We start from the raw sequence: 56247 nt of genomic DNA, 5'->3' as shown, positions 1-56247 counted from the left end.
CCCCCCTCCCGGATTGGACATGCGCCTCGGCGCAGACCAGGGATGGACATAGTGGGCCTATGTCCATCCCTGGGTGCCAGAGGAGGGCATGTCCCCGCGAGGAGAGATGCCGGAACCCGCCCCACCCCTGACCGGCCCACCCCTGACCGGCCTCCCGGGATCAGGACTCCAGGACCAGCAGCTGGGCCTTGTCCGCGTCCCAGCCCACCCACAGCTCCTCATCCGGCAGGATCCGGGTGCCCCGGTCGGAGCTCAGCTCGCGGAGTTGGAGTTCGTGACCGCCGGCCGTGAGGCGGTGTCGGACCGTGGCGCCCAGGTTCGTGGACGACACCAGGGTCGCGGCGCATCCGTTGCCCGCCGCAGCCCGCGTCCTGAACTTGAGGTGCTCCGGGCGGATGGAGACTGCGTAGTTCTCGCCGCTTGCCCCGCGGTCCCGGACCTTTGCCAAACCAAGTCCGCCGAGGTCCACAACTGCCTCCTCGCCGTTTCGCTCCACGATGGTGCACGGGATGAGGTTGGTGTCGCCGAGGAAGCTGGCCACCCAGTCGGTGAGGGGGTGGTTGTACACCTCCTCCGGCGGGCCAGACTGCACGATCTTCCCGTCCTTCATCACCACGATCCGGTCCGACATGGCCATGGCCTCGTCCTGGTCGTGCGTCACGAACAGCACCGAGATGCCCAGGCCCTTCTGCAGGGTCTTGATCTCCTCCTGCATCTGCTCGCGGAGGCGCTTGTCCAGGGCTGCCATCGGCTCATCCAGCAGCAGGGCCGCCGGATTGAAAACCAGTGCCCGGGCCAGCGCCACCCGCTGCTGTTGCCCGCCGGAGAGCTGGCGCGGCTTCCGGCCGCCCATCTTGCCCAGTCCCACCCGGTCGAGGGCTTCCTCCGCGCGCTGGCGCCGTTCCGGGCGCGGCACCTTCCTCATGCGGAGCGCAAACTCCACGTTTTCCAGCGCGCTCATGTGCGGGAACAGGGCATAGTTCTGGAACACCACACCGAGGTTGCGGTCCCGGGGCGGCAGCGAGTCCACGGGCCTGCCGTCAATGAGGACGGTTCCGGCGGTGTGTTCTTCAAACCCCGCAACCATCATCATGGTGGTGGTCTTGCCGGAGCCGCTGGGGCCCAGCAGGGTCACGAACTCTCCGGGCTGAACCGTCAGGTCCAGCTCGTCCACGGCAACGACGTCGCCGTAGTGCTTGCTGACCTGGCGGAGCTCAATGGCGCCCTGGGCGGCCCTGCCCGTGCCGGGAATTGACTCCGCGGAAATCACTGATGCGGTCATCGACTTTCCTTACGTTTGTGCGGACACGGCCAGCGGCAGCATCCGGGTTGAAGAACGGCGCTTGAGGACAAATATGACCTGGAGCAGCAGCCCGATTGTGGCGACGCTGACCAGCAGGGCCGACGACACGGCGATCTTCGGGGTCAGGTTGAACTGGATATCCGTGAACATCTTGACCGGCAAGGTGGTGGCCCCCGGTGACTGCATGAACAGGGACATCACCGTCTCATCGATGGAGACCGAGAACGCGAACAGCGCCCCGGAGATCAGGCCGGGCAGGATGATGGGCAGATAGACGTGCCGCAGGACGGAGAGCGGACCCGCCCCCAGGCTCTGCGCCGACCGGACCAGGGCCGGGTTGAGCCCGGCGAGGCTGGCACGGGTGGTCAGGTACACATAGGGGGTCGCGATCACTGCGTGCGCCAGGCCAATGGGCACGATGCTGCCCACCATGCCGATCGAGATGAAGAACTGGTAGAACGCCAGCGCGAGCACCACGGTCGGCACGATCATCGGCGCGAGGATCAGACCCACTACTGCGGGCTGTCCGGGAAACTTGCGCCCGTGCAGGCCGATCGCCGCGGTGGCCCCGAGCAGCACACCGATCACGACGGCGATCGCCGCCGACTGCAGGCTGGCCGTCAGGGCGGAGGTCCAGGCCCGGTCGGCGAAGAACCCGGCCACGGCGGCGAAGGAGATCCCCTCCGGCGGGAAGGTGATGTAGCGGCTGTCGTTCAGCGCGACCGGCACCACAATCGCCGTCGGAATGACGAGGAAAAGGAAGGCCGGGATGGAAAGCAGCGCCAGCAGGCGGTGCTGCGGATTAGTTGTCTTCATGTTGGCCTCCTGCCTTGAGGACGCGCTGGTAGACGGCCACGAGGATGCTGACCATGACCGTCAGGATGACGGCCAGCGCAGCGGCCCCGGAGAAGTCGGTGAGCTGTCGGGCGTAGTAGTCGATCTGGTTGGCGATCATCATGTCGCCGGGTCCGCCCATCACCACGGGCGTGATGAAGAAGCCCGTGCTGATGATGAAGACCAGCAGCCCGGCGGCGGAAATGCCGGGCATGCTCAGCGGCAGCGTGATCCTGCGGAACACGGATCCCTCCCGCGCGCCCAGCGAGCGGGCCGCCAGCCCCAGCCGGTCATCAATCGATGCCAGCGAGGAGAAGATCGGGAATACCGCGTACGGCAGCAGGCAGTGCACCATGCCCACGATCACAGCGAAACGGTTGTGCAGCAACGGGATCGGCGCACCGGTAAGCCCGATTCCCTGCAGGAAGGCGTTCACTATGCCGTTGTCCTGGAGCAGGACCGCCCAGGCGAAGTTCTTCACCAGGATGCCGGTCCAGAACGGCAGGAGTACGACGGCGAACAGGATCACCCGGGTGACGGTTCCGGCCCGCCACAGGACCATGGCGATGATGTAGCCGAGCACCACAGTGACAATGGTGCTCGCCAGGCTGATGGTCAGGGTGTTGACCAGTGCGCGCACCACGAGAGGGTCCTCGAGGACCCGCTGGTAGGCGTTGTCGGCGAAGCTTGCGCCGACCAGTTTGCCGAGCGGTGTCAGGAACAGCACGACGTCGAAGGCAAGGATCGGAGCCAGTAGCAGCCACCAGCCGTTGCGCCGCCGTCGTGGTGCTGTTTCAGCGCCGGGAGGCGCACCGCGGCCGCGCGGCCGCGTCCGTTCCAGAGTTGCGTTGCTCATCTCAGCTGGCCTGCCAGAGCTTGAACTGCTGCTCGGTCTTCTTCAGGTTCTGCGACCACCACTTGTCGTCCCGGACCAGGATCTTGTCCGCCAGCCGGGGGCTGGTGGGAAGGGTGTCCGCGATTTCCTTCGGCAGCTTGGACAGCGCCGGGGTGTTGGCCAGAGTCAGGTTGGTGACCTTGTCGAACGCTGCGCCGGCCTCGGCGTCGTTGGACATGAAGTTCATCAACTTGAAGGCCGCTTCCTTGTTCTTGGCCCCCTTCGGCACCACGAAGTAGTCGCCGGCGAGTACGGCGTTTTCGGCGGAGAAGTTCAGCTTGGCGCCGTCGTTGCGGGCTGCGTTGATCCGGTTGTTGAAGCTGGTGGAGAGGGAGACCTCGCCGGAGGTGAGCTGCTGGATGGGCTCCTGGTTGGCGGCGTGATAGAGCAGCCGGTCCTTGCCCGGGTGCTGGCCCAGGACCCGCAGTGCCCGGTCGACGTCGAGGGGGTAGATCTTGTCGAACGGGACACCGTCGGCCAGCAGGGCGGCTTCCAGAACGGAACTGTCGGACAGCTGGTTGTAGACCGAGCGCTTGGTGTTGTATTTGCCCTGATCGAAGAACTGCGCCCAGTCCTTCGGGGCCTGCGCGTCAGAAATGACCTTCTGGTCCCACGCCATGACGAACAGGAAGCTCAGGTACTTGATGCCGTATTCGGCCTTCGCGTATCCCGGCAGGCCCTTGTCGCTGATGATGTCGTAGTCGAACTTCTCCAGCAGCCCCTCTGCCACGGCTACTTCGTACTCCGGCGCCGTGATTTCCACGAGGTCCCACTGCACGTCGCCGGACTGGACCTGGGCCTTGAGCGCGGCCAGGCTCGTGTTGGCCAGCAGCGTTGTCTGGATCCCGGACTGCTTGGAGAACGGGTCCAGGATGGTCTGGGTCAGCTGGTCGTTGTAGGAGCCGCCGTAGGAGGTGACCGTCACCGTCTTGTTCGCGGCGGCACTTTCGGCGGGCTTGGCCGCGCAGCCGGAGAGCGCCAGACCCGCGAACGGCGTCAGTGCTGCCGCCTTGAGGAGCTGCCTGCGGTCAAAGGGAGTAGAACGGAAATCTGTCATGGGGGACAGTGCCTCTCATGTACGCGGGCACGCCGAAAGAAGGCGCGCCGGATTGCGGGCGTGGTGGGGTGCGGTGCGTGTGGTTGCGTATGGCGCCGTGAAGATTTGGCGCAGTGAAGATTCAGCGCAGTGAAGAAAGAGGAAGTGACGGCGGCGGTTCGCGCACGCCATCCCTTCCGCTTGAGATCTCGGGTCCGCCCTCCGGCGGCTTTTCGGTTTCGCAACTCTAACTGTGAAGTTGCTCACTAGTCAACAGTTGTATTGCTTTAAGAAACAACGACTTTCCGCCCGGACAATCCCGACCACCCGCTCTCTGAATCCGCCCCTCCTGATCAACCGCTTGGCAATTGGTCGTCTGTCATCCCTGGGGGCGTCGGCCCGGGCCCAGCGGCAATTTCCTCAGGATATTCACAGCTTCGGAGGCTATGGCAGATGCCGCCGAAGGACTGACAATGGGAGCGATCTGATAGGAGTATTTGCCGGGCGATGGCGGCCGCGACTTACTGGAGCGTCAGTGGCAAGCGTCTTGACCAATCGAGCCGGAAGCAAGCGAACTGGTTCCGACTACTGATGGGTTGCCCGACATGATCACCCTCCGAAAACACCTACTTCCCTCGGTCCTCGCCCTCGTTCTGCTCTCTACCTCGGCCTGTACGCCCGGGACCCCGTCCGGTTCCCAATCCGACTCCCCGTCCGATTCGCCCTCCAGTGCCGCGGCGAGCACTGCCAAGCCCACCAAGTCCGCCATTCCCAGTGCTTCGGTGCCCCAGGTGGAGCCCGTCAGCGCGGTGGATGCGCGGACCGTGCTGGCGGCTTTCAAGTCCCGGAACATGGTGGGGCACATGCAGGCGCTGCAGCGCGTTGCCGATGCCAATGGCGGAAACCGCGCTTCGGGCACCTCCGGATATGAGGAGTCGGCCCGCTACGTCGAGGAGCAGCTGCGCGCGGCCGGATATGCCCCGGTGCGGCAGACCTTCACGTTCAGGGGGGATGGCCGGGGCAAGGCGCGGGTGGAGTCCTTCAACATCCTCGCCGACACCGGCGGCGATGCCGGGCACACCGTGGTGGTGGGAGCGCACCTGGACTCCGTGCAGGAGGGCCCGGGCATCAATGACAACGGCAGCGGGGTGGCGGCGGTCCTTGAGACAGCGCGGTGGATGAAGGAGGCCGGGATCAAGCCGGCCAACCGGGTCCGGTTCGCGTTCTGGGGCGGCGAGGAGGACGGGCTGTACGGGTCCCAGCACTACGTCGACGAACTCAGCCAGGCCGAGATCGGCCAGACCGCGGCGAACCTGAACGTGGACATGGCGGCCTCGCCCAACGGCGTGCGGTCCGTGCATGACGGGGACGGCACGGATTTCGGCCACGCCGGCCCGGCCGGGTCCAAGGCGATCGAGGACATCCTGTTCCGCTACTTCCAGGAGAACGCGCTGCCCGCCGAGACCACGCCCTTTGACGGCGGCTCCGACTACGACGCGTTTCTCTCGGCCGGCATTCCCGGCGGCGGGCTGTTCACCGGCGATGAGAAGAGGAAGTCCCAGGCCCAGGCGCGGTCCTTTGGCGGCGTGGCCGGCAAGGTTCTCGATCCCTGCTACCACGAGGCCTGCGACACCATCGCCAACACCAACCCGGAACTGCTCCAGGAAATGTCGGGCGCCCTGGCCTACGCCACCGTGGCCTATGCGATGGCCAAGACCGGCTAAGTGCAAAAGGTCCCCAGCGCGGCCACCTTCTGGTGAGGGGCCGAGCTGTGCGGCGGCGACCCCCGGCGAACGGGCCGGCTCGCGGCGTATTTGGCCGCGCGGCTGGCCCGGCTCAGCTGAGGTGCGTGCGCCGCGTCAGTCGTTGCGGCCGAGCGCGCGTCCGCCCAGGCGCGTGCTGATCTTGTTGGCCGCGGCTACGCATGCTTCGCCCAGGCTCTGCAGTCGCTCCCGGGAGACCCGGAACCGGGGCGCCGGGATCAGGACGGCCGCCACAATGTCGCCGCGGTGGTCGTAGACGGGGGCAGCCACGCCGACTTCGTCGATGGAGGATTCGCCGTAGTTGATGGCCCAACCGCGGCCTGTCACATCTTTGAGCTTGATCTGGTAACCATCCAGGCCGGCGTCGTCGAGTCCCGGATAGCTGATCTCTCCGCTGCGCAGCAGTGCACGGACCCTTTCGGTGGGCTCAGCGGAGAGGAAAACCTGCACGGAGGCGCTCATGGCGTCGTTATACCGCGCGCCCAGCGGGGTGGTGTGCTTGATCTGATGGCGGCTGGCGATCTGCTCCACGCACATCGACTCGGCGCCGCTCCACACCATGAGGGCGCTGGTTTCGCCGGTCTGTTCGGTGAGTTCACGCAGGACCGGGTACGCCACGCGCCGTTCTTCCAGTTCTGCCAGCAACGGTCCGGCGACGGCGATCAGTCCCAGCCCCAGCCGGAAGCGGCGGGTTTCCGGGTCCCGTTCCACCAGGTGTTCCTGTTCGAACGTGGCCAGGATCCGGGAAACGGTGCTCTTGTGCAGGCCCACCCGGTTGGCGATCTCGGTGACACCGAGCAACGGTTGGTCGGCGGTGAATGTTCGCAACACGGCGATGGCGTTGACGATGACGGAGGTGCCCTTGGTGTCGCCGTTTCCGGTGGTCTCGGGAGATTCTGCTGGGGTCATGGTGTCTACCATCATTCCGTATGGGGGCCCGAAAGCGGCGCCACGGTCGACGTGGCGCCGCCCTGCTGTCCGGGTGCGGGCCGGTCAGGCGCCCACGATGTTGTATTCCGGGCCGAACGGGAACTTCGTGATGTTTTGGGCTCCGTCCTCACCGACCACCAGGATGTCGTGCTCCCGGTAGCCGCCGGCGCCGGGCTGGCCGTCCATGACCGTGATCATGGGTTCCATGGAGACCACCATGCCCGGTTCCAGCACGGTGTCGATGTCCTCGCGGAGCTCCAGTCCGGCTTCGCGGCCGTAGTAGTGGCTCAAGACGCCGAACGAGTGTCCGTAGCCGAATGTCCGGTTGGCCAGCAGTCCGTGGCCCACGTAGATCTCGTTCAGCTCGGCGGCGATGTCCTTGCAGACGGCTCCGGGCTTGATGAGCTCGAGGCCGCGCTTATGGACTTCCACGTTGACGTTCCACAGCTCAAGGGAGCGGGCGTCCGGTTCGCCGTAGAACAGGGTGCGCTCCAGTGCGGTGTAGTAGCCGGAGGTCATAGGGAAGCAGTTCAGGGACAGGATGTCGTGCTCCTGGATCTTGCGCGTGGTGGCCCAGTTGTGGGCGCCATCGGTGTTGATGCCGGACTGGAACCACACCCAGGTGTCACGGATTTCCGAATCCGGGAACGTGCGGGCGATTTCGTGGACCATGGCTTCGGTGCCGATCAGGGCGACCTCATATTCGGTGATGCCGGCGGTGATGGCGTTGCGGATGGCTTCGCCGCCGAGGTCGCCGATGCGGGCTCCGTGCTTGATCACCTCGATCTCTTCGGTCGATTTGATCATCCGCTGGCGCATCGCGGCCTGGGCCACGTCCACCAGGGCGGCCCCTGCAAACGCCGCCTGGATCTTGTTCCGGTTGTCCAGCGGGAGCGAATCGTCTTCGACGCCGAGCCGCCGGGGGTTAACGCCGCGGGTGCGCAGCGCCTCCTGGATGGCGAAGATGTAGTTGTCGCGGCGCCAGTCCGTGTACACCACGTTGTCGCCGTAGCTGCGCCGCCACGGCATGCCGGCGTCGATGTTGGCCGTGACCGTCACAGTGTCGTCCTTGGTGACCACCATGGCGTAGGACCGGCCGAAGTACGTGAAGAGGAAGTCGGAGTAGTACTTGATGGAGTGGTAGCTGGTCAGGACGACGGCGTCCAGGTCCTTCTCGGCCATGATGAGGCGCAGTCCGCCGAGCCGGCGCTCAAATTCGGCGTTGGAAAAGGTCAGCTTTTCCTTCTGCCCGTTGTGCAGGACTTTCAGTCGCTCCAGTTCGGCGATGGACGAAGCGTTGTTGAAGGTTGCGATGGTCATGGTGGTGGTGCCTTTCTGCAGTGCTGTTCTCTGGAGGGGAAAATTGGGGCGCCGGCCGGGGCTAGTCGTGGCGCAGCGGTTCTTTGCTGGTTTCACGGGAGAGCACGACGGCGATCAGGGAGATGGCCGCGGCGCCGGCGAGGTACCAAGCCGGGGCCAGGTCATTGGCCGTTGCGGCGATCAGGAGGGTCGCCATGAACGGCGCAGTGCCGCCGAACAGCGCGTTGGAGAGATTGAAGCTGACGGCGAAGCCGCTGTAGCGGACACGGGTGGGGAACATTTCCGCGAGGAAGCTCGGGAGCGTGCCGTCATTGAGCGTGAGCATGCCGCCCAGCAGGATCTGGACCAGGACGATCACCAGGAAGTTCCCGGTGCCCAGCAGGGCGAAGGCTGGCACGGTCAGCAGGATGAAGCTCAGGGATGCGGCGATGAGTACCTTTTTACGGCCGTAGCGGTCCGAGAGCATTCCGGTCAGGAAGATGAACCCGATGTACGTCACCAGGGCGATGGTGGTGGCCAGGAAGGATTCGGCCGCGCCGAGACCGAGTTCCGAGGACAGGTACGTGGGCATGTAGCTGAGGATCACGTAGAACCCGACGGCGTTGAGCAGCACGGCTCCGACGGCCTTCAGCAGCAACCGCCAGTGGTTCCGGAAGAGGCTGGATACCGGGGCCTTGATGGCCTGGTCCTCCTCTGCCAGTTCGCGGAACACCGGGGTGTCTTCCAGCTTGGTGCGGATGTAGCGTCCGATCAGGCCCATCGGGGCGGCGAGCAGGAACGGCAGGCGCCACCCCCAGCTCTGCATCGCCTCGGCGCTGAGCATGATGGTCAGCAGACCCGCGAGCAGGGAGCCGAGCAGCAGGCCCGCGGCCGTGCTGGCCGGAACCACCGCCGCGTAGAGTCCGCGTTTGTTGGCCGGGGCGTACTCCACCAGGAAGGCGGATGCGCCGGCGTATTCGCCCGAGGCGGAGAAGCCCTGGACAACGCGCACCAGCAGGAGAAGGATCGGGGCCCAGATGCCGATGGAGTTGTACCCCGGGATTAGGGCGATGCAGAAGGTCGCCCCGGACATGATCAGGATTGACAGGGAAAGCGCAGTCCGGCGCCCCACCCGATCGCCAATGTGGCCCCAGACGAAGCCGCCAAGCGGCCGCACCAGGAACGAGATGGCGAACAGGGCGAAGGTCAGCAGAAGCGCGGTCTGGGGATTGGATTCGGGGAAGAAAACCGCGGCGATTGTTGCGGCCAGGTAGCCGTAGACGGCGTAGTCGAACCATTCGACGAAGTTCCCGATGAAACTTGCGGCGACCACCCGCCGTCGGGTCTCCCTGCTGACCACGGGATCTTGCCCGCCCGGGGCCCCACGGCCGCTCAACGTGGCCTGTCCGGAGGAAGTACTGCCATGCCCGCTATTCGACTCCGGGCTGATCGGCCCCGCAAGTGGGGCCGGGGAGGAATTTTCGTTACTCATGTGTCCACCAAATTGTTTTGGGGTTGCAATCAGTGCAACGCTGTTGCATCAGACTAGGGCGTGACGCAGGACACAGTCAATGCTTTTTTGTTTCCGTCCTTTGAATATTTCGAAGGAAACCGCCCAAACCGCGCAGTGGACACCCGCCAGGCCGCAGAAAAGTAGTTGCACTCAACGAGACGTAGTTGCACAAGTTACGCCGTGCGCGCGTCAGCTTGTGAAAAGCTTGAGCCGGGAGGTGCTGCGGTTCCGCCCATGCCGACGCGGTGGCACACTTGGTGGACTATCGAGTGGCTGGGGGATCCACGTCAGGAGATCGTCATGGGCATTTTTGTACGCGCGCGCACTTTCGGCCGGACGGCCGGCGAGCCATGATGGCCGGGTGGGCCTATCTCATGGGCGGAATCATGACCGTCGACTCGTTCCTGCTGGGATTGCTCCTGATGAACGTGAAGTGGCCAAAGCGCTGGAAGTAGACGCTCATTCCGTCCGGTGACGCGGGAAATACCTGACGCGACCGATATACGGGCGCGGTGGGTATTTTGCGTATCGCCAGACACGAAGCGCGTCCGGTAGCAGGGCCAACGCGGCTAGAGGACCTTGCGGATGGTCTCCTCGAAGCTGGTGACGTGGTGCAGGGCGAGCTCGCCGGCCCTGTCCGCGTCGCCCTCGGCCACCGCCTTGAGCAGGTCCACGTGCTCGGTGATGTGGCCGCTGACCGAGGGGACCTTGTCCAGGACCAGGCACCAGATGCGCGTGGCCAGGTTGTCGTAGCGGATCAGCGTGTCCTCCAGGTGCGGGTTGGCCGCGGCCCGGTAGATCAGACGGTGCACCGTCAGGTCGTAGCGCATCAGCTCCCGGGACTCGGCGGGATTCGGCGCCAGTTCCGCGATGGTCTTGGCGACATCCAGCAGTTCGCGGCGCATGGCGGCGTTAGCCCGCGTTGCCGCCCGCCGCGCCGCCAGCGGTTCCAGCAGTTCCCGGATTTCCGAGACATCGGCTAGTTCCGTGAAGTCCACAGTGGTGGCAAAGGTTCCCCGGCGCGGATAGGAAACCACCAGATGGTCCACTTCCAGCCGCTTGATCGCCTCGCGCACGGGAGTGCGACCGAAGCCGAGCTCCGCGGCCAGCTGCCCGTCATTGATGGGTTCGCCCGGCCGGATTTCGAGCATGATCAGTTTGTCGCGCAACTGCCTGTACGCGGCCTCCGCCTGGGAGAGGGCTTCGTTCTCTGCGGGCGGCAGGACAGTGAGTGCATTCACAGCTCGGCTCCGTTTCTGGGATTTCAACCGGAAGCTTGGTTCCACTTGGCTCCGGCTATTGACTCTGGTGTGATCTCAATCATACCATTGTTCACACACTGATATATCAGTCATAGCAATAGTGGTATTTCAAAGGAGCAACCGTGGTTGAGCAGTTGAACGAGCGACTTTCCGGAGTCGATCCCGAGGTGGAACAGGCCGTGGCGCGCGAACTGAAGCGCCAGCAGTCCACTCTCGAAATGATTGCGTCCGAGAACTTCGCCCCCGCCGGGGTCATGGAGGCACAGGGTTCGGTGCTGACCAACAAATACGCCGAGGGCTACCCGGGCAAGCGCTACTACGGCGGCTGCGAGCACGTCGATGTGATCGAACAGCTCGCCATCGACCGGGTCAAGGCCCTGTTCGGCGCCGAATACGCCAACGTGCAGCCCCACTCCGGCGCGCAGGCCAACGCCGCCGCCATGTTCGCCCTCCTGGAACCGGGCGACACCATCATGGGCCTGGCCCTGGCGCACGGCGGCCACCTCACCCACGGGATGAAGATCAATTTCTCCGGCAAGCTCTACAACGTGGTCCCGTACCACGTGAGCGAGCACAACCACCTGGTGGACATGGCCGAGGTCGAGGCCCTGGCCCTTGAGCACAGGCCCAAGATGATCGTGGCCGGATGGTCCGCCTACTCCCGGCAGCTGAACTTCGCCGAGTTCCGCCGGATCGCCGACCTCGTGGGCGCTTACCTCATGGTGGACATGGCGCACTTCGCCGGTCTGGTCGCCGCGGGGCTGCACCCGAACCCTGTCCCCTACGCCGACGTCGTCACCACCACCACGCACAAGACCCTTGGCGGCCCGCGCGGCGGCGTGATCCTGGGCAAGGCGGAGTACGCGCGCAAGATCAACAGCGCCGTGTTCCCCGGCCAGCAGGGCGGTCCGCTGGAGCACGTGATCGCGGCCAAGGCCGTGGCCTTCAAGATTGCGGCGTCCCCCGAGTTCAAGGAACGCCAGGAACGCACGCTCGAAGGCGCCGGGATTCTCGCGTCCCGGCTCCTGAAGGACGACGTCGCAGCGGCCGGGATCTCCGTGGTCAACGGAGGCACGGATGTGCACCTGGTGCTGGTGGACCTGCGGGACTCGGAACTGGACGGGCAGCAGGCCGAAGACAGGCTCCACCGGATCGGCATCACCGTCAACCGCAACGCCGTCCCGTTCGATCCCCGCCCGCCCATGGTGTCCTCCGGCCTGCGGATCGGCACGCCCGCCCTGGCCACCCGCGGCTTCGGTGCCGCGGAGTTCACTGAAGTGGCGGACATCATCGCCACCGCCCTCATCTCACAGGCGCCCGGGGACGAACTCAGCGAGCAAACCGCCGCTGAACTGCGCGGACGCGTCAGCGCCCTTGCGGACCAATTCCCGCTTTACCCGCATCTCGGCACCAGCACAGCGGCAACCGAGCTTGAGGCAGAACTGATTGGAGCAGCACGATGACCACCGAACACCTGCCCGAGCACCCGGACTTCCTCTGGCGCAATCCGGACCCCAAGTCCTCCTACGACGCCGTGATTGTGGGCGGCGGCGGACATGGACTGGCGACGGCGTATTACCTGGCAAAGAACCACGGGATGACCAACATCGCCATCCTGGAAAAAGGCTGGCTGGCCGGCGGCAACATGGCCCGGAACACCACCATCATCCGCTCCAACTACCTCTGGGACGAGAGCGCGGCGATCTACGAGCACGCCCTGAAGCTGTGGGAGATCCTGCCGGAAGAACTCGAATACGACTTCCTGTTCAGCCAGCGCGGGGTCATGAACCTGGCCCACACCCTGGGCGACGTCCGCGAAAGCGTCCGCCGCGTCGGCGCCAACAAGCTCAACGGCGTCGACGCCGAGTGGCTGGACCCGCAGCAGGTCAAGGAACTCTGCCCCATCCTGAACATCAACGACAACATCCGCTACCCGGTGATGGGGGCCACCTACCAGCCGCGCGCCGGCATCGCCAAGCACGACCACGTCGCCTGGGCGTTCGCCCGCAAATGCGATGAGCTCGGCGTGGACATCATCCAGAACTGCGAAGTCACCGGCTTCGTGAAGGACGGAAACAAGGTGGTGGGCGTCAAGACCAACCGCGGCACCATCAACACCGAAAAAGTCGGCCTCTGCGCCGCCGGGCACAGCTCGGTGCTGGCGGAAATGGCCGGGTTTCGGCTCCCCATCCAGTCCCACCCCCTCCAGGCACTGGTGTCCGAGCTCCACGAGCCTGTCCACCCCACCGTGGTCATGTCCAACCACGTCCACGTCTACGTCTCCCAGGCGCACAAGGGTGAACTGGTCATGGGCGCCGGCGTGGACTCGTACAACGGCTACGGCCAGCGCGGATCGTTCCATGTGATCGAGCACCAGATGGCCGCCGCCGTCGAACTCTTCCCGATCTTCGCCCGGGCCCACGTGCTCCGGACGTGGGGCGGAATCGTGGACACCACCTTGGATGCCTCCCCGATCGTGGGCACCACCCCGGTGGAAAACATGTTCGTCAACTGCGGCTGGGGAACCGGCGGATTCAAGGGCACACCGGCGGCCGGACTGACGTTCGCGCACACGATCGCCACCGGAACACCGCACAAACTCAACCAGCCCTTCGCCCTCGAGCGCTTCGAAACCGGCGCCCTGATCGATGAACACGGCGCCGCCGCCGTGGCCCACTAGAAAGAGGTACGGACATGCTCCTGATTCCCTGCCCCAACTGCGGTCCCCGCGACGAGACCGAATTCCACTACGGCGGCCAGGCCCACGTGCCCTACCCCGAAAACCCGGCAGATCTCACGGACCGCGAATGGGCCGAGTACCTGTTCTACCGCGACAACACCAAGGGCGCCTTCGCGGAACGCTGGCAGCACAGCACCGGGTGCCGGCAATGGTTCAACATGCTCCGCGACACCGTCACCTACGACATCCAGGCCGTCTACCCGATGGGCCAACTCCGCCCCGCCACGGGAACCACAGCCCCCACCGTCACCAGCCCCGTTTCCCCGGAAGGAGCAGTCAAATGACCGCTCAGCCGCAGCCCACGCGTCTTAGCACCGGCGGACGCATCGACCGCAGCGTCACTTGGCGCTTCACCCTGGACGGCCGTGAGTACACGGGCCACCCCGGCGACACCCTCGCCTCCGCGCTGCTGGCGAACGGCCGGCTGCAGGCAGGCAACTCCCTCTACGAGGACCGGCCCCGCGGCATCATGTCCGCTGGCGTGGAGGAATCCAACGCCCTCGTCAAGATCGCCGCCCGGTTCCCGGGCCACGTGGCCGAATCCATGCTCCCCGCAACCACGGTGTCCCTCGTGGACGGCCTCAGCGCCGAATACCTCAGCGGACTGGGAAAGCTGGACCCGGACGAGGACCGCGCCGAATACGACAAGAAGTACGTCCACACCGACGTCCTCGTGGTGGGCGGCGGGCCCGCAGGCCTGGCCGCAGCGCGGCAGGCCGTCCGCGCCGGCGCCCGGGTCATCCTCATTGACGACCAGCCCGAGCTCGGCGGCTCGCTGCTGTCCGGATCCACCGATCCGGCCCTCGCGGAGAGCATCGAAGGCCAGCCCGCCTTGGACTGGGTGGCCAATGTTGAAGCCGAACTGATCTCCGCGGCCGAGTGCACGGTGCTGAACCGCACCACCGCCTTCGGCTCCTACGATTCCAACTACGTCATTGCGGCCCAGAACCGGACCGACCACCTCCTGACCCCGGCCGCGCCCGGCGTTTCCCGCCAGCGGATCTGGCACATCCGGGCCGCCCAGGTCATCCTGGCCCCGGGCGCCCACGAACGCCCGCTGGTCTTCGAAAACAACGACCGCCCCGGCATCATGCTCGCCTCCGCGGTCCGCACCTACCTCAACCGCTACGCCGTGGCCGCCGGCTCCCGGGTGGTCATCAGCACCACCAACGACAGCGCCTACGCCCTGGCCGCCGACCTCCGCGCCGCCGGCATCGCCGTCGAAGCCGTCGTGGACGCCCGTCCGCAGTTGAGCGAAACGGCCTCGGCAGCCGCCGCGGCCGGAACGCGCGTGCTGATCGGCAGCGCCGTCGCAAACACCACCGCTGCTCTGTCCGGCGACGGCAGGCTCCTCGGCGTCACCGTCCGGAGCATCAACGACGCCGGCGAACTCACCTCGGGCATCGAACAGATCGCCTGCGACCTGCTCGCCGTTTCCGGTGGCTGGTCACCGGTGGTACACCTGCACTCCCAGCGCCAGGGCAGGCTCCGCTGGGACGACGACCTCGCCGCCTTCGTCCCCAACAGCGTGGTTCCCAACCAGCAGGTGGCAGGCTCCGGCCGCGGCAGTTTCGCCCTCGGCGACTGCGTGGCCGAAGGCATCTCCGCCGGGGCCGCGGCAGTCATCGCCGCGGGCTTCGACTCCGACGCGGTCTCCGATGTAAAGCCGGTTGCGCCGACGCCGCCGCGCGCCTCCTCCCCCACCCGCCAGCTCTGGCTGGTCCCCGGTGAACAGGGCGGCCCGGAGGACTGGCACCACCACTTCGTGGACTTCCAGCGCGACCAGTCAGTGGCCGACGTCCTCCGCTCCACCGGGGCCGGCATGCGCTCGGTGGAACACGTCAAGCGCTACACCTCGATCAGCACCGCGAACGACCAGGGCAAGACCTCCGGGGTGAACGCGATCGGCGTCATCGCGGCAGCCCTCAAGCACGGCGGCGGAGAAACGGTTGGAGTAGGGGAAATCGGGACCACCGCGTACCGCGCCCCCTTCACCCCCGTGGCATTCGCAGCGCTGGCCGGACGCCAGCGCGGCGAACTCTTCGACCCTGCCCGGCTCACGTCGATCCACCCGTGGCACGTCGCCCAAGGCGCCCTCTTCGAAGACGTCGGCCAATGGAAGCGGCCCTGGTACTACCCGCAGGACGGCGAGGACATGGACACCGCGGTCCTGCGCGAATGCGCCGCCGTCCGGGAGTCCGTGGGCTTCATGGACGCCACCACCCTGGGCAAGATCGAGATCCGCGGCAAGGACGCGGGCGAGTTCCTGAACCGCATCTACACCAACGCGTTCAAGAAACTGGCCCCGGGCTCGGCCCGCTACGGCGTCATGTGCACCCCGGACGGGATGATCTTCGACGACGGCGTCACGCTCCGACTGGACGAGGACCGGTTCTTCATGACCACCACCACCGGCGGTGCAGCGAAGGTCCTGGACTGGCTGGAGGAATGGCTGCAGACCGAGTGGCCCGACTTGGACGTGCACTGCACCTCCGTCACGGAGCAGTGGTCCACCATCGCCGTCGTCGGACCGAAATCCCGCGCCGTTCTAGCCAAAGTGGCTCCGGAACTGGCAGCCGACGGCGGCCTGGAGGCCGAGGCTTTCCCGTTCATGACGTTCCGGGAGACCACCCTGGCCTCCGGTGTCCAGGCCCGGGTCTGCCGGATCTCGTTCTCCGGTGAGCTGGCCTACGAAATCAACGTGCCGTCCTGGTACGGGCTGAGCACCTGGGAAGCCGTGGAGGCGGCAGGCGCGGAGTTCAGCATCACCCCGTACGGCACCGAGACCATGCACGTGCTGCGTGCGGAGAAGGGGTACCCGATCGTCGGCCAGGACACCGACGGGACCGTCACCCCGCAGGACGCCGGCATGGAATGGGTGGTGTCCAAGGTCAAGGACTTCATCGGCAAACGCTCCTACACCCGCAAGGACGCCGGCCGCACCGACCGGAAACACCTGGTCAGTGTCCTCCCCGTGGACGGCAGCATCCGGCTCCCCGAAGGCACCCAGTTGGTGGAGCAGGGCATCACCGTCAACCCCGCCTACGGCCCCGTGCCCATGCAGGGGTTCGTGACCTCGAGCTACCACAGTGCGGCGCTGGGCAGGTCTTTCGCCCTGGCCCTGATCAAGAACGGCCGCAACCGCATCGGCGAAACCCTGGTAGCCGCCGCCGGCGACCTGCTGGTGGACGTCGTCGTCGCAGAAACCGTACTTTTTGACTCTGAAGGGACCCGCAAAGATGGCTGACACTGCAGCACTCGAAAATTCCAAGAAGATCCAGACCCTCCGGACCAGTCCGGCGTCGCTCCTGTGGGCAGCTTTTGAAGCCGGGTCCGTCGCGGGCGCGGTGGAGCTGCGCGAGGTGCCGTTCCTGACCATGGCCGGGATTCGGGTCGATCCCGGCGGCGATGCCGGGAAGCGGCTGGGCAAACGCACGGGAGGCCTTCCCGCCGCTTCCGGGGAGGTCCGCAGCATCGGCGACACCGCGGCGCTGTGGCTGGGCCCGGCAGAATTCCTGCTGGTGGCACCGGCAGAATCCCATGACAGCCTCGGCGGCGAGATTCCCCGGGCGCTCACCGACGCACTCGGCGACGCCGAGGGCCAGGTGGTGGACCTCTCCGCCAACCGCACCACGCTAGAACTCTCCGGTCCCCGGGCGCGGGCCGTTCTGGAGAAGGGCTGCGCCCTGGACCTGCATCCCCGCGTCTTCACGGCCGGCACGGCCCTGTCCACGGAAATCGGCGGCATCCCGGCGATCCTGTGGAAGACCGCGGAGGAGACCTACCGGATCTTCCCGCGGGCATCCTTTGCGGAGTTCCTGGGCCGCTGGCTCCTTGATGCCATGCGCGAATTTGCGTCCACCGAGGTCCCCTGATGGCACTTAGCGTCCTGGACTTGTTCTCTGTTGGCATCGGGCCGTCCTCCTCCCACACGGTCGGCCCGATGCGGGCGGCCAAGCTCTTCGCCGACGGGCTCAAGAGTGACGGCCAACTCAGCTCGACTACCAGAGTGCAGGCCGAACTGTTCGGGTCGCTGGGTGCGACCGGACGGGGACACGGTTCGGACAAGGCTGTGGTCCTGGGCCTTCAGGGCCAGGACCCCGAGACCGTGGACACAGGCACGGCGGATGACCAGGTGGCGGCTGCGGCCCTGGATGCGGAGCTGCAGCTCGCCGGCCACCACCGGGTGGCCTTCAACTGGGACGAGGACGTCGTCCTGCACCGCCGCAGGTCGCTGCCGGCCCACCCCAACGGCATGACCTTCCGGGCACTGGACCACACCGGCGACGTCCTCAGCGAACGGAGCTTCTATTCCATTGGCGGCGGCTTTGTTGTGGACGGCAGTGCCCAGGGCGTGGACCAGGTGGTGGCAGACGACACCGTGCTGCTCTACCCCTTCACCACGGCCAACGAGCTCCTGGAAATTTGCCGCCGCGAGCAGATGTCCATATCCGACGTCATGCTGGCCAACGAACTCGTCTGGCGCAGCGAGGCCGAACTCCGGGAAAAACTCCTGGGACTGTGGGCGGTCATGCGCCAATGCGTGGACAACGGCTGCGCTGCCGAGGGCATCCTGCCCGGCGGGCTGAACGTCAAACGCCGCGCCCCGTCCCTGTTCCGGACGCTGGCAGCATCCGCCGTCAGCGCCGAGGCGGATGCCCGGAACCCTTCGCTTGTCCGAGTGCCCGCTGATCCACTGCTCGCCATGGAATGGGTGAACCTCTTCGCGCTGGCCGTCAACGAGGAAAACGCCGCGGGGGGCCGGATTGTCACTGCTCCCACTAACGGCGCTGCAGGCATTGTGCCGGCCGTGCTGCACTATTACGTCAAGTTTGTCCCCGGAGCCAACGACGACGGCGTCATCCGCTTCCTTCTTACAGCGGCTGCCGTCGGGATCCTCTTCAAGATCAATGCCTCCATCTCCGGGGCAGAGGTGGGCTGCCAGGGCGAAGTCGGATCGGCCTGTTCCATGGCGGCGGCGGGACTCTGCGAAGTGCTGGGCGGCACCCCGGAACAGGTGGAAAACGCCGCCGAAGTCGGCATCGAACACAACCTTGGGCTGACCTGCGACCCAGTCGGCGGGCTCGTGCAGATCCCCTGCATCGAACGCAACGCCATCGCCAGCGTCAAAGCCATCAACGCCGCCCGCCTGTGCCTCCACGGCGACGGCAGCCACAAAGTCTCGCTAGACAAGGCCATCAAGACCATGCGTGAAACAGGAGCCGACATGAAAACCAAGTACAAGGAAACCTCCCGCGGGGGCCTCGCCGTGAACGTCGTGGAGTGCTGACCATGGCCGAGGACAAGACACCGGCCACCGTGGAGCACGTCCTGACCCTGGACTGCCCGGAAACGCGCGGGATCGTCCACGCCGTTTCGGGATTCCTGCTGGACCAGGGCTGCGACATCCTGGAAAGCAAACAGTTCGATTCACAGCTGGACGGCCACTTCTTCATGCGGCTCCATTTCGAATCGGCCGGAGACCAAACCACCCTGGATGTGCTCAGGGACGCGTTTGTGCCAGTCGCCGAAAAATTCGGCATGCGCTGGGATCTGCGGCGGCACGCGACCAAACGGCGGGTCTTGATCATGGTCTCGAAATTCGAGCACTGCCTCAACGACCTGCTGTACCGGGCACGCACCGGTGAACTGCCCATCGAGATCGTCGGCGTCGTCTCGAACCATCCCGATCACCGGCGGACCGTCGAATGGCACGGAATCCCCTTCTTCCACGTGCCCGTCACCCCGGACTCCAAGCCTGCGGCCGAACAGCGGCTCCTGGAACTGATTGAGCGGATGGACGTGGAACTGGTGGTCCTGGCCCGTTACATGCAGGTCCTCAGCGACAACCTCACCCGCCAGCTGGATGGCCGCGCCATCAACATCCACCACTCCTTCCTGCCCAGTTTCAAGGGCGCGAAGCCGTACCACCAGGCGCACGCCCGGGGCGTGAAGACAGTCGGTGCCACCGCCCACTATGTCAACGCGGAGCTGGACGAAGGGCCGATCATCTCCCAGCAGGTGGTGGAGGTGGACCATACCTTCGGCCCGGACGATCTCGTGGCCGCCGGACGCGATACCGAATGCAAGGCACTCTCCAACGCCGTCCGCTGGCACTGCGAGGGACGCGTCATCCTCCAAGGCAACAGGACCGTAGTGCTGCGTTAGGTTCGGCACGGCGTCGGCTCCGGCACGCGGCCGGCCCGGTGCCGGGCCGCCGCGGCCGGCTGCCCGCGTGAGGACCTGCCACGCTAGTCTTCAACTAGCTGTACCTGTCCGCTAGCGCCCGGCCACACAGAAACCAGGCACCATGATCCTTACCCTCGAGGACCGCGAAGCCGCTGCCGCTCCTGCCTACCTCCTGCGGGGCACCCTCCTGAGCGACGGTGCCGTCACGCCGGACTCCGTGGTGGCGGTGAAAGACGGCCGGATCGCCTACGCGGGACCCGGCGGCGGCTTTGACGCCGGGCACTTCCCGGGGGCGGAGGAGCTCCCACTGCCGCATGGCAGTTCCCTGCTTCCCGGGCTTGTTGACCTCCACTGCCATGGCGCCGCGGGCGGCGGATTCCCAACCGGCGATGACCGGGCCTGCCGGGAGGCAGTGGACTTCCTGCACCGCAACGGGACCACCACCCTGCTGGCCAGCCTGGTCACGGCCCCGGGCGATGAGCTGGTGCGATCGCTCGGCGTGCTCAAGATCCTGGCGGCTGAGGGACTGATCGCAGGCGTCCATTCCGAGGGGCCCTTCCTCTCCTCTGCCCGCTGCGGCGCGCAGAACCCCCGCTGGCTCCGGGATCCCGATCCTGAACTGCTCCGGCACCTGCTGGCGGCCGCCGGCGGAGCCCTGCAGACTATGACTTATGCCCCCGAACTGCCCGGCGCCAGTGAACTGCTCCGGATTCTCACGGACCACGGCGTCATCCCCTCGCTGGGGCATACCGATGCCGATGCCCGCGTGGCGGCCGCCTCGCTGGCGGAGGCCGCGGAGCTCATCGGCAGGGCCGCGGCGGGTGGGGCCTTCGGGCCACAGGCCCGGCCCACAGTGACCCATCTGTTCAACGGCATGCCTCCCCTGCACCACCGGCGTCCCGGACCCGTCGCCGCGTGCCTGCGGCTGGCGGCGGCCGGCACGGTTGTGGTCGAACTCGTCGGCGACGGCGTCCACCTCGACCCGGAGACGGTCCGGATGGTGTTTGACCTGGTCGGAGCCGAGGGCATCGCGCTGGTGACGGACTCCATGGCGGCAACGGGGCTGGCCGACGGCGACTATGAACTCGGCAGCTCGGAGGTTGTGGTGCACGACGGCGTGGCTACCCTGAGGAGCAACGGCGCCCTTGCCGGGGGCACGGCGACCCTGCTGGAGGTTGTCCGCGCCAGCATCGCGGCGGGCGTGAGCCCTGCCGATGCCGTCATGGCGGCGACCCTGGTCCCGGCCCGTGTCTTGGGCCTGGAAACCGAGATCGGCGGCCTCCGGGCCGGAATGCGCGCCGATGTCATCGCCGTTGACCCGGGCTTCGAACTCGTGACCGTCTTGCGCGGCGGACGGATCCTGCCGGAACGCCGGCGCGTCGCGCTTTAGCACCTAGATCCGGTGGCGCCGGCGGCGCTTGCGGAAGTTTCGAGCCGTCCGGTTTGTTGTTCTGATTGTGGGCACAAATAATTTCCGGAAAGGAGCCCGCCATGATCCGCATCGCTATCGTGCTCGGGAGCACCCGGCCCGGACGCCTCGGAAAGGCGGTCGCCGACTGGGTAGGTTCCCGGGCATCAGAGCGCGGCGATGCCACCTTTGACGTCCTCGACGTCGCCGATTTCGATCTGCCGCTTCTCGACGAGCCACTGCCGCCATCCCTGGGCCGGTACAGCCTCGGGCACACCAAGGCCTGGTCCGAAGCTGTCGACGGATTCGACGGCTACATCTTCGTCACGGGCGAGTACAACCACTCGATTCCCGGGGCGCTGAAAAACGCCGTGGACTACCTCTACAAGGAGTGGAACAACAAGGCGGCCGGGTTTGTCAGCTACGGAAGCAGCGGCGGCATCCGCGCCGTGGAACACTTCCGCGGAGTTGCCGCAGAGCTGCAGATGGCGGACGTCCGGGCCCAGGTTGCGCTGCCATTGGCCACGGAGTTCGCGAATTACCGCACCTTCATCCCGACGGCGGCCGCGGAGACTAGTCTGCAGACCGTGTTTGACCAAGTGATCGCCTGGGCCGGCGCGCTGAAGATCCTCCGCCCGGACCACGCCCACGGGAAAGAAGACGCCAGCGCCGCCTAACTGCTGCCCAGGCGGAACGCGGTTTGCCGGGGCGAAGTCCGCCTAGGCCGGGGTCTCCGTCCTGCGCCGCCGCCGACGGACGGGAGGTTTGTCCGCGCCGTGCGTTGCCGCGGCATAGGGACTGGGCTGGGGTTCTTTCTGGACCTGAACGGAATCGGGCACGAGGACATGGACCGTGCCGCCGGCGGATTCCCGCGTAGCTCCGCCCGCGACGCTCCGAAGATAGTCAAGCGCTCCCTCTTCACTGAGTCCGTACTCCCGCACCAGCGTCCGCAATGCCAAGCCGGCCAGCGCCCGGGAGAGCTGCGCCGAGGAGAGATCGGCGCTGCTCCCGGACCTCAGCGACAGCTGCTGGACCAAACGCAGTGCCCGGGACAGGTGGCGGGCCAGCCGAGACGCTGCGGTGATGTCTGCGCTGGTGAAGACGTGCGGCCAGGGCGCGTACAAGTTCACCGCGGCATGAAATACCGATTGTGGGATCAGCGGAACGGACACGAGGGACCGGACTCCGAAGGCTGCGGCGGCGGCGGCGTACCCGGGCCAGCGGCGCTCCAGGGAAGTGTCGCCCACAAACACAAATTCACCGCTACGGACGGCCGTGCGGGCCGGTCCGTCGTCGAAGGATCGCTGCGCCTCATCCGCGGCCCGCGCCGGTGCGCTGCCCGCGGTCAGGGTGAGGGCCTCTGCGGACCCAAGCAGGGTGATTGCCCAGCTGATCCCGCGGCCGGGACCACCGATGTCGTCGACAAACTCGCTCATGGCCTCGCTGAGGAAGGCACCGACATCCGGGTCGTTGAAGTGCAGCTCCCAGAAGGAGGCATGACGATCCTGCCGGCCGTCTCTTGCAGTTCCTTGGGTCATGTTTCACGCTCGAGATCAAAGCACGCAGCTCACTGCTGAACCGATGAAAACAGCATACGTCCGGGCGGACACCGCCGCGCCACCCATCTGTCATTGCCGGAGATGCCGCCGATTAACGCGAGGTCCCGGCCCGTTCCGGTGGGCTGTTCCCGTCAGGCTGTCCGGCGAGCTTGTTCCGGTGAGCCGTTCCGGTCACAGCGGCAAACCGCGCCAGCCCCGCGGCGGTCCAGGGAGGTTCCAACGTCCCTCCCTGGACCGCCCGCCCCGGCTTCAACACCAGTCGCGGAGGACCCGTCCGCCGTGGCACAACCATATATACCCGCGTTCGCCCGGTCCCAAAAGAGCCATTTGGCCTATCCGGGCTGGCCTTGGATTTCCACCCATTTCACCCCCGGCGGATGAGGTCCGCACCCTCGTTCGGGCAGACGATGGAGATGCCCTACGATGCCCGATGCCCGGGGGCCAGCCCAGCTGGGAGAGGAGCTTCCAATGTCGAGACCGCACGCTATCCTCGTGGGATCCATCGCGCTCGGGGCCGCCGTCGCTCTGCTCACCGGATGCAGCCCAAGCAGCCCTCCGGCGGCCACTTCAAGCCCTACCGCGGCCATCTCGAGCCCGCCCGCGAGCATGTTGCCGGTCTGCGCTGCTGCCGATGCCCATGCCGCGGCGCTGAAAAATTTCAAGGACACGCTGACGCCGGACGCCACGATCGAGCAGGTCCGCGCGGCCCAAGAACAAGTCTCCAAGACCTATGAAGAGCTTGCCAAGGCAAGCGAGAACCTCGCCCAACAACGGGCGGAGGCCGTTAAGGCCGCCGAAGCCAAGTTCAACGCCGCAGTCGCCGCGGTCCCTGACAACGCCACATTGAAGCAGGCAGCTGATTCCCTCCGGGACGAAGCCTCCAATGTCGAGGCCGCGGTCCGCGACCTCAGGACGGAGGTCAAGTGCTAGCTGCCATGCCTGTGACGAAGTTCGAGTTACAGTCGCCGGTACGACGACCTCGGTAAGGACGAGCTGAAGGGATTGCGCCCGGTGCGATACCGTGCGCAGTCCCTTCAGCTCAGACTCCATGGGGAGCAGGTCAGGCGATGGGCTGGGTCACTTCTTTTCCGGGAGGAACATTGCCTTTTCCAGCGGTGTCACGGTGAGTGACTTGAGCTGGGCAATCCCGCCTTCTGCGAAGAGAGCCAACTTGTCGGCTCCGGCGTTGGGGAAGACCTGGTCGGTGATGGTCCGCAGACCGTCCTGGGCGAACACCTCTACTGATGAGCGGTCGAGATAGATCCGCAGGGTGACGTAGCCCTTCTTGTCCAGGGTGACGGGGGCGTCCTCGATGGAAGCGAAGGCCGGGTGGAACGCGGTGTTGCCGGAGTTGGTACGGTCAACGAAGAGCTTCCCGGTCGTGGCGTCGTAGCCGATGACGGTGGATGAGGCTCCATCGCCCAGCACGGTGATGCCGGATTTCTTGGCCGCGCCCGGAGCGAAGGTGACATCGACTCGTTGGACCTGACCGGAGGCGGCCGCGGGCAGCGGGGTTGTCCCCTCCGCGATCGGGATGCCCTTCTTGGTCGAGTAGCTTGGCTTTTGGGCCAGCTTGTCGACCTGCTTTACGGCGCTTTGAGTGAGCCGGGGACCTTCCGGGGTCTGCGTCAGTTCCACTTCACGCGGCAGGGCCATGGCGCTGCGCCACGGGTTGGTGGGGATGTCGTTGGCGTAGTCCCAGTTGTTCATCCAGCCCAGCATGACCCGCTTGCTTTCGGACATGTTGGCGAAGGACACGGAGGCGTAGTAGTCACGGCCGTAGTCCAGCCAGTCATAGGACTGCAGTCGGGTTGTCGCTGCCGCGGGGCTCGCGATGAACTCGTCAGCGAGGATATGTCCCCAGCCGAATCGGTTGTTGTCGACGACTTTGATTTGTGCCTGTTGGCCGACGAATTCTTTGACATTCCATGAGGCCCAGTCGAGTGTTTCACTGTCGTTTCCGGTGGCCGTGCGGACAACCTGTCCGTTGACTACCAGGTTCACGGTTTCTTCATCGGACCTGGGGACAGCGGCGGTGTCGGTGAGCATGACGTGGTCAAGGGTCAGGTGTCCCCACCCACCGGTTGCCTCGTCAACGACCCGGAGCTGTGCATTCTGTCCCGCGAATTCGGAGACGTCCCAACCCTTCCAGTTCAGGATTCCGGAATTATCTCCTGCCAGGGAGCGGACCACGCTGCCGTTGATGAGCAACTGGACGGCCAGGATCTGTCCGGAGTCCGCGGGGCGGTTGCCGCCGCCGACCAGCATGCTCATGAAATTCTTGGTGATGGGGAATTCCGGTGATGTCAGGGTGCCCTGCCGGTCATCGCCCGGTGCGGCGCCGGTCTCGAAGGTGTTGATCCGCTTGGCCCCGATGACGAAGTCCCCGCCACTGGCGGAGGGCTGGAAATTGGGGGTGAGGTCGCCGGTTCCGGTCCAGCCGGCGTCGGCCAGTGTTGTCCCCGGGGAAACCTCGAAGCCGTCGAACTTGAGATCCCCCTCGGGCGGGGCGTTGTCCAGCTTGTCGGAGACCCTCGGGTGCTTGCCGCCGCCCACGAGGAAGTTCAAATAGTCATCGGACACCGTAAACGTTGGTGACTGCATGGACCCAAGCGGCCAGTCGCCGTCGTTGAAGGAGTTGACGAGTCCTGCTCCGGTGAAGCCGGAGACAGTTTGTTGCCCACCGATCGCCCCGGAGGCGGGGGCGTCAGTAAAGGGGCCGTTCTTCCAGTTGCCGGGCTCGTTGTTCACAGTCCAGCCGTTGTGGGTTCCGTCGTTGAACCCGGCCAGGACCGTGCCGGGAGGAAGCGCCGCGGCCGGTTTGGTGGTTTCGGACGTAAAGGTGGTGCCATCGAAGTTTCCGACGAAGTACTGGCCCGCGGATCCGCCGGCCACGCCGCCGGGATTGATGTTGACGACCATGACCCATTTGATGTTTTTCTTATCGCCGTCCACTGCAAGCGGGAACAGGTCCGGGCATTCCCACTGTCCCCCGGTGGCGTTGGCTGACCCGAACTCGCTCAGCGCCGTCCAATCCTTGAGGTTGGCGGACTTGTAGAGGACCACCTTGTGCTCCTGCGCTTCGACCGCGGTCATCACCCAGTAGCCTCCGCCGCCTGGTGTGCCGTACCAGTTCACCTTAGGGTCGCGGAAGTTGGCCGAGTTCCGGCTCAGCACGGGATTGCCGGAGTACTTGGTCCAGGTCTGGCCGTCGTCCAGGCTATACGCCAGGGACTGCGCCTGCAGGCCTCGGTGCGGAGAGGCGTCCTTGTACGCGCTGGTGTAGACGGCCACCAGGGGCGGGTTCTTTTTCGTGCCGAAACCGGAGGTGTTGTCCTTGTCCACCACGACGCTCCCGGAGAAGACATCTTCCTGGTCATCGGTGGAGATGGCCAGCGGCTGCTCCTTCCAATGGGTCAGGTCCGTGGAGGTGGCGTGGCCCCAGGACATGTTCCCCCAGGTGTTTCCGGAGGGGTTGTGCTGGTAGTACAGGTGGTAGACGCCCCTGTGGAAGACCATTCCGTTGGGGTCATTCATCCAGTTTTTTTCGGGCGTGTAGTGGAAGGCCGGCCGGTAGGGTTCGTCCCCGAGGCCTGTGGAGGCCGACGCCGGCAGGGATCCTGCCAGTGCCGCGGCCAGAGTCAGTCCCGCGAGGGTCAGTGCAGAAACGGCATGCGTCCTGCGGGTGGTCGTTCTCTTCATCTGCTTGTTTCGCCCTTCATCGCGCGCGTCGCCAAATAGACAACGTTGTCAGTGCGAAGGACGCTAAGTTATGTCCATCAGACAAGTCAACGGTTCCTATCGGCTCAAGCATGAGAGAGCCGTCCCTCTGTCGACGCAGGCGAAGCGACATGGACGGGCAGCACAAAGTTCCCCACCAACGGACTGCCTGGAAGGGTCTTTTCCGGTAGGGGGTCCCGTTCACCCCCTTCAAGGGAGCCCAGGCGGGTCCCGTCAACGGGGCCTTGGCGCGCCTTGGCTGAAGGCTATTCCACTGGCAGGAGCCAGGTCAGCGCCGACCCGTCGCCCTCGATGTGGCGGGCCAGTTCCTCATTGAATTTGGCGCCGTAGTCGGCGTCGATGTGTTTCTGGAATGCCGCTTCGTCGCTGTAGACCTCGAAGACAAAGTACTCCCGGGGATTCTCTTCCCGTGTATAGGGAAGGAACAGTTCGTTGCCCTGTTCCTGGCGGACGTGCCGGGTCAGTTCGAGCATCATCTCCGCGACGCGGGCTTCGCTGCCGGGCTTGACGGTGAACTCGGCGTACAGGGTTTTGGTCATCATGATCCCTTTCAGGTCAATATGTTCGGCGGACTGTTCAGGAAGTTCCCCGGCGTCAGGCCGGAGGGCGGAGTTCCCCGGAGCCCCTTTGCACCAGCTCAGACGGAACAACATAGGTATGCGGAGGCTGCTGGTCGCCGTCAATCCTGGCCAGCAGCCGCTCCGCTGCCAGCTTCCCGATCCGCTCGGGGTGCTGGGCGACGACTGTCACGCCGGGATCCATCATGTCGGCAAGCGTGAAGTCATCGAACCCTATCAACGCCACGCGTTTGCTTAGCCCGAGCTCTCTCAGAGCACGCATGGCGCCGAAAGTGATGAGGTTCTGACTGGAGAAGATCGCAGTCGGCGGTTCGCCGGCAGTGAGAAGCTCCAACGCGGCCAACCTCGCCGATTCCTCGTCGTGAAGGTTTTCACGGACAGGAACCGTTGAGGTGGGAATGCCCTGCCGGCCGATCTCTTCCATGAACCCCCGACGGCGTTCCCGCGCGGTCTGGATGTCGGTGCGGTCCCCCAAATAGGCGAGCCTGGTGTGGCCCCGGCTGATCAGGTGAGCGGCGGCACTCGCGGCGCCTACGGCGTTGTCGGTCACCACGGCGTCTGCTTCCATTCCTACCGGCTCACGGTCGATGAAGACCAAGGGCAGGTCACGGGAATGCTCCGGGATTACATACGCTTGGCTTCGGGCGATCGGCGTGAGGATGAGCCCGTCCACGCGCCGGCCAAGAAATGCCGTAACGATGGCCTGCTCCCGCCGGGGGTCATCATCGAGGCTGGCGGCAAAAACCGCGATCCCCCGGGCCCCCAGCGCATCTTCTATTGCCCGGTTGATCTCGCCGCTGAAGGGGTTGGAGACACTCGGCAGCAGGAGCCCGACGGAGAGCGTTCGCCTGCCCGCGCGGCGCAGGCTGCCGGCGGCCATGTCCAGCTGGTAGTTGAGTTGTCGTGAAGCGCTGAGCACCTTTTCCCGGGTGGCGTCCGACACCCCAGGTTCGTCGTTGATCACCCGGGACACGGTCTTAATTCCGACGCCGGCAAGGGCAGCCACGTGGCGCATTGTCGGACGACTGGCGGAAAGGGCCGGCTGGCTACGATCGGACATCGTTGTCAAATAAATCGCTCCTTCTAAGTTGCATCTATTGACTCTCCGGTGTGATGCTGATTACATCGTACATGACATCGTTGTCGAGGCCAGTGAGGCCTCAAACACCAGGAGATTCAATGTTGAGTTCCAAAGCACCCCGTTCAACGGCCACCCGCCTGTTCGCTGCGGGAGCAGTGCTGACCCTGGGAGCGCTCAGTCTTTCAGCCTGCGGCGGAAGTTCCACGTCCACCACATCAGCCGGAAGCTCATCCGCCGAAAAGGTGGGCGTCTCGCTGATCGTTAAGACCACGACCAACCCGTTCTTCGTCTCCATGCAGGACGGGGCAAAGAAGGCGGCCGAGGCCGGCGGCGTGGACCTTAAGCTCGCAGCCGGCAAGGCTGACGGCGACGAGGACACCCAGATCCAGGCCATCGAGAACGCCATCTCCAAGGGCGACAAGGGCATCCTGATCACCCCCAACGGTCCGTCCGTAGTGGACGCCCTGAAGAAGGCCAAGGACGCCGGGCTCTTCGTCATCGCCCTGGACACCCCGCCGGACCCGGCCGACGCCGCCGACATCACGTTCGCCACCGACAACTTTGCCGCCGGCGAGCTGATCGGCAAATGGACCGCAGCCCAGCTGGATGGGAAAAAAGCGACCATTGCCCTCGTCGATCTCTTTGACGACAAGGTCGTCTCGGTTGACTACAACCGGGACCAGGGCTTCCTGACCGGCCTGGGTATCGACACCGCGGACAAGAAGAAGAACGGCGACGAAGCCAAGACCGGCAAGTACACCGGCGGCAAGGGCGGCGACTACGAGATCGTCGGCAGCCAGGCCTCCCAGGGCGCCGAGGACGGCGGACGCACCGCCATGGAAACCCTCCTCGCCAAGAACCCGAACATCAACGTCGTCTACACCATCAACGAACCTGCAGCAGCGGGTGCTTTCGAGGCACTGAAGGCCGCCGGCAAGGAAAAGGACGTGCTGGTGGTTTCGGTGGACGGCGGCTGCACGGGCGTGAACAACGTCAAGGCCGGCGTCATCGGTGCCACGGCCCAGCAGTACCCGGTCAAGATGGCCGAACTGGGAGTGAAGGCCATCGTTGACCTCGCCAAGACCGGCCAGAAGCCGGCCAACTCCCCGGGGCTGGACTTCTACAACACCGGCGTCGAGCTCGTCACGGACAAGCCGGCCGACGGCGTTAAGAGCATCACCACCACCGAGGCCTCCGACATCTGCTGGGGAAAGTAAGCACCCAGCTTCACTGCGGGGCGGGGAGGACGGAGCCTGCTATCGGCCTCCCCGCACTGCATCTACCGAGCTAGCTCCGCCCTAGCACCCATCACGGAAGATCAGGACCAATCGTGACCCAGCAACAGACCGCCGGCCCGCCCAGCGCCGGGCATGCCGACCTGGCGGAGGAATTCCTTGACCGCCAGACACCGCTCAGCCGGATCCGCAATATCCTCCACCGCTACCCGGCGGTCAGCCCCGCCCTCGTACTGCTCATCGCGGTGGTGGTGTTCGGCCTCCTCAATGAGAGGTTCCTGCGGGTTGAAAACCTCTCCCTGATTACCCAGCAGGTCTCCGTCGTCGGCACCCTGGCCATCGCCCAGACCCTCATCATCCTCACCGCAGGCATCGACCTTTCCGTCGGGGCCGTCATGATCCTTTCGTCCATGGTCATGGCCCAACTCGCTGTCAACAACGGAGTGCCCGCGCCCCTCGCGCTGCTCGCGGGCTTGGTCGTAGGACTCGCCGCCGGAGCCCTGAACGGGTTCCTGGTCACCAGGTTCCGGCTCCCGCCGTTCATCGTCACCCTGGGCACACTGAACATCTTCATCGCCCTGACGCTGCTCTATTCCAACGGAGCGACAGTGCGCGGCTCGGCCATGCCGCCCCTTCTGACCTGGACCGGAACCACCTTCCCGGTGGGCCCGGTCAGGATCTCCACCGGCGTCGTCGTGATGCTCCTGCTCTACATCGCGATCGCGTTCATCCTCGGCAAAACCGCCTGGGGCCGGCACGTCTACGCCGTGGGCGATGACAAGGAAGCTGCCCGCCTGGCCGGCATCGCCGTGAACAAGGTCCTCATGAGCGTCTACCTTGCCGCCGGTGCCGTCCTGGCCGTCGGCGCCTGGATCCAGATCGGCCGGACCAACGCAGCCAGCCCCAACGCCGGCGTAGACCTGAACCTGGACTCCATCACCGCCGTCGTCATCGGCGGAACCAGCCTCTTCGGCGGCCGCGGCTCCGTCTGGGGAACCCTTCTCGGCGCCCTGATCGTTGGCGTCTTCCGCAACGGCCTCTCCCTCGCCGGGCTGGACGTGTTGTACCAGACCCTGGCAGTGGGCGTCCTGATCATCCTCGCTGTCTCCATCGACCAGTGGATCCGAAAGGTCAAGTCATGACCACGACAGAATTTTCAGCCCCCCACGTCGCCACCCGCGAGCCCATCCTGCAGGCCCGGAACCTCGTCAAGACCTTCGGCCGCGTCGTAGGCCTGGACGGCGTCAGCCTTGACCTGTACCCCGGCGAAGTCCTGGCGATCATCGGCGACAACGGTGCAGGCAAGTCCACACTGATCAAGTGCCTCACCGGTGCCGAGATTCCGGATACGGGCGAGCTGATGGTGTCCGGGCAGCCGGTCCACTTCAAACGCCCTCAGGACGCCCGCGCCCACGGCATCGAAACGGTGTACCAGAACCTTGCCGTCTCCCCCGCCCTGGACGTCGCCTCCAACCTGTTCCTTGGCCGGGAGGAACGGCGTGCAGGACTCCTCGGGAGTGTGTTCCGGATGCTTGACACCAAGGGCATGCGCACGAAGGCCAAGGATGAGCTGACGCGGCTGGGAATCTCCACCCTCCAGGACGTCACCGTACCGGTGGAGAACCTGTCCGGCGGCCAGCGCCAGGCTGTTGCCGTGGCTCGCGCCGCGGCGTTCGGTTCCAAGGTGGTCGTGCTGGACGAACCGACGGCGGCACTCGGCGTCCGGGAATCGAACCAGGTCCTGCAGCTGGTCCGGGACCTCCGGGACCGCGGCCTGCCCGTCATCCTGATCAGCCACAACATGCCCCACGTATTTGACGTGGCGGACAGGATCCACATCCAGCGCCTCGGCAAATGCGCGGCCACCATCACACCGCAATCCCACACCATGACCGACGCGGTTGCGATCATGACCGGTGCAGCCACCGCCTGACCACCTGGTGCCCCTATTTTCAGTCCGCGGACCCGGCTGCCGGTCCGCGGACTGAAGCGGTTCTGAACAAGCCCCGCCATCAGCTTCCCACGAGAGACACACCATGGATTACCTCAAAACAGCCCGGCCCGGCGCTCACCATCCCCTCGACGTCATGGTCGTAGGCGAAGCGCTGATCGACGTGGTCACAACGTCACACGACAGAGTGGAACACCCCGGCGGCTCACCGGCCAACGTCGCCTACGGACTCGGCCGCCTCGGCGTAAAAACAGGTCTGCTCACGGCCATTGCCCCGGACGCGCGGGGAGACTTTATCGAAAATCATCTCCGCAGCGCAGGAGTCATACTTCTGCCCGGATCAAAATCCCTCACCCGGACAGCATCGGCAACAGCAACCCTTGAACCGGACGGCTCCGCCAGGTACGACTTCGACATTACCTGGGACCTTGCCCCAGCAGCCCCCGCCTATGTCCCCAAAATACTGCACACCGGTTCCATCGCCACTTTCCTCAAACCCGGCGCCGGCGCGGTGAGATCACTGCTCGAACAGGCACACAGAGACTGCATGATCACCTACGATCCCAACATCAGGCCAGCCCTGCTCGGCAGCCATGCAGAAGCGAAAGCCACCTTCGAAGAGCTCGTGCCATTAACCGACGTCGTCAAACTCAGCGACGAAGACGCCCAATGGCTGTACCCCCAAAAAAGCCTGGACGAAACCGCAGCCCACATCCTCGGGTTGGGCACCGGACTTACCGTCACCACCAAGGGCGCCGAAGGCTCACAATTCACCACCCTCGCCGTTAACATCAGCATTCCTGCCGTGAAGTCCAACGTTGCCGACACCATCGGCGCCGGGGACTCCTTCATGTCCGCCCTGATTCTGGGCTTTCTCACCCGAGGAACCGAAGGGTTCGCCCCAGCTGTCTTGGAGCAGCTTGGACACACCGCAGCTGCAGCCGCGGCCATTACCGTTCAGCGCCCGGGAGCGAACCCCCCGACCTTGGAAGAACTCAACTTCGCCGTCGAAGCCCAGCCCTTGGCGTTCGGCTGATCTGTGGTGATTGGGCTTGGTGGACGACGGCGGGACCTCCCGCCGTCGTCCGCTGGGTTCTGTCAGGCGTCGTCGTGGGCGAGGCTGCTGGAGAGCCCGCGGTGCGCGTCGGCCTGGCCCTGGAGCGCCTTGGCCCGGGTCGCGAAGACACCGACGGCGTCTGCGCCGGCAGCAAAGCGCAGCGGCGGCTCGTCCAGTTCGGCCAGTTTGATCAGGGCGTCGGCGAGCTTGGCCGGATCCCCGCCCTGCTGTCCGTCCATGCTTTGCCAGGCGGCGACGGTCTGGCGCGTGCGCTCGGCGTAGTCGTAAATGGTGGGTTCCGCGTAGCGTGTGGATTCCGGGGTGAGCAGTTCGGTACGGAAGAACCCCGGCTCCACGATCATGGTGCGGATGCCGAACGGGGCGACTTCGGGGGCCAGGGACTCGGCCCAGCCCTCGACGCCGAACTTCGATGCGGCGTAGGCAGACAGGAACTCCCCGCCTACGATCCCGGCGGTCGAGGAGATCGTGACCACAAGCCCCGAGCGTTGGGCCCGCATCACCGGCAGGGCCGCGCGGGTGACGTTCATCGGCCCGAACATGGTGGTCTCGATCTGCGCCCGGAAGTCCTCCGGGGTGATTTCCTCGAAGAACCCGGCGTAGAAGTTGCCGGCATTGTTGACCAGAACATCAATCCGGCCGAACCGTTCGACGGCGGCCTGCACGGCCGCTTCCGCCGCTGAAGCGTCGGTGACGTCGAGCTTCACAGCCAACAGGTTCTCGCTCTCGCCCACAGCCTGGACGACCTTTTCCGGGCTGCGGCCGGTGGCAACAACCGCGTGTCCGGCGGCCAGGGCCGCCTTCGCGATGTCAGTCCCCATTCCGCGGCCGGCGCCGGTGATGAACCAGACCTGCTTGGCGGCCATCTCGTCCTTCTGCACTGTCGTGTATTCCTGCTCAGTCATGTGATGGTTCTGTCTTTCTTGGGTTAGGTGGTCCCGGTTGCGCGTGGGAGCGCATCTCAGGCACGGTGGATCCACCGGCAGGACCGCCGGTGGTGGTTGTTTCGAGAGGCGATGCCGCCCAGCTGGCGAGGAATGTCAGCGCGTTTTCGGACGCGGAGCCGGGCTCCGCGGTAAAGGTGAACAGGGTCTGTCCCTCATCGCCGGGGAGGGCCAGCGTCTCGTACTGCAGGGATAAGTCCCCGGCGACCGGGTGGTGGAACCGCTTGGTCCCCGTGGTGTGGATGCGTACGTCGTGCCCGGCCCACAGCGCGGCGAACAGCCCGCTGCGCGTGGTCAGTTCCCCGACGAGCTCGTTCAGCGCCCGGTCGTGCGGGTTCCTTCCCGCTTCCAGGCGCAGCATGGCCACGGTGGTGGCCGCGATCGCGCGCCAATCCGGGTAGAAGTCAGCTGCGTGCGGATCGAGGAAGAGGTAGCGCGCCTGGTTCGGCAGCCGGCCCGGGCTGTCCGGCCCCGGCTGCGCGGCGGAGTTGAATACCTCCGCGTACAGCGCGCGGCCCAGCAGGTTGGCTGCCAGCACGTCCGAGCGGCCGTTCTGCACCAGGGCGACCGCCCCGGTCATGCCGTCCAGGAGACGCAGCACGCCGGGACGGACCCGCTGCTGCGGTGGCTGGCGGGGCGCCCGGCGCGACGGCGTGGTGGCCGTCCGCGCCAGGTCCATCAGGTGCGCCCGCTCTGCGTCGTCAAGCTGAAGTGCAGAGGCGACAGCCTCGAGCACGGCGTCCGAGACGCCCCGCAGGCTGCCCCGTTCCAGCCGCGTGTAGTAGTCAGTGCTCACCCCGGCGAGCTGCGCCACTTCCTCACGGCGCAGGCCCGGCACGCGGCGCAGTTCCCCATACCTGGGGATGCCGGCCTGCTCCGGGCTGATCTTTGCGCGCCGCGAGATCAGGAACTCACGGATTTCCTCTTTTCTGTCCACATCCACCACGCTACGCAGGCCGGGCGGCCGGTGGCAGTGTCTATCAGACACCCCCACACCGCTCGAAACCTCGCTCGCCTGACGCGGCGCCGGATGCCGACCCGACTCATTTGGCCGGGGTGTGCATCGTGCCTTTCATTGACAAGTGCAAAACGTTTTGTGTAGCGTAGCTCATACCAGAAACAAAACGTTTTGCAAAGGGAAGTCAATGACGACAAGAGTGGGAATACGTGAGGTGGCCAAGGCTGCCGGGGTCTCCGTCACCACGGTGTCGCATGCCCTCAACGACGCCACGAGTTTCCGGGTGAAGGCAGCAACGCAGCAACTCGTCCGGGACGTGGCCAGGGATCTCGGGTATGCCCCGAACAAGATGGCCAGCGGACTGCGCAACCAGCGCTCCCAAATCCTTGGCCTGGTGAGTGACGAAATCACCACCACTCCCTTTGCAGGAGCCATGATCCGCGGGGCGCAGGACGCTGCCTATGATCGCGGCTATGTGGTGATGGTGGTCAATTCGGGCCTGGACAGCGAGCTTGAAAACCGTGAAATCAACATGCTCCGGCAGCATCAGGTGGACGGGGTGGTCTACGCCAGGATGTACCACCAAAGTGTGCAGGTCCCCGCGGAACTGGAGGGCCTTCCCACCGTGCTGTTGGATGCCGTCACCAATGACAGGTCGATTTCCTCGGTTATTCCCGACGAGGTGGGCGCTGCCGAAACGGCTGTTGAAGCAATCATCCAGGCGGGCCACTCCCGGATCGGGATGATCAACAACATGGACGACATCCCTGCTACGCACGGCCGCAGGGAGGGTTTCCTGAACGCTCTTCGGCGGCACGGCCTGAAGCATGACCCCCGCCATTTCGTGATCGGTCAGGCCGGAACCCCGGGAGGCCGTGAGGCAGGGCTGGGCCTTCTCTGCCAGCCCGACCGTCCCACGGCCCTGTTCTGCTTCAGTGACAGGGTTGCCATGGGCGTCTACCAAGCGGCCACTGCACTGGGACTGCGCATTCCGGAGGACGTTTCCATCGTGGGGATCGACAATCTCGAAATCATTGCAGACGCCCTGTGGCCGGGACTTACTACCGTCGCCCTTCCGCACTACGAAATGGGCAGGTGGGCGGTCAACCGTATCCTGGACGACATTGAAAATCCCGGCGTACCGGCAGCCCAGACGCAACTGGATTGCCCCCTGATTGAGCGGGGGTCCCTCGGCCCGCCGCCAAGTTAGCAGACTGCCGGCAGCAAATTGCCGGCAAGCAACCGCCATCACCAAACCGTTCCACTTCCCGGGGACCGCACAAAAAGGGACGCAGCCGTTGCACCGGCCGCGTCCCGCCGGACCCGGGACAATCCCCCATGCAAAATTTCAGCAGAAAGATTGACCACCATGAACAAGCGATTCACCCGGATCCTGGCCACCAGTGTAGCCGCGGCGGCACTCATCGGCACCCTTGGCGCCTGCGGAAAAGGCAGTGCCTCCGCCTCGTCCGAGGGCTCCAACGAGATCACCATGTGGACCCACAACGCGGGCAACCCCGAAGAACTTGCGGCAATTGAAAACATCGTGGACTCCTACAACAAGAGCCCGGGCGCCAAGGCCAAGATCAAGGTCCAGGCGTTCCCGCAGGACTCCTACAACGACTCCGTGGTCTCGGCCGCGGCCTCCGGGAAGCTCCCCTGCATCGTTGACATCGATGGCCCCAATGTTCCCAACTGGGCCTGGGCGAAGTATCTGACTCCGCTGAAGCTCGAGGCCGATGTTTCCAAGAATCTGCCGAGTACGGTGGCCAAGTGGGAGGGTGAGACCTACGCCGTGGGCACCTATGATGTCGCACTGGCGATGCTCGCACGCGCTTCCGACCTCAAGGCGGCGGGTATCCGCGTCGCCACCGTCGAGAAGCCGTGGACCAAGGACGAGTTCCAAGACGCGCTGACCAAACTCAAGGCCCTGGGCAAGTGGGACTACCCGCTGGACATGGGTACCGCAGGAACCGGCGAGTGGCTGCCCTACGCCTACTCACCGTTCCTGCAGTCCTTCGGCGGGGACCTGATCAACCGCGACGGGTTCCAGTCGGCAGACGGCGCCCTCAACGGCGACAAGGCCATCGAATGGGCCCAGTGGTTCCGCGGCCTTGCCGACCAGGGATTCATGGCTAAGAAGAGCGGCAAGGACTCCACCCAGGACTTCCTGAACAGCAAGAGCGGCATTCTTTACACCGGCTCCTGGGCTGCAGACAAGGCACGCGCTGCGGTGGGTGCGGACCTCGTGGTTATGCCGTCCGTGGACCTCGGGAACGGCCCCAAGATCGGCGGCGCCTCCTGGCAGTGGGGCGTGACCAGCGGCTGCGGCAACTCCGCGGCAGCCATGGACTACCTCTCCTACTCACTCAAGTCGGAAAACCTGGCCGCAATAGCGAAGGCAACCGGCACCATCCCGGCCACCGACGAAGCCGCCGCGCTCCTCCCCGAATATGCCAAGGGCGGCACAAACCGGATCTTCATGGAACTTTCCCGCAACTACGCGGTGATGCGTCCTGAAACCCCCGCCTACCCCTTTATCGCCACCGAATACGGCAAGGCTGTTCAGGACATCCTCGCCGGCGCCGACCCCAAGACGGCACTGGACAAGTCGGTCAAGGCCATCGACGCCAACATCAAGTCCAACGGCGGCTACAAGAACTAGCCAGCTGCCTACGGTACGACGACGGCGGTGCGCAACCGCCGCCGTCGTCGTACCTCCGGCCCTGACTGTCGACGGAGAATCCCATGACAACCACCCAGCTTCCCCCCACCGGCCGCCGTCTGGCGGATCCGACCCCAGCCCTCCCGCCCCGCAAACCGCGCCGCCGGCGACGCAACCTGCGCGAACAGATCAGCGGGTGGGGAATGATCGCCCCGGCCGCGGTCCTCCTGCTCGCCTTCGTCTTCCTCCCGGCGATCCTGGGCTTCGGCCTGGCGTTTACCAACGCCCGGCTTGTTTCCCCGCGGCCCGTTGAGTTCGTCGGCACGGACAACTTCGCGCGGCTCTTCGCGGATCCCACGTTTTGGCGGTCGCTGCTGAACGTCAGCTATTTTGCCGTCGTGGTGGTGCCCGTCCAGTCCGGCATCGCCCTGGCGATGGCCCTTCTGATCAACAAGAAGTTCCGCGGCGTGAACTTCTTCCGCACCATCTACTTCCTTCCCGTGGTGACGTCCATGGTGGTGGTGTCCCTGCTGTGGATGTTCATGTACCGCAAGGACGGCCTCATCAATGAGATGCTGTCGGCGGCCAGCTTCGGCCTGATCAACGGCCCGGACTGGCTCAACGATCCCGCCACTGCCATGCCGGCCATCATCGCCCTGTCCATCTGGCAGGCCGCAGGTTTCCACATGATCATCTGGCTCGCAGGCCTGCAAAGCATCTCCGGCGAATTGTACGAGGCCGCCCAACTCGACGGGGCCAGCCGCTGGCACCAGTTCCGCTACGTGACCTGGCCCGGCCTCAAACACACCCGCACCCTGGTCCTGGTGACCATCACCATCCAGGCGCTCGGGCTCTTTGACCAGGTCAGCGTGATGACCCAGGGCGGGCCCCTCGATTCCACCACCACCATCATCTACGAGGCGGTCCGCTCCGGCTTCAAGCAGCAGGAAACCTCCTACGCCTCGGCCATCTCGCTCGTATTCTTCGTCCTCGTGCTGCTGATCTCCGCAGTGCAGCGCTACCTGTCCCGAGAGAAGGACTGACGTGAAACAGACACTCAATACCAGGGGTTTCAGCAGTGCAGCGACCATGGCGGTCCGCATCCTGTTCGCTGCCGTTGCCGCCTTCCCCATCGTGTTCATGATGGTGTCCTCCCTCAAGCCGGACCAGCAGATCTTCGGCGACATGTCCTCAGTGGCAGCGTTCCTGCCAATCGGAAACATTTCTCTGGACAACTACGCAGCCGTGTTCGACCGGGTCCCGGCTGCCCGCTTCCTGATCAACTCCATCGGCATTTCCGCGGTAACGGTGGTGCTCGGCATCTTCATCAACAGCCTCTGCGCGTTTGCCTTGTCCCGCATGGAGGTTCGCGGCAAGCGTGTGGTGTTCACCGCGATCCTCGCCACCCTCATCGTGCCTTTTCAGACGCTGGCGCTGCCGCTGGTGTGGTGGGTCAACCAGCTGCCGTACTTTGAGCTCAACGGATTCAGCCTCGAGATCTCGAAGGGCTGGCTGGACACTTATCAGGTCCAGATCATCCCGTTCATCGCCAACGCGTTCTCTATCTACCTGTTCCACCAGTACTTTGAGTCCATCCCGAAGGAACTGGACGAGGCCGCCCGGATAGACGGCGCCGGCTGGTTCACCATCTACCGCCGAGTGGTCATGCCCCTTGCGGGACCGGCCACCGCCACCGTTGCCATTCTGACCTTCCTCCCCGCCTGGAACTCCTACCTGTGGCCGCTCATGGTGGTCCAGTCCGAGGAGCTCCGGCCGGTGATGATCGGCATTCAGTACTTCTTCCAGCTCAACGTCTCCTGGGGCGAGGTGATGGCTTACGCGTCCCTCATCACCATTCCCGTGGTGGTCCTGTTCATCGCGTTCCAGCGTTCCTTCATCAACAGCATCGCCTCCAGCGGCGTCAAGGGCTGACCGGCCTCCTCACTCGAAAGCCCACAAATACCCTCATGAAATCAATCACCGAGCTCGACTGCCAGTACCGGCCAAAGTGGCACTACTCAGCGGAGCGCAACTGGCTCAACGACCCCAACGGACTGGTCTACTCCAACGGCACCTACCACCTCTTCTATCAGCACAACCCGCACGGCGCCGAGTGGGGCAACATGTCCTGGGGCCACGCCACCTCCACAGACCTGCAGCACTGGGAAGAGCAACCCGTTGCCATCCCGTGCGATGACCAGGAGGCCATCTTTTCCGGCTCCGCAGTGGTCGATGTCCAAAACACCAGCGGTTTCGGCCTCGGCGGAGTACCTCCGCTTGTGGCCATCTACACCAGCGCGTATTCGCTCACGTCGCCGCTCGCCGGACGGCAGGCACAGTCCCTTGCCTACAGCACGGACGACGGCGCCACCTGGACCAAGTACGCCGGGAACCCAGTGCTTGACCGGGCCTCCGCGGACTTCCGTGACCCCAAGGTGTTTTGGCACGACGGTGACGCCGGCAGCTACTGGGTGATGGTCGCAGTCGAGGCACTCAACCACGAGGTGGTTCTCTACAAGTCGGCGGATCTATTGTCCTGGGAGTACCTGAGCACGTTCGGCCCAGCGAACGCCACGGGAGGGGTGTGGGAGTGCCCGGACCTGTTTGAACTGCCGGTGGACGGCGATGCCTCAAACACCCGGTGGGTCATGGTGGTAAATCTGAGCCCCGGCGGTATCGCCGGCGGTTCCGGCGGCCAGTACTTCATCGGAACGTTCGATGGCGTGACGTTCCGTTCCGAAACCACTGTCACCGAAGGCCCGCAGACCGATGACAGCCCAATGGCCGACTACGGATGGCTGGATTGGGGGCGGGACTACTACGCGGCCGTGTCCTTCAGCAACGTCCCGGACGGCCGGCGGCTCATGATCGGCTGGATGAACAACTGGCAGTACGCCGCCGCAACACCCTCAGATGGCTGGCGCAGCGCGATGTCACTTGTCCGCGAAATCAAACTGGTGTCGCGCGGCGGGCGCCCTGTGCTGGTGCAGGCGGCGGTGGACCCGTTCGACAACAACGGTACGGAGCTGTTCGCCCTGGATCAGCAGCCGATGGCGGAAGGGGTGACCTGGCTTCCAGCCGAGGCCTGCGGTGATGTGCTGCGGATCGATGCCGAATTCGAGCCGGGCGCTGCCAGCAGGGTAGGTCTCGTGCTGCGGGCCGGCAGCGGAGCCAGCGGTGCACCCGCCAACGGATCAGGAGAACGCACTGTCCTGGCCTACGACTGCCTCACGGCGGAACTCAGCCTGGACAGGACCGAATCCGGCAACGTGGGGTTCCACGAGGCATTCCCGTCGGTGGAGCGCGTTGCCGTGCCCCTGGAGAACGGCCGGCTGCGGCTCCGGATCTTTCTGGACCGCTGCTCCGTTGAGGTCTTCGCGCAGGACGGCCTGGCAACCATCACCGATCTGGTCTTTCCGGCACGCTCCGCCAGCGCCGTCGGGCTGCTGGCCGAAGGCGACGGCGGCACCCTGATGAGTCTCGCCGTCGTCGGTTGACCCGGTACGGGCGCGCAGTAGTTCGGAACGCCCTCGACTGCGGCCCCTGCCGGCCGGTACAGTTCCCGAATCCGTTCCGGACACTTCTTGGAGGCCACCGTGCTTAGAGGAATCAGCAGGATGACAGGTGCCGTGGCGGGGCTGGTGCTTTCGCTCGGCATGATCGCACCATCGGTGACGGCAGTGGCCGCGGCGGGCTACGACTTCAATTCTGCCGCCAGCCTGCAGGTGGTGGTCAACAAGCACCGGCAGCTGAGCCCGGCGGCGTACGTGCCGGGGCAGCTGGTCCGGGTCCAGGGGGAACGGTTGCGGGCGCAGGCCGCGGACGCCTACAAGCAGTTTGCCAAAGCCGCCAAGGTGGCCGGCGTGAACGTCATGCCGATCAGCGGCTACCGTTCGTTCAGCGAGCAGGCCAGCCTCTATGACAGCTACGTGCGCCAGTACGGACAGGCGACGGCGGACACCCTTGCCGCCAGGCCCGGCTACAGTGAACACCAGACTGGCCTGGCGATGGACATCGGCAATGCCAGCGGAATCTGCGCCCTGCAAGCCTGCTTCGCCAACACCCCGGCAGGGCAGTGGGCGGCTGCGCACGGCTGGGAGTACGGATTCATCATCCGATATCCGGCCGGGGCCCAGGCCACTACCGGCTACACCTACGAGCCATGGCACCTGCGCTATGTGGGACGGCCTATCGCCGAGGATATGAAAAGCACGGGGATTACCACCCTTGAGAAGTACTTCGGCCTGGAAGCGGCCCCGGACTATCTCCAGTAATGGATTCCCCGTCGTGCGGTCGATTGAGCGGCAGGCCTAGTGAACCCGCGACCCTGACTTCAGAGCAAATCGACAAGCTCCCGGAACACGGGTCCCCTGGGAGACACCAGTGGGAGGTCATTCGAACCCAGCACGGGTCGCGTCGTCCAGGGGGCTCCACCAGGTCAGCGGGGGTGTGACGGTGAAGCGGCGGCCGGTGACGGACGTCGGAACGATTCGGACGAAGTGGTCTTTGCGGCCGGCTTCCCACGGAAAGAGGAACAGCCCAACGGTGTCGAGGACATCTTCGACCAAACTTATGGCGGTGGCTTGTCCTTTCACCACCACACTCCACGCGACGCCGGACTCCGCATCGACACCGTCAGCTTCCAGCGCAACGGGGGTTTCTCCCAATGCGGCCTGAAGTTTGGTTCCTTCTCCTGTTCGGAAGACCAAGGTTCCGTGATCGACCTTGTAGTTGATGGGAAAGATGTCGGGATGGTCTCCCATCCAGACGGCGAGATGGCCCACCGATACGCGACGCAGCAGGTCCCAGCACTGGTGGGATTCGAGGACTTCCGTCTCTGGTGCTGATGGTTTATCCGTCATGTTGCCGACGATACGCCCGCGGCCTCCCCCTGGATAGGGACATTCCGGGGATGGGGTTAGGGCTGGGCGGAATCAAAGAAGCGGTAGTCCGCACGACCTCCTGTTGCTTCGGCTTCGCGCGCCTTGACCAGGATGAACTCCCTGTCCTCGTCGGTGAGCACGGCTTCGCCATGCATGTCGACGTCGGCGTTTTCGCTCGTTTCCTTGTTGAAAATTGCCGTCAGGGTGCGGGGCAGGACCACGCATCCTGGGTTATCCATCAGCCACTGCTGGGTGGTCGGATCGAGCCGGTTCCATTGTTCTTTGATGTGGATATTAGTCACTGCTGCCTCTCAGGCATCGGTTCAACGAAAAACCTGTCGGGCTCTTGCTGACAGGGGAATGCGTGCGATGCTATCGGGCTGACCGGATACGGACCGTCGATGCTGACAACCCTACGTGTTCCGGGGTCGAATGAACCGTCCGTCAACATGACAAAACCTAATAAGTCTTAGCCCCGTTCCGGTGGAATCCGCCCAAGAGAAGTGTTGCTCCACCGGTCATTGTGTGGAGGCCAACCGCCTGTAGCTGAAGGACTTCAGCGTCAGCGTGCCCCCGGCCGTGACGGCCTTGATGCTCGGCGTCCCCGGGGTGGGGAAAACGAGTGAGGTCATGGTCTTTTCCCCGCCGTTGATGAAGACCTCCACCGAGCTGTAGTCGACGAAAATCGACAGCTCCACTTTCCCGTCGCGCGCTGGGCTGACTGCCCGTCGCGATGCCCCATATTCCGGACTGAGTTCGGCCTTGCCGGTGGCGGCAGCGTCGGCATCTCGAGTGATAAATGCCGATTCGTCGGCAAAGTCATATCCCACCGTCGCGAACGTTCCCCCGCCGCTTCCGAGCTCGATCCTCGCTTCGGATCCGTCGTCGTCCGCCGTCCGCTCAAGAGTCACATCGAGCCGGTACGCCCCGCCCTCCGGCACCGGCAACTGTCCTGCGCCGTCTTGGGTCACTCGGCGTTGCCCGGTTGTTGCCACCGTGCCTTCAAGGGACTTCATCGCGGCGGAGGGGTTGGACACAAGGGTCGGCTTTCCCGCGATTGTTTGCAGCCGTATGTCGCGCACCATGGAGTCGGCGCCGCCGTGCCAGTCCCGGGTGGGCAGCTGCCGGGCGTATGCCCAGTTGTTCATCCACCCGATGGCGTGCCGGGAGGCCATCCGCTGGCCTTCGGTAAGTCTCGGATCATCCCACGTCACGGCTGCGTAGAAGTCGGAGCCGGCGTCGAGCCACTGATGCGGCTCACCGGACGGGGTGAATCGGGTTCCGTCCCACTCGCCAGTCCAGTAGGCAACGCCCGTGGTAAATCCCTCTTCACTCCCATTCGCGCTGGCGGCCAGGACCCAGGTCCGTTTGGACGGATCACCGTCCAAATCCAACTGGAAGAGATCCGGGCATTCGAGAGCGCCCAGGCCGGTGCGTTCGACGCCCGAAGCATAGCGCCAGTTCTTCAGGTCCTGCGAGGTATACATGCCGATTTTCTCGCCTTCGGCCAGGGCCATCACCCATTGGCCGTGGGCGTCATCGCGGATGATCTTCGGGTCCCGCCAGTTCGGCTCGCCGGGATTTTCCATGACCGGATTCTGCGCATACGCGGTGAAGGAGTGCCCGTTGTCGGTGGAATAGAACAGGGATTGCCGCTGGATGCCCTGGTCCTGTTGAGTCATGACCGCGATGACGGCTCCTTTGCCAAAGCCGGCCGAGTTATCGTGGTCCACCACGGCGCTTCCGGTCTCGATGTCGCCCAGCCCGTTTTTGTACTTGGCGATCGCCACCCCCTCGTCCTTCCAGTGCACGAGGTCTGTGCTTGTCAGGTGGTACCACTCGGTGCCGTTCTCCGTCGGGTACCCGGCGTTGTAGAGGTAGTAGTAGTGCCACACGCCGTCCAGCAGGATGGGACGCTGCGGATCATTCATCCAGTTCTTCCCGGGCGTGATGTGATAGCTCGGCCGGAACTCGGATGCACCCTCGGGCCGGTCGAAAGCTGAATGCGCCTGCTCCGCCTGCCCTTGGGCGCCCTGGCTCTGGGCGCCCGGACGGGGCCCCGCCGCAGGGATCAGCGCCACCGCGACAAGAACAGCCGCGGCCGCTGCTGCCACCACAATCCAGATCGTCCGGCGGCTCAGCAATCCGGGAGAGAGCAACTCTGCGACACGTCTGCCGACCCGCTTGGCGAGAGAAACGGCAGGCCGCCACTGAGGCGGTCGCCGCCGTCGAAATGGATTCAATTTTTCAGCCTCAGCCGGCGTACGAGGTTTTTCATGATTCAACATTCCTGGTTCTGGCGGAAGCCATCCCGCCCCATCTATGGCCTGTATATGCGAAGGACGGAAGCGCCCGGAATTCCGGGCGCTTCCGCCTCATGACTGCCTACTGACTACTTGTAAAGGCCGGCACCGCCGACGTTGAGGTTCGTGGGCAGGTACCCGAACGGGCCCAGGCCGTTCTGGCCGAAGGTGCGGTCAACTGCCGAAACTCCGTTGCGGAAGTTGATCTTCACGGTGGGCGAGAGGGAACCGCCACGAACACCGTTCACGTTGTCGATGAAGGACTGCACCAGACCGCCGGGCTGCACGTAGTGCGAGTAGGCCTGGAACTGGCGGCCGTTCTGGAGGGGATTCGGTCCTTCGGGCGCGTTGGCCGGCATGTTCAGGTCCGTGGGGGAAGCCAGAGCCAGGCCGCTGTTGTTCATCGGCTGGTAGTCGGAACGGACACCGTTGCCCACGAAGCCGTAGACGCCGTCGGGGCCACGCATTCCGTCAGCGTAGGTGAACTGGTGGCTGATGGTGAACAAGTAGTACTTGTTCTTGCCGCCCTCGTTCTGGATAAAGATCTGCGGGCGCTCGGTCTGGTCGTTGACGCAGTTGGCGGACAGGATCGGCGGCAGGAAGTGCCACTTGGTCAGGTCCTTGTTGTCCGCGACGGCCAGGCCGACATTGGCGGTCTGGAACCATGAACCGGTGGTGGTGTTCACAGTGTTCGTGGATTCGGCATGCGGATCGCCGGGCTGGTAGCCCAGGTCTTCGTCCTTGCACTTGTAGTCGCCGCGCTTGCCGCCGGTGTTGCCTTCGAAGACCATGAAGGTCTTGCCGGGCTGGGCCGGGTCCGCAAACGTGTACGGGTCCCGGAAGGCAAAGCCCGGGTTCTGCGCCTTGTTCTGGTACATGACACCGTCGGGCTCGAGGAGCTTGGTGTGCTCGAAGCCGTCGAAGCTCACGCCGTTCTGGTCCGCGTGGATGTTGCCCAGCGCCTTGGCAATCACGGCATCCGGGGCGATGCCGCCGCCGCCGGCGTTGCGCTCGGCAACGTCGTAGAACGTGGTTGCCGTGTAGAAGACGTTGACGTGGTTGCCCTGCATGAGACGGGTGGAACCGGACCATTCGGTGTTGCCGATGGAGGTGTTGTCCAGGAACAGGTGCCCGCCGTAGTTCCACTTATCCTTGGCCGGGTCGGCATTGGTCTTGCGGAAGAAATAGCCGATCCGTGCGTTCCAGTGCCGCTGGTCGAAGCCATATCCGGCGTGGCGATCAGCAACGAGTGAGAAGATGACGTCCCAGCCCTTGTAGCTGATCTGGTTTGCGTTCTCGTCGGTCAGGGACCAGGTGTCCCAAACCCACACATCGTCGTTCATGGCCGGGAAGTCCTGCGGGATTTCCGGCATGGTGACGTTAGGGCTCATGGAGTTCTGGCCCGGGGACACGGCGGTGCTGCTTTGGGCCATGATCTGCTTGGCATCCGCACGCGTCCACTTGGAGGTGAAGGCCGCGGCGGGATCGAACGACTGCTGGGTGTGCTTCGTGGGCAGGGGGAAGCCGGGCGTCGGAGCCGGCATCTCCCCGCTGCTCGGCGGATCCGAGGGCGTGTTTGCCTGCGCCGACGGAACGGAAAGGAAGACGGAGGCCGCCACGGCCGCCGCCAGTGCTGCGGCGACAGAACGCCACCGCAGCTTCCGGTGTGTATTGGGGTGCTCGTGCATTTTTGCTCTTCTCGCGGAGTGAGACCATTCGTGGAAGACGGGCGTATGCCCTCATTCCCCGAAACTCCGGCAGCCCCGCTGACACCGCAGGCGTCATCGAGGACGCCATCGTGTCGAGGGGCGGGACCTCGGTAGGGCCCCGCCTGGTGGCCCGGGAGGGTTCTGATTTCCCGGACGTTCATCACCGTAGACAGTGCTGGCGAGGATTCAAAACCACATTTCCGACACGAAAGAGGCCCAAAACGTGAGCCATGTAAGCGCTTGCACAACATTTTGCGCGCGCGTGCCATGACTCAGATTTTGAGTCAAATGTTTCAAAAAAATATGCTTTATTTTTTGAGTTGCCGGCCGTTCACCGGCTTGTCGCTCCGTAGACGCTCGCCGTTTAGCCCAGCACGGCGGCTCGGGCACGGCGCACCAGAGCCCTCGGCCTAGGCCAAGGGCTCTGGTTGGAAGTCACGACCAGGCGGTTCAGTGAGCTGCTGCCACCCGTTTCCGGCTCCGTGTGGGCGCCGCGGCGATGAGCAGGGCTGCTAGTGCCACCGCCGCGCTCAGGATCAGGCCCGGGCGATACTGCTCCAGCATTGCCCCCGCATCCACGCTGGCGCCCCCGCCGGACGAGTTCCCGTGACCGCTGACCATGGCGGTGGTGACGGCGAGAACCAGTGCGGCGCCCACCTGGGTGCTGGTCTGGATCAGGCCGGCCGCCAGACCCTGTTCAGCATTCCGGATGCCCGCGGTGGCCTGGACGTTGATTGACGGGAAGGCCAGGGCGAAGCCGACGCCCAGCAGCAGAACTGAGGGTAGGATGTCCGTCACGTAGTTCGGCGAGGTGCCTACCCGCAGGAACAGGAGATAGCCGAGTGCCAGCGAGGCCAAACCGGTCCGGATCAGCAGCGGGGCGCCAAATTTGTCGATGAGCCGGTCCGCGAAAGGTGCGCTCGAGGCCACCAGCAGGCCCGTGGGAAGAAGCGCCAGGGCCATGCCGAGGGGGCTCCATCCCAGCACCGACTGCAGGTAGAGCGTGAGGATGAACTGGAAACTCAAATATGAGCCGAACAACCCCACGGCGCTGAGGTTCGCCCGCGCCACCCAACCTTCCCTGAGGATGCTGAACCTGATCAAGGGGTGCCTGACGTGGTTCTCGATCACCGCGAAGGCTGCCAGCACCGCTGCGGAGGCCACGAATCCGGCGATAGTTGCCACAGATCCCCAGCCGTTCCCGGGCGCCGCAACGAGCGTGTACACCAGGCCCAGCATGCCGGCGGCGAGGGTGACGGCGCCCCAGAGGTCATGCCCGCTGTCCTGATTGCTGCCTTCGGCCCTGCTGGCGGCGTTGTCCCGGGGGATGTATTTCAGGCCAAGAAGCACGACGGCGACCGCCACCGGTACCGAGACCAGGAAGGTCCAGCGCCAACTCATGGCCGTCATCAGGCCTCCGACCACCAGCCCGAGCGAGAAACCGCTGGCGCCGAACGTGGTGAAGATGGACACCGCGCGGTTGCGTTCGCGGCCTTCCGCGAAGTTGGTGGTGATGATGGAGAAACCGGCGGGAGCGGTGAACGCGGCAGCCAGGCCCTTGAGGAAGCGGGTGCCGATCAGCAGGGCGGGGTCATCCACCAGACCGCCGAGCAAGGAAGCTGCGGCGAAGACGCTGAGCGCGATCAGGAAGATGCGCCGCCGGCCGAGGAGGTCCGCCATCCGGCCGCCCAACAGGAGCAGACTTCCGTAACCGAGCACGTAGGCGGAGACGATCCACTGGAGCGACTCCGTTCCCAGACGGAGTTCGGTGCCGATCGAGGGCAGGGCCACGCCGACCATGGATACGTCCAGCGCGTCGAGCGCCAGAACGGTGCACAGGACCAGGAGAAGCATCCACTGCGCACGCGTCCAGCGGACGGGAGTAAGCCGTTCGCCGGCAGGTCTTTCAAGAGTGGAAGTTGAGGTCATGACACCAACTTATATGACACGTCATTGAATGACAAGGAATATTATGACGTGGACTTTTAATTCGTCATGAACTAGAATTTGGGCATGGCAACACCGCAGGACCGCCAGCTGGTTGAGCAATGGCGCAGCATCCAGACCACGTACTTCCGCACCGCCGGGGCGATCGACCGCGCCCTGGAGTCGCGCTTCAACATCGGCCTGACCGAGTTTGAAATCCTGGATCTCGTGGCCGAAAGCGAAGACGCAGCGTGCCGGATGAAGCAGCTCGGTGAGCGCACCCCCATGACCCAGAGCGCCATGTCCAAGGTGGTGGATCGGCTCGACAAGGCCGGACTCGTTTCCCGCCACTCCTGCGAAGATGACCGGCGCTCACTCTTTCTGGAACTCACTGACGCCGGCCGGGCACTCCACCGGGAAGCCGCGATCGAACACCGCGCCCTGCTCAAGGAAAACCTCGCCTGAGCCGTTTCGAACGGTGAGGAACGCGCGGCCGGGCGAAACCAACCGTGACCGCATTTCCCGTCCCAGCGTTACGGGATCACCGCTGCCGCGGCGGCTGGACATGGGAGGATCGGGGTATGGAAAACTCCCCCGAAGTCCTCCGTTATGCGGCCTTTGCCACGACGCCTTACGGCGGCAATCCTGCCGGCCTGGTCCTGGATGCCAGCCACATGGACGATGCCGGAATGCTGGCCGTGGCGGCCGCCGTCGGGTACGCCGAAACCGCCTTTGTGACGGAGCCCGGCGTCGACGGGGATCCGCGCCGGAGCCGGGTTCGGTACTTCTCGCCGATCGCGGAGGTGCCATTCTGTGGCCATGCGACGATTGCGCTGGCCGTTGCGCTGAGCGCACGCGACGGGGCAGGATCCTTCACCTTCGACACCCCTGTCGGCCCCGTCGTCATCGCAACAGCGGGCGACGGCGCCGACATCACCGCGTCGTTCACCGCCGTGGAGCCACAGCTGGCCGCATTCGACGACGACGTCCTGGCTGAACTGCTCGGCTTGATCGGCGTCGCGTTGGCGGATCTCGACCCCGCCTATCCGCCGCGGATCGCGTATTCGGGGAACTGGCATCCGGTGCTGGTCCTTGCCGACCGCAACCTTTTCGATTCCTTTGGCTTTGAGCCGGAGGCGGTGCGCCAGCTCATGGACGCTCAGGGCTGGGCCGCAACGGTAGCCGTCCTGCACCGGATGGCAGATGGTGAATTCGAAGCCCGGAATCTGTTCCCCGTGGGAGCCATCACCGAGGACCCCGCAACAGGGGCCGCCGCGGCGGCGGTGGGCGCCTACCTGCGAATCCTGGGCCTGGTCGAGCCCCCGGCGAGGGTTTTGATCCACCAGGGACGGCACGTCGGCCGCCCGGGCCTACTGACAGTGGACATTCCCGCTGCCGGCGGAATAGTGGTCAGCGGCACGGCCGTCCGGATTCCCGCCGCGTAACGCAACAACTGACTCGTTTAGCTGTTGCCGGTGTAGACGAGGCTGTCGGCGTCGATTTCGTTCGCCGGGGCGTCCGCAAGTCCCTGCGGGGACAGATCCATGTCCATAAGCCCGGGTTGGTGATTGTGGGCCGCGGAGTGCGCGGCGGTGGGTGTGCTGTGGTTGGTCACGGCGTGCCCCTAATATCTAGTTGGATACAGACCCGGGATGGCTGCGAGAAATGCCGCTGTGGTAGCCATCACGTGCGAGCTGCCGCAGTTTGTGCAGCTGATGGCGGCCGCGAGGGTTTCCCGCTGCGGATTCATCGTGGTGACGGAGTCAAGGAGGAGGTGGCGGTCTGTGTCGCATGTCGCGCACCATGGCCGGCGGCCTCGGGGCTGGTGGGCGTCCCGGGGCAGGTACGTGCTTGACGTGATTGTCATCCGGGTCAGACCAAGCCCGGGTAGCTGGCCAGGATGTAGTCCGCAGCGGCCGGTCCTTTCATGCGGAGGCCGTTGCGCTTGGGATGGATCTGCATCTCTTTCATGGCCGCCCAGAAGGCATCTTCGGGTCGGGGCGTGGCCTGGCTAAGGAAGCACCAGCTGGTGTACAGGCCGTAGAGGCAGTCCCTGCCCAGGGCGTGGTCGGATGCGGGGTCTTGGGTGGTGGCTTCCTGCAGGAATTGGTCGTATTGAGAAGTTGCCATGATTGGCTCGCTTCCTCGCGGTGCATTTTGTGCCGCCATGTGGCTACAGCAGCTAAGCATCCAGGCCGTGCACGGGGCCCTGAAGCATAACCCCGGACTGCTGCGTCACCGCAGATCCGGGGATAAAGCGCTGTTGAGCTGGGAGTCCACGTGTTGCGGAACCAGTCAAAACAACTTCTCTACAATGTAGACTGTAGGCGTAGACTACACATTAAGCAACCAGCTAATTACCTTGAAATGTGACTAGTCCACACCGAGCCGAACGGAACGCCATGTCGCCCGAAGAGCATCCGGTGCCCCCACCGACGCCCGCCAAGAAGACCCGGCTCAGCCGGGAGCTTGTGCTGTCCGCGGCGCTGGCACTGGTGGACTCCGAAGGGCTCGACGCCCTCACCATGCGCCGGCTCGGGCAGCAACTCGGGCGGGATCCCATGAGCCTGTACCGCTACGCCGACAACCGTGCGGCACTTCTGGACGGAGTCTCAGAACTCGTCCTGAATGAACTGGCCATCATTCCCGATGACCCCGACTGGCAGGCGCAGCTCCGGCGCATTGCCCACGATCTGCGGCTCCTGGCGCTCCGGCACCCCAACGTCGTGCCCCTCCTCGTGACCCGCCCCCTTTCAACACCGCTGGGCCTGCGGCCGCTGGGAACGCTGCGGCCGCTGGAGCAGATCCTGTCCCTGCTGATCGACGCCGGGTTCGCACCTGTTGACGCCCTGCACGTCTACCGCGCCTACTACGGATACCTCTACGGGCACATCCTCAACGAACTGCAGGAATTCGTCGTCGACCCCGACGAAAACGAGGCCCTTCTCCGCCTGGGTCTGCACCGATTGCCACCGAAGGATTTCCCCCGCCTCCGCGCGCTCGCCCCTGTCCTTGCCGACTACGACGGGATGGCCGAACTGGATGAAGGAATCAACATCCTGCTTTCGGGCCTGGCAGCCCACCTCCCGCTACCGGGAGCCTCGGCCAAACCTTGATCCGGAAATTCCCTTGAAAGGATCCGCCATGTTTCTCCTCCTCGGCCTCAAGACGGCGCTGCGCGGCCTTCCCGAACGGATGGCAACGTGCCAGTACTGCCACCAATTCGTCCAGCATCGACTGCAAGAACGCGCCACCAAATTCACCCTGTTTTTCATCCCCGTCTTCACGACCTCCAAAGCCTTCAACATCACCTGCTCCAACTGCGGACAGAACTCGATTGTGAAGCCGCGGCAGAAAAACATGCTCCTAGGCTAGGAAGGGCCGGCGCGGCATCATCAGCGGGGCTTAGACAGCCGGTCCTTCGCGCGATGGCTTCCGGGCCCGACGGGCACTAGCTCTGTGGCCTGCGCGAGACCCTCGGTAGGCATCGAGACGTACATGCTCTCGGCCCGGCTCACCTGGAATGTCTCGTGCCAGATGCCGACGGCTTTGGGGGCCTTTCTTGCCTGGCGGTTGAAGGCAGTCCACGCCGGCCTGTGCTCGGATTCGGGCGCACTCGCGTACGCATACAGCTTGTCCAGCGAGTCCCAGTACTGCACGATGACCGGCCCGCCGGCTCCGAGGGCAAATCGAAAACCAAGAAGGCCGGAACCCGGCTCCTTGAAGAGTTCGGTCAGCATCCGGGGCATAGCAAAAAACACCGGCAGCCACAGATCCGGACGCCAGGGACTGTTGATGCGCATGCCGATGAGGAAGACCACCAAATCACCGGAATGGCGGTGGGTGAAACGTCCAGCATTGATGCGTGCCATACTTTTCTCCTAACTAGATACCGTTACTCCCCAATATTGGCGAGTGCCACTATCTAAGTCAAGGAGAAACCTTGCGCATCTCACAACTGGCGGCGGCTACGGATGTTCCGGTGGCCACCATCAAGTACTACCTCCGGGAGAAACTGCTTCACGACGGCGTGCTGACTTCCGCGACCCAGGCCCGCTACGACGACTCGCATGTGCGGCGGCTGAAGCTGATCCGGGCACTCATTGGCACCGCCGGGCTCAGCGTCAGCGCCACCCGCGAGGTACTGCTTGGCCTGGAAAACCCGCCGGAGTCCGGCCACGATCTGCTCGGCATCGCGCACCATGCGGTCACCCGGACCGCGCCGGACGACGTCGACCTCTCCTCGGCACAAACGCTCCTGGACCGTTGGGGCTGGGGCGCAGAGACATGCGACCGCGATACCCAGGCCGCCCTGGTAAGGGCCCTGCACGGGCTCTCGGAGGCGGGATTCGATGCGCCGGCGGCGCTCTTGGACCGCTATGCCGCGGCAATGCAGGACATCGCGGAGGCCGACGTCGAAAGTGTTCCCACGGATTCGGCCGAGGCCGCGATGCAGCACGTGATTCTCGGGACGCTCCTGATGGAACCGGTACTCCTGGCCATGCGCCGGCTTGCCCAGCAAAGCGCATCCTTCCAGCTGCTCGGCGGCACGGAGTCCCCCCGGCAGTCCGGCGCGCAATAGCTTCCGGGGACGAACCCCGCTGGCAGGCAGGCTGAGGACGCCTAACTTCTCCGCGGATTCATCGCCGCCATCCGGCGTGCGCTGCCTGGCGTACTAGATGACCGGGGAGCGCCGCTCGATCAGCACCGTATCCCGCCATTGCCCCGCGCTGGGGCCGTAGCTCATGCGGGCGATGCGATCCCGCCGGCCGACGACGGCGAATCCGTTCGCGAGGTGGAGCTTCAAGCTTGCTTCGTTTTCGGGGAAGACACTGGCCTGGATGGTCCAGATCCCGCATTGCTCGGTCGATGCCGCCAGGGCCTGAAGCAGTGCGGCTCCGATTCCCCTGCCGCGGGTTTCTTCGGCGACGTAGACGGAGTGTTCCACCACGCCGGCATACGCGGGCCGCGCGGACACGGCGGAGACGGCTGCCCAGCCAAGGATCGCGCCCCCGGGCGCCTCGGCGACCAGACGGTGGCCGGGGAGCCGGGAACTGGTGAAGCGTTCCCAGTCCGGCACGTCTGCTTCAAAAGTGGCGTGGCCGGTGGCGATTCCTTCGCGGTAAATCCCCTGGACGGCTGGCCAGTCGCCCTCGCGCATAGAGCGGATCTTGACCGCAGACTGTTCTGGCGCCGTCACAGGGTTGCCAGGAGTCCGGCGGCCTGCTCGAGCGCCCCGGGCACCAGGGAGTAGTAGGCCCAGGTGCCGCGCTTTTCGCGGTGCAGCAGCCCGGCCTCGACCAGGATTTTCAGGTGGTGGGAGACCGTCGGCTGGCCCAGGTCCAGGGGTTCGGTGAGGTCGCAGACGCATGCCTCGCCGGAATCGCCGGCCTTGACGATGGAGAGCAGCCGGAGCCGGTTCGGATCGGCCAGCGCCTTGAAAACCAGAGCCCTCTGCTGGGCGTCCTCGGCGCTCAGGGCAGGCATTCCTGCCGGGGCGCAGCAAGATTCATCCGTGGCCGGATCGAGGATAGGCAGCGATGTCATGTACCCATTATGCCCTGATATTGATAATCATCAATGTATCGACGACGGGCGGGCAGTTTCCGCACTGTGCGCCAGAACGACGTCGTCCGCGGTGCGGGCCGCGGAGGGGAAGAGGATGAGGAGGAGGCCAAGGCCTACTGTCGCCCCGACCAGCTGCGCCACGACGAATCCCGGAACGGAGGCCGGTGCGATGCCGGCGAAGGTGTCACTGAAGATGCGGCCCACCGTCACGGCCGGGTTCGCGAACGACGTCGAGGACGTGAACCAGTATGCAGCGCCGATGTAGGCACCCACCGCCGGGGCGGCGAGTACGCCACGCCGGGTGGAAGCCAGGGCGAAAATTAGCAGGATAAGCCCCGCGGTCGCGACAACCTCACCCAGTAGATGTCCCGGGGTTGCGCGCTCCTTGACGGAAATGGAGGTGCCCACCTCAAACATGGCGTTCGCGACCACGCTGCCGCTGACTGCCCCCACGGTCTGGGCAACGATGTAGGTGCAAAGCCCCGGCAGGGTCAATCCGGTACCGCCGCGTCGGCCCAGGAACCAGTCGGCGAGGGAGACGACGGGGTTGAAATGTGCGCCGCTCACGGGCCCGAGCACCAGAATCAGCACCGTCAGGCCCAGCACCGTGGCGGTGCTGTTCTGGAGCAGCTGCAGGCCAACGTCATTGGGGGAGAGCTGCTGTGCGGCGATCCCGGAGCCGACGACGATTGTCACGAGCAGGCTGGTGCCGAGCAGTTCGGTGACGGCACGGCGCCACAGCGGCGGCTGGTTGGAAGTCATGGCAAACAGCTTGACCGAAAGAATTAACTCAGTCAAAATTGAACCAATGAATATTGAGGCAGCAGACGGTTTCCGGGCGCGGGTAGCCAAGCACGCGGCCCTCGCCGATCCTGCGCGGCTACGCATCGTTGACCTGCTGACCCTGGGCGACTTCTCCCCGACGGAGCTGCAGGCAGAGCTGGGAATGCCATCAAATCTGCTCTCCCACCATCTGCGCGCGCTGGAAGAGGCCGGGCTGGCAAACCGTCACCGCTCCGAAGCCGACCGGCGGCGCAGCTATATCCGGCTTGCCGCCGATGCCCTGGAGGGCCTGGTCCCGGGGGCCGAACACGGGGCCCGTCGCGTCTTGTTCGTCTGCACGCGAAACAGTGCACGGTCCCAGCTGGCCGCCGCACTCTGGCAGCAGGTCAGCGAAATCCCCTCGACGTCGGCGGGAACGCATCCCGCGGAACGCATCGCCCAAGGCGCCATTGACGTCGCACGGCGCCACGGCGTGGACCTCGCAGACCTCCGCCCACGCAAGCTGGATCAGGTGGCGGGCGAGGGGGACTTCATCGTGACCGTGTGCGATAACGCCCATGAGGAGCTGACCGGCCTTGGTGGCGTGCACTGGTCGGTCCCAGATCCATTGCGCCTGGGCACCGACGAGGCCTTCGAACAAGCGTTCACTGACATCGCCCACCGCATCAACGACTTCGCGCCGAGAGTGCTGGCCGCCTAGTCCCGGGGCCGCCGATTAACGAACTCACTTTCCGCCAAGAACAATTGGCCCTTCCGCAGTCCCCTCGTAAAGATTGACAATCATCAATCTATGGCCTGATACTCACTGTATCGATCATTATCAATATTTGGATGGGCGCTGCAGGAGCGAGTGAAAAGACCTCAACCAGACCGCTTAACCCGTCACCGAACCGATTCCAGGAGAAGCCCCGTGAGCATCGAAATCACCAAGAAGCCGTCCGTTCTGTTCGTCTGCGTCCACAACGCCGGCCGTTCCCAGATGGCCGCTGCTTTCCTGACCGCCCTCGGTGAGGGACGGATCGAGGTCCGTTCGGCCGGGTCCCAGCCTGCCGACAAGGTCAACCCGGCCGCCGTTGAGGCCATGGCCGAGCTCGGCATCGACATGTCCGCCGAGATCCCCAAGGTCCTCACCACAGAGGCCGTGAAGGACTCCGACGTCGTGATCACGATGGGTTGCGGCGATGAATGCCCCTACTTCCCTGGCAAGCGTTACGAGGACTGGGTTCTGGAGGACCCGGCTGGGCAGGGCGTGGACTCCGTCCGCCCGATCCGCGACGAGATCAAGACCCGCATCGAGGACCTGATCGCCTCCCTCACGCCCGTCGCCAAGTAACCCGTATCGAGCACCAGGAGACCTGCCTGACGTCGAACAGAGAGGGGGTGAGCTGAATGGATACCGACTGCTGCACCGATTCGACCTGCGCCGACACCAGCCAGGACTGCTGCGACAACGACCCGGACTGCTGCTGAGCAGTACGTCCGCAGCCTGCCGGCGCCCCACAAGGGACCGGCAGGCACCTCCCGACAGAACCGCAACACCACTACGGATGAAAGAGGACACCAATGGATTCAGCGAAGAACCTTCCCGTTGCAGTGATCGGTGCCGGCCCCGTGGGCTTGGCCGCCGCGGCCCACCTGCTCGAACGCGGCCTTGAGCCGCTGATCTTCGAAGCGGGCCCCTCTGCGGGTGCCGCCATCGAGCAGTGGCGCCACATCCGGCTGTTCTCCCCGTGGCGGTTCAACATCGATGCCGCCGCCGTCCGCCTCCTCGAGGCCGACGGCTGGGAATCGCCCCGGCCCACGGCCCTGCCCTATGGCGGGGAACTCATCGACAACTACCTCGCCCCGCTGGCCGCGCTCCCGGCCATCAGCTCGAAGCTGCAAACCGGTGCCAGGGTCATCGCCGTGACCCGCGCCGGCATGGACAAGACCCACACCCGCAACCGCGAGAGCACACCGTTCGTCGTCCGGGTCGAGCACGTGGACGGAGAAACCCGCGACTACACCGTGGCCGGGGTCTTTGACGCCTCCGGCACCTGGTCCACCCGCAACCCGCTGGGTACCTCCGGGCTTCCCGCCATCGGAGAAGACACCGCCGCGCACCGGATCTCCTCGC

General features: G+C 65.0%; 54 protein-coding genes (1 of these 54 cut by a window edge). 29 read left to right on the top strand and 25 right to left on the bottom strand.

Annotation, left to right across the window (positions count from 1 at the left end):
• Window positions 1-160: 160 nt before the first annotated feature.
• Genes M2428_RS07205 through M2428_RS07190 form a run of 4 tightly spaced genes read right to left on the bottom strand, consistent with a single transcriptional unit; the run spans window position 161 to window position 4089 of the window.
• Entirely contained in the window at window positions 161-1282 is a 1122-nt protein-coding gene (locus M2428_RS07205) for an ABC transporter ATP-binding protein (RefSeq protein ID WP_277525163.1), read from the bottom strand.
• Window positions 1283-1291: 9 nt separating this feature from the next.
• A complete protein-coding gene (locus tag M2428_RS07200; protein ID WP_277525161.1) occupies window positions 1292-2119 on the bottom strand; it encodes an ABC transporter permease in 828 nt (275 codons plus the stop codon).
• Entirely contained in the window at window positions 2106-2993 is an 888-nt protein-coding gene (locus M2428_RS07195; protein WP_277525160.1) for an ABC transporter permease, read from the bottom strand. Before M2428_RS07195 ends, M2428_RS07200 begins: the two co-directional genes overlap by 14 nt.
• Before the next feature lies 1 nt (window position 2994).
• On the bottom strand, window positions 2995-4089 hold the full coding sequence (locus M2428_RS07190; protein ID WP_277525159.1) for an extracellular solute-binding protein: 1095 nt from the start codon (window positions 4087-4089) through the stop codon (window positions 2995-2997).
• Window positions 4090-4673: 584 nt separating this feature from the next.
• Here M2428_RS07190 and M2428_RS07185 point away from each other — a divergent pair.
• On the top strand, window positions 4674-5792 hold the full coding sequence (locus tag M2428_RS07185) for a M28 family metallopeptidase (protein WP_277525157.1): 1119 nt from the start codon (window positions 4674-4676) through the stop codon (window positions 5790-5792).
• Window positions 5793-5927: 135 nt separating this feature from the next.
• Here M2428_RS07185 and M2428_RS07180 read toward each other — a convergent pair whose 3' ends face one another.
• The 4 genes from M2428_RS07180 to M2428_RS07165 form a co-directional block, all read right to left on the bottom strand.
• A complete protein-coding gene (locus M2428_RS07180) occupies window positions 5928-6740 on the bottom strand; it encodes an IclR family transcriptional regulator (protein WP_277525155.1) in 813 nt (270 codons plus the stop codon).
• Between the two features lie 84 nt (window positions 6741-6824).
• A complete protein-coding gene (locus tag M2428_RS07175; RefSeq protein ID WP_277525154.1) occupies window positions 6825-8081 on the bottom strand; it encodes an aminopeptidase P family protein in 1257 nt (418 codons plus the stop codon).
• 61 nt (window positions 8082-8142) lie between these two features.
• Window positions 8143-9552 carry an MFS transporter gene (locus M2428_RS07170; RefSeq protein ID WP_277525153.1) on the bottom strand — a complete coding sequence of 470 codons (1410 nt, stop codon included), beginning with the start codon at window positions 9550-9552 and terminating at the stop codon, window positions 8143-8145.
• A 590-nt stretch (window positions 9553-10142) separates the two neighbouring features.
• On the bottom strand, window positions 10143-10814 hold the full coding sequence (locus M2428_RS07165; protein ID WP_277525151.1) for a GntR family transcriptional regulator: 672 nt from the start codon (window positions 10812-10814) through the stop codon (window positions 10143-10145).
• 143 nt (window positions 10815-10957) lie between these two features.
• On the opposite strand from M2428_RS07165, the gene glyA reads away from it, so the two are divergent.
• From glyA to M2428_RS07120, 9 genes are all read left to right on the top strand, one after another.
• The gene (gene glyA, locus M2428_RS07160; protein WP_277525149.1) at window positions 10958-12298 is read left to right on the top strand and encodes a serine hydroxymethyltransferase; all 1341 of its coding nucleotides are present in this window, start codon (window positions 10958-10960) and stop codon (window positions 12296-12298) included.
• On the top strand, window positions 12295-13515 hold the full coding sequence (locus M2428_RS07155) for a sarcosine oxidase subunit beta family protein (protein ID WP_277525147.1): 1221 nt from the start codon (window positions 12295-12297) through the stop codon (window positions 13513-13515). The genes glyA and M2428_RS07155 overlap by 4 nt, the downstream gene beginning before the upstream one ends.
• Window positions 13516-13529: 14 nt before the next feature.
• Entirely contained in the window at window positions 13530-13859 is a 330-nt protein-coding gene (locus tag M2428_RS07150) for a sarcosine oxidase subunit delta (protein WP_277525145.1), read from the top strand.
• Window positions 13856-16822, top strand: a complete 2967-nt coding sequence (locus tag M2428_RS07145) for a 2Fe-2S iron-sulfur cluster-binding protein (protein WP_277525144.1) — start codon at window positions 13856-13858, stop codon at window positions 16820-16822. The genes M2428_RS07150 and M2428_RS07145 overlap by 4 nt, the downstream gene beginning before the upstream one ends.
• Window positions 16815-17450 (top strand): sarcosine oxidase subunit gamma family protein, encoded by a 636-nt coding sequence (locus M2428_RS07140; protein ID WP_277525142.1) that lies wholly within the window; start codon window positions 16815-16817, stop codon window positions 17448-17450. The genes M2428_RS07145 and M2428_RS07140 overlap by 8 nt, the downstream gene beginning before the upstream one ends.
• A complete protein-coding gene (locus tag M2428_RS07135; RefSeq protein ID WP_277525140.1) occupies window positions 17450-18865 on the top strand; it encodes an L-serine ammonia-lyase in 1416 nt (471 codons plus the stop codon). Before M2428_RS07140 ends, M2428_RS07135 begins: the two co-directional genes overlap by 1 nt.
• 2 nt (window positions 18866-18867) lie before the next feature.
• Complete coding sequence (gene purU, locus M2428_RS07130; RefSeq protein WP_277525139.1) at window positions 18868-19743, top strand: formyltetrahydrofolate deformylase; 876 nt, start codon at window positions 18868-18870, stop codon at window positions 19741-19743.
• 142 nt (window positions 19744-19885) lie between these two features.
• The gene (locus tag M2428_RS07125; protein WP_277525137.1) at window positions 19886-21154 is read left to right on the top strand and encodes an amidohydrolase family protein; all 1269 of its coding nucleotides are present in this window, start codon (window positions 19886-19888) and stop codon (window positions 21152-21154) included.
• Between the two features lie 101 nt (window positions 21155-21255).
• Window positions 21256-21849 (top strand): NAD(P)H-dependent oxidoreductase, encoded by a 594-nt coding sequence (locus M2428_RS07120; RefSeq protein ID WP_277525134.1) that lies wholly within the window; start codon window positions 21256-21258, stop codon window positions 21847-21849.
• A gap of 42 nt (window positions 21850-21891) precedes the next feature.
• On the opposite strand, the gene M2428_RS07115 is transcribed toward M2428_RS07120, so the two are convergent.
• On the bottom strand, window positions 21892-22710 hold the full coding sequence (locus M2428_RS07115) for a GAF domain-containing protein (protein WP_277525130.1): 819 nt from the start codon (window positions 22708-22710) through the stop codon (window positions 21892-21894).
• A gap of 489 nt (window positions 22711-23199) precedes the next feature.
• Between M2428_RS07115 and M2428_RS07110 the strand changes: the two genes are divergently transcribed.
• Window positions 23200-23661, top strand: a complete 462-nt coding sequence (locus M2428_RS07110) for a hypothetical protein (protein WP_277525128.1) — start codon at window positions 23200-23202, stop codon at window positions 23659-23661.
• A gap of 147 nt (window positions 23662-23808) precedes the next feature.
• Here the strand turns inward: M2428_RS07110 and M2428_RS07105 are convergent, their stop codons facing one another.
• The 3 genes from M2428_RS07105 to M2428_RS07095 form a co-directional block, all read right to left on the bottom strand.
• Entirely contained in the window at window positions 23809-26433 is a 2625-nt protein-coding gene (locus M2428_RS07105) for a GH32 C-terminal domain-containing protein (protein WP_277525127.1), read from the bottom strand.
• A gap of 284 nt (window positions 26434-26717) precedes the next feature.
• Window positions 26718-27011 (bottom strand): antibiotic biosynthesis monooxygenase, encoded by a 294-nt coding sequence (locus tag M2428_RS07100; RefSeq protein WP_277525522.1) that lies wholly within the window; start codon window positions 27009-27011, stop codon window positions 26718-26720.
• Window positions 27012-27066: 55 nt separating this feature from the next.
• Window positions 27067-28065, bottom strand: coding sequence for a LacI family DNA-binding transcriptional regulator (locus M2428_RS07095; RefSeq protein WP_277525125.1), 999 nt, complete (start codon window positions 28063-28065; stop codon window positions 27067-27069).
• A gap of 164 nt (window positions 28066-28229) precedes the next feature.
• Between M2428_RS07095 and M2428_RS07090 the strand changes: the two genes are divergently transcribed.
• From M2428_RS07090 to M2428_RS07075, 4 genes are all read left to right on the top strand, one after another.
• Window positions 28230-29348, top strand: coding sequence for a substrate-binding domain-containing protein (locus M2428_RS07090; protein WP_277525123.1), 1119 nt, complete (start codon window positions 28230-28232; stop codon window positions 29346-29348).
• A gap of 113 nt (window positions 29349-29461) precedes the next feature.
• Window positions 29462-30508 (top strand): ABC transporter permease, encoded by a 1047-nt coding sequence (locus tag M2428_RS07085; RefSeq protein WP_277525121.1) that lies wholly within the window; start codon window positions 29462-29464, stop codon window positions 30506-30508.
• Entirely contained in the window at window positions 30505-31299 is a 795-nt protein-coding gene (locus M2428_RS07080; protein WP_277525119.1) for an ATP-binding cassette domain-containing protein, read from the top strand. The genes M2428_RS07085 and M2428_RS07080 overlap by 4 nt, the downstream gene beginning before the upstream one ends.
• A gap of 103 nt (window positions 31300-31402) precedes the next feature.
• Window positions 31403-32353: a carbohydrate kinase gene (locus M2428_RS07075; protein ID WP_277525117.1), complete on the top strand. Its 951-nt coding sequence runs from the start codon at window positions 31403-31405 to the stop codon at window positions 32351-32353.
• Window positions 32354-32415: 62 nt separating this feature from the next.
• On the opposite strand, the gene M2428_RS07070 is transcribed toward M2428_RS07075, so the two are convergent.
• Both M2428_RS07070 and M2428_RS07065 read right to left on the bottom strand, forming a co-directional pair.
• Window positions 32416-33297 (bottom strand): SDR family oxidoreductase, encoded by an 882-nt coding sequence (locus M2428_RS07070; RefSeq protein ID WP_277525115.1) that lies wholly within the window; start codon window positions 33295-33297, stop codon window positions 32416-32418.
• Window positions 33290-34273, bottom strand: coding sequence for a helix-turn-helix transcriptional regulator (locus M2428_RS07065; RefSeq protein ID WP_277525113.1), 984 nt, complete (start codon window positions 34271-34273; stop codon window positions 33290-33292). Before M2428_RS07065 ends, M2428_RS07070 begins: the two co-directional genes overlap by 8 nt.
• 208 nt (window positions 34274-34481) lie before the next feature.
• Here M2428_RS07065 and M2428_RS07060 point away from each other — a divergent pair, with 208 nt between their 5' ends.
• From M2428_RS07060 to M2428_RS07035, 6 genes are all read left to right on the top strand, one after another.
• Window positions 34482-35504: a LacI family DNA-binding transcriptional regulator gene (locus tag M2428_RS07060; protein WP_277525111.1), complete on the top strand. Its 1023-nt coding sequence runs from the start codon at window positions 34482-34484 to the stop codon at window positions 35502-35504.
• A gap of 159 nt (window positions 35505-35663) precedes the next feature.
• Window positions 35664-36959: an extracellular solute-binding protein gene (locus M2428_RS07055; RefSeq protein WP_277525109.1), complete on the top strand. Its 1296-nt coding sequence runs from the start codon at window positions 35664-35666 to the stop codon at window positions 36957-36959.
• An 83-nt stretch (window positions 36960-37042) separates the two neighbouring features.
• Window positions 37043-38002 (top strand): sugar ABC transporter permease, encoded by a 960-nt coding sequence (locus tag M2428_RS07050; protein ID WP_277525107.1) that lies wholly within the window; start codon window positions 37043-37045, stop codon window positions 38000-38002.
• A gap of 46 nt (window positions 38003-38048) precedes the next feature.
• Window positions 38049-38891: a carbohydrate ABC transporter permease gene (locus M2428_RS07045; RefSeq protein ID WP_277525521.1), complete on the top strand. Its 843-nt coding sequence runs from the start codon at window positions 38049-38051 to the stop codon at window positions 38889-38891.
• A gap of 35 nt (window positions 38892-38926) precedes the next feature.
• Window positions 38927-40456: a glycoside hydrolase family 32 protein gene (locus M2428_RS07040; protein WP_277525106.1), complete on the top strand. Its 1530-nt coding sequence runs from the start codon at window positions 38927-38929 to the stop codon at window positions 40454-40456.
• A 120-nt stretch (window positions 40457-40576) separates the two neighbouring features.
• Complete coding sequence (locus tag M2428_RS07035; RefSeq protein ID WP_277525103.1) at window positions 40577-41233, top strand: M15 family metallopeptidase; 657 nt, start codon at window positions 40577-40579, stop codon at window positions 41231-41233.
• A 117-nt stretch (window positions 41234-41350) separates the two neighbouring features.
• On the opposite strand, the gene M2428_RS07030 is transcribed toward M2428_RS07035, so the two are convergent.
• From M2428_RS07030 to M2428_RS07010, 5 genes are all read right to left on the bottom strand, one after another.
• Window positions 41351-41821, bottom strand: a complete 471-nt coding sequence (locus M2428_RS07030; protein WP_277525102.1) for a pyridoxamine 5'-phosphate oxidase family protein — start codon at window positions 41819-41821, stop codon at window positions 41351-41353.
• Window positions 41822-41877: 56 nt separating this feature from the next.
• Window positions 41878-42144, bottom strand: a complete 267-nt coding sequence (locus M2428_RS07025) for a hypothetical protein (protein ID WP_346780727.1) — start codon at window positions 42142-42144, stop codon at window positions 41878-41880.
• Between the two features lie 216 nt (window positions 42145-42360).
• The gene (locus M2428_RS07020) at window positions 42361-43959 is read right to left on the bottom strand and encodes a glycoside hydrolase family 32 protein (protein WP_277525100.1); all 1599 of its coding nucleotides are present in this window, start codon (window positions 43957-43959) and stop codon (window positions 42361-42363) included.
• 275 nt (window positions 43960-44234) lie between these two features.
• A complete protein-coding gene (locus M2428_RS07015; RefSeq protein WP_277525097.1) occupies window positions 44235-45833 on the bottom strand; it encodes a glycoside hydrolase family 68 protein in 1599 nt (532 codons plus the stop codon).
• A gap of 471 nt (window positions 45834-46304) precedes the next feature.
• On the bottom strand, window positions 46305-47783 hold the full coding sequence (locus tag M2428_RS07010) for an MFS transporter (RefSeq protein ID WP_277525095.1): 1479 nt from the start codon (window positions 47781-47783) through the stop codon (window positions 46305-46307).
• Window positions 47784-47867: 84 nt separating this feature from the next.
• On the opposite strand from M2428_RS07010, the gene M2428_RS07005 reads away from it, so the two are divergent.
• Window positions 47868-48245, top strand: a complete 378-nt coding sequence (locus M2428_RS07005) for a MarR family transcriptional regulator (RefSeq protein ID WP_277525093.1) — start codon at window positions 47868-47870, stop codon at window positions 48243-48245.
• A 116-nt stretch (window positions 48246-48361) separates the two neighbouring features.
• Complete coding sequence (locus tag M2428_RS07000; RefSeq protein ID WP_277525091.1) at window positions 48362-49225, top strand: PhzF family phenazine biosynthesis isomerase; 864 nt, start codon at window positions 48362-48364, stop codon at window positions 49223-49225.
• A gap of 17 nt (window positions 49226-49242) precedes the next feature.
• Here the strand turns inward: M2428_RS07000 and M2428_RS06995 are convergent, their stop codons facing one another.
• Together M2428_RS06995 and M2428_RS06990 are read right to left on the bottom strand one after the other, a co-directional pair.
• A complete protein-coding gene (locus tag M2428_RS06995; protein WP_277525089.1) occupies window positions 49243-49395 on the bottom strand; it encodes a hypothetical protein in 153 nt (50 codons plus the stop codon).
• 257 nt (window positions 49396-49652) lie between these two features.
• Window positions 49653-49910 (bottom strand): hypothetical protein, encoded by a 258-nt coding sequence (locus M2428_RS06990; RefSeq protein WP_277525087.1) that lies wholly within the window; start codon window positions 49908-49910, stop codon window positions 49653-49655.
• 272 nt (window positions 49911-50182) lie between these two features.
• Between M2428_RS06990 and M2428_RS06985 the strand changes: the two genes are divergently transcribed.
• Window positions 50183-50896 carry a TetR/AcrR family transcriptional regulator C-terminal domain-containing protein gene (locus M2428_RS06985; RefSeq protein ID WP_277525085.1) on the top strand — a complete coding sequence of 238 codons (714 nt, stop codon included), beginning with the start codon at window positions 50183-50185 and terminating at the stop codon, window positions 50894-50896.
• A gap of 28 nt (window positions 50897-50924) precedes the next feature.
• Window positions 50925-51155: a zinc-ribbon domain-containing protein gene (locus M2428_RS06980; RefSeq protein ID WP_277525084.1), complete on the top strand. Its 231-nt coding sequence runs from the start codon at window positions 50925-50927 to the stop codon at window positions 51153-51155.
• A 20-nt stretch (window positions 51156-51175) separates the two neighbouring features.
• Here the strand turns inward: M2428_RS06980 and M2428_RS06975 are convergent, their stop codons facing one another.
• Entirely contained in the window at window positions 51176-51652 is a 477-nt protein-coding gene (locus M2428_RS06975; protein WP_277525081.1) for a DUF4188 domain-containing protein, read from the bottom strand.
• Between the two features lie 71 nt (window positions 51653-51723).
• Between M2428_RS06975 and M2428_RS06970 the strand changes: the two genes are divergently transcribed.
• Complete coding sequence (locus M2428_RS06970) at window positions 51724-52362, top strand: MerR family transcriptional regulator (RefSeq protein WP_277525078.1); 639 nt, start codon at window positions 51724-51726, stop codon at window positions 52360-52362.
• 93 nt (window positions 52363-52455) lie between these two features.
• On the opposite strand, the gene M2428_RS06965 is transcribed toward M2428_RS06970, so the two are convergent.
• Genes M2428_RS06965 through M2428_RS06955 form a run of 3 tightly spaced genes read right to left on the bottom strand, consistent with a single transcriptional unit; the run spans window position 52456 to window position 54110 of the window.
• Complete coding sequence (locus M2428_RS06965; protein WP_277525076.1) at window positions 52456-52941, bottom strand: GNAT family N-acetyltransferase; 486 nt, start codon at window positions 52939-52941, stop codon at window positions 52456-52458.
• 35 nt (window positions 52942-52976) lie between these two features.
• Window positions 52977-53327, bottom strand: a complete 351-nt coding sequence (locus M2428_RS06960; RefSeq protein WP_277525074.1) for a metalloregulator ArsR/SmtB family transcription factor — start codon at window positions 53325-53327, stop codon at window positions 52977-52979.
• 30 nt (window positions 53328-53357) lie between these two features.
• Window positions 53358-54110, bottom strand: coding sequence for an MIP/aquaporin family protein (locus M2428_RS06955; protein ID WP_277525072.1), 753 nt, complete (start codon window positions 54108-54110; stop codon window positions 53358-53360).
• 46 nt (window positions 54111-54156) lie between these two features.
• Between M2428_RS06955 and M2428_RS06950 the strand changes: the two genes are divergently transcribed.
• From M2428_RS06950 to M2428_RS06940, 3 genes are all read left to right on the top strand, one after another.
• The gene (locus M2428_RS06950) at window positions 54157-54831 is read left to right on the top strand and encodes a helix-turn-helix domain-containing protein (RefSeq protein ID WP_277525070.1); all 675 of its coding nucleotides are present in this window, start codon (window positions 54157-54159) and stop codon (window positions 54829-54831) included.
• Between the two features lie 210 nt (window positions 54832-55041).
• Window positions 55042-55464: an arsenate reductase ArsC gene (locus M2428_RS06945; protein WP_277525068.1), complete on the top strand. Its 423-nt coding sequence runs from the start codon at window positions 55042-55044 to the stop codon at window positions 55462-55464.
• 230 nt (window positions 55465-55694) lie between these two features.
• Window positions 55695-56247 carry the 5' portion of an FAD-dependent oxidoreductase gene (locus M2428_RS06940; RefSeq protein ID WP_277525066.1) on the top strand. 878 nt of this gene lie beyond the right edge of the window, so only the first 553 of its 1431 coding nucleotides appear in the window; its start codon is at window positions 55695-55697; the stop codon falls past the right edge of the window.

The sequence above is a fragment of the Arthrobacter sp. ES3-54 genome, assembly GCF_029504395.1.
In the GTDB taxonomy this organism is placed as follows: Bacteria; Actinomycetota; Actinomycetes; order Actinomycetales; family Micrococcaceae; genus Arthrobacter.
Note: the sequence above shows the minus strand (reverse complement) of the source record. Positions and strands in the feature narration are given on the sequence as shown.

Bases quoted from the DNA above. Each gene is read 5' to 3' on its own strand.
- M2428_RS06975 (WP_277525081.1), bottom strand. From the start codon at position 51,652: ATGGCACGCATCAATGCTGGACGTTTCACCCACCGCCATTCCGGTGAT.
- M2428_RS07195 (WP_277525160.1), bottom strand. From the start codon at position 2,993: ATGAGCAACGCAACTCTGGAACGGACGCGGCCGCGCGGCCGCGGTGCG.
- M2428_RS07110 (WP_277525128.1), top strand. From the start codon at position 23,200: ATGTCGAGACCGCACGCTATCCTCGTGGGATCCATCGCGCTCGGGGCC.
- M2428_RS07090 (WP_277525123.1), top strand. From the start codon at position 28,230: ATGTTGAGTTCCAAAGCACCCCGTTCAACGGCCACCCGCCTGTTCGCT.
- M2428_RS07005 (WP_277525093.1), top strand. From the start codon at position 47,868: ATGGCAACACCGCAGGACCGCCAGCTGGTTGAGCAATGGCGCAGCATC.
- purU (WP_277525139.1), top strand. From the start codon at position 18,868: ATGGCCGAGGACAAGACACCGGCCACCGTGGAGCACGTCCTGACCCTG.
- M2428_RS06990 (WP_277525087.1), bottom strand. From the start codon at position 49,910: ATGGCAACTTCTCAATACGACCAATTCCTGCAGGAAGCCACCACCCAA.
- M2428_RS07095 (WP_277525125.1), bottom strand. From the start codon at position 28,065: ATGCGCCACGTGGCTGCCCTTGCCGGCGTCGGAATTAAGACCGTGTCC.
- M2428_RS07180 (WP_277525155.1), bottom strand. From the start codon at position 6,740: ATGACCCCAGCAGAATCTCCCGAGACCACCGGAAACGGCGACACCAAG.
- M2428_RS07105 (WP_277525127.1), bottom strand. From the start codon at position 26,433: ATGAAGAGAACGACCACCCGCAGGACGCATGCCGTTTCTGCACTGACC.
- M2428_RS07185 (WP_277525157.1), top strand. From the start codon at position 4,674: ATGATCACCCTCCGAAAACACCTACTTCCCTCGGTCCTCGCCCTCGTT.
- M2428_RS06955 (WP_277525072.1), bottom strand. From the start codon at position 54,110: ATGACTTCCAACCAGCCGCCGCTGTGGCGCCGTGCCGTCACCGAACTG.
- M2428_RS07100 (WP_277525522.1), bottom strand. From the start codon at position 27,011: ATGACCAAAACCCTGTACGCCGAGTTCACCGTCAAGCCCGGCAGCGAA.
- M2428_RS06965 (WP_277525076.1), bottom strand. From the start codon at position 52,941: ATGCGCGAGGGCGACTGGCCAGCCGTCCAGGGGATTTACCGCGAAGGA.
- M2428_RS07170 (WP_277525153.1), bottom strand. From the start codon at position 9,552: ATGAGTAACGAAAATTCCTCCCCGGCCCCACTTGCGGGGCCGATCAGC.
- M2428_RS06960 (WP_277525074.1), bottom strand. From the start codon at position 53,327: ATGACATCGCTGCCTATCCTCGATCCGGCCACGGATGAATCTTGCTGC.
- M2428_RS07015 (WP_277525097.1), bottom strand. From the start codon at position 45,833: ATGCACGAGCACCCCAATACACACCGGAAGCTGCGGTGGCGTTCTGTC.
- M2428_RS07115 (WP_277525130.1), bottom strand. From the start codon at position 22,710: ATGACCCAAGGAACTGCAAGAGACGGCCGGCAGGATCGTCATGCCTCC.
- M2428_RS07045 (WP_277525521.1), top strand. From the start codon at position 38,049: ATGGCGGTCCGCATCCTGTTCGCTGCCGTTGCCGCCTTCCCCATCGTG.
- M2428_RS07125 (WP_277525137.1), top strand. From the start codon at position 19,886: ATGATCCTTACCCTCGAGGACCGCGAAGCCGCTGCCGCTCCTGCCTAC.
- M2428_RS07120 (WP_277525134.1), top strand. From the start codon at position 21,256: ATGATCCGCATCGCTATCGTGCTCGGGAGCACCCGGCCCGGACGCCTC.
- M2428_RS07145 (WP_277525144.1), top strand. From the start codon at position 13,856: ATGACCGCTCAGCCGCAGCCCACGCGTCTTAGCACCGGCGGACGCATC.
- M2428_RS07200 (WP_277525161.1), bottom strand. From the start codon at position 2,119: ATGAAGACAACTAATCCGCAGCACCGCCTGCTGGCGCTGCTTTCCATC.
- M2428_RS07010 (WP_277525095.1), bottom strand. From the start codon at position 47,783: ATGACCTCAACTTCCACTCTTGAAAGACCTGCCGGCGAACGGCTTACT.
- M2428_RS07190 (WP_277525159.1), bottom strand. From the start codon at position 4,089: ATGACAGATTTCCGTTCTACTCCCTTTGACCGCAGGCAGCTCCTCAAG.
- M2428_RS06950 (WP_277525070.1), top strand. From the start codon at position 54,157: ATGAATATTGAGGCAGCAGACGGTTTCCGGGCGCGGGTAGCCAAGCAC.
- M2428_RS07060 (WP_277525111.1), top strand. From the start codon at position 34,482: ATGACGACAAGAGTGGGAATACGTGAGGTGGCCAAGGCTGCCGGGGTC.
- M2428_RS07155 (WP_277525147.1), top strand. From the start codon at position 12,295: ATGACCACCGAACACCTGCCCGAGCACCCGGACTTCCTCTGGCGCAAT.
- M2428_RS07140 (WP_277525142.1), top strand. From the start codon at position 16,815: ATGGCTGACACTGCAGCACTCGAAAATTCCAAGAAGATCCAGACCCTC.
- M2428_RS07135 (WP_277525140.1), top strand. From the start codon at position 17,450: ATGGCACTTAGCGTCCTGGACTTGTTCTCTGTTGGCATCGGGCCGTCC.
- M2428_RS07150 (WP_277525145.1), top strand. From the start codon at position 13,530: ATGCTCCTGATTCCCTGCCCCAACTGCGGTCCCCGCGACGAGACCGAA.
- M2428_RS06985 (WP_277525085.1), top strand. From the start codon at position 50,183: ATGTCGCCCGAAGAGCATCCGGTGCCCCCACCGACGCCCGCCAAGAAG.
- M2428_RS07175 (WP_277525154.1), bottom strand. From the start codon at position 8,081: ATGACCATCGCAACCTTCAACAACGCTTCGTCCATCGCCGAACTGGAG.
- M2428_RS07050 (WP_277525107.1), top strand. From the start codon at position 37,043: ATGACAACCACCCAGCTTCCCCCCACCGGCCGCCGTCTGGCGGATCCG.
- M2428_RS07070 (WP_277525115.1), bottom strand. From the start codon at position 33,297: ATGACTGAGCAGGAATACACGACAGTGCAGAAGGACGAGATGGCCGCC.
- M2428_RS06980 (WP_277525084.1), top strand. From the start codon at position 50,925: ATGTTTCTCCTCCTCGGCCTCAAGACGGCGCTGCGCGGCCTTCCCGAA.
- M2428_RS07055 (WP_277525109.1), top strand. From the start codon at position 35,664: ATGAACAAGCGATTCACCCGGATCCTGGCCACCAGTGTAGCCGCGGCG.
- M2428_RS07000 (WP_277525091.1), top strand. From the start codon at position 48,362: ATGGAAAACTCCCCCGAAGTCCTCCGTTATGCGGCCTTTGCCACGACG.
- M2428_RS07035 (WP_277525103.1), top strand. From the start codon at position 40,577: ATGACAGGTGCCGTGGCGGGGCTGGTGCTTTCGCTCGGCATGATCGCA.
- M2428_RS07080 (WP_277525119.1), top strand. From the start codon at position 30,505: ATGACCACGACAGAATTTTCAGCCCCCCACGTCGCCACCCGCGAGCCC.
- M2428_RS07075 (WP_277525117.1), top strand. From the start codon at position 31,403: ATGGATTACCTCAAAACAGCCCGGCCCGGCGCTCACCATCCCCTCGAC.
- M2428_RS07030 (WP_277525102.1), bottom strand. From the start codon at position 41,821: ATGACGGATAAACCATCAGCACCAGAGACGGAAGTCCTCGAATCCCAC.
- M2428_RS07205 (WP_277525163.1), bottom strand. From the start codon at position 1,282: ATGACCGCATCAGTGATTTCCGCGGAGTCAATTCCCGGCACGGGCAGG.
- M2428_RS07040 (WP_277525106.1), top strand. From the start codon at position 38,927: ATGAAATCAATCACCGAGCTCGACTGCCAGTACCGGCCAAAGTGGCAC.